This is a genomic window from Pseudomonas brassicacearum subsp. brassicacearum (assembly GCF_008801605.1).
Lineage (GTDB): Bacteria > Pseudomonadota > Gammaproteobacteria > Pseudomonadales > Pseudomonadaceae > Aquipseudomonas > Aquipseudomonas brassicacearum.
In genome coordinates, this window is the sequence record NZ_VZPJ01000002.1 from 396,338 (window position 1) to 452,181 (window position 55,844).

Here is a 55,844-nt window from a genome sequence, read left to right on the forward strand (position 1 = left end):
TCGAGCAGTTGCAGGGCGCGGTCGGTGTCGAGGGTCTTTGGCAGTCGGCGCTCGCCCTTGGGCGGTGCCAGGCCGGTGGCCGGATCGTGATCGCACAAACCTTCGCGATTGAGGTAGTGATACAGGCCGCGTACCGCTGACAACAGGCGCGCCAGACTGCGGGAGGATTGCCCCTGTTGATGCAGGCGGGCGATCAGGCTGCGCAAGCGCTGGATGTCCAGGGCCGCCCAGCTGCCGATGTTCTGCTTCTGGCACCAGCCCAGCACTTTTTCCAGGTCGCGGCGATAGGCCGACAGCGTGTGGGGCGACACCTGGCGCTCACTGCGCAGATGTTCGCAGTAGGCGTCCAGCTGTCGTTCCATTATCAGCGTACCGAGCGCAGCGAGCCGGCAACCCGTGGCAGCACCCGGCCGGTGACTTCGGCGATGTAGCTCAAGAACAGCGTGCCCACCGAGCTTTTGTAGTGCTGCGGATCGCGACTGGCGATGGCCAGCACACCGTGCACGCCTTGATGGGCGATGGCAACGACGGCGGTGGAGCCGATCTGCTTGCGCTGTTCTTCGCCGAACAGGAAGTCCAGCTCATGCTCGCGCAGGCTGCCGCTGACGCTTTTGTCTTCCGTGAGCAGGCCGCCGATGGCCGTCTGCGCTTCGGCGTGGGTCACCCAGCGGCCCACCGGCATGGCGTTGTCGCCGAACAGGATCAGGCTGACAAAGGGCACCTGGAAATCCTGGCGCAGGCTGTCTTCGACGCTCATGACCAGGTCTTCGAGGGTGCTGGCGTCCATCAGGGCCAGGATCAGCCGACGGGTCTTGTCGAACAGTCGGTCGTTGTCCCGGGCCACGTCCATCAGGTGCGAAAGACGATGGCGCATTTCGATGTTGCGCTCGCGCAGGATTTTCATCTGGTGTTCCACCAGCGACACGGTATCGCCGCGCCGGTGGGGGATGCGCATCGTCGCAAGCAGTTCTTCATGCTCGACGAAGAAGTCCGGATGAGCTTCCAGGTAAGCCGCCACGGCTGCGGTTTCTGGCAGGCTGGGGGATTCGTCGGGCTGTGGGGCTGGAACCTGTGGCTGGTCGGTCATGGGTTTGGCTCACTCAAAGACGAACTTGTCCTTCGTATACGCGCACTGCCGGGCCGGTCATCATCACCGGTTGGCCAGGGCCTGCCCATTCGATGGACAGACGCCCGCCGGGCAGGTCGATCAACAACGGTGAATCCATCCACCCCTGGCTGATCGCAGCGACTGCGGCCGCACAGGCGCCGGTACCGCAGGCCTGGGTTTCCCCGGCACCGCGTTCCCAGACGCGCAATTGTGCGCGGTGGCGGTCGATGACTTGCAGGAAACCGACGTTCACTCGCGCGGGGAAGCGCGGATGATGCTCGATTTTCGGCCCCAGCTCATGCACCGGGGCACTGTTGATATCGGCCACGCGCAGCACGGCGTGGGGGTTGCCCATGGAAACCGCTGCCAGTTCCACCGTGGCGCCATCGACGTCCACCTGATAGCTCAAGGCCTGGGCTGGTGCCTGGAAGGGGATGTCCGCCGGTACCAGGCGCGGAGCGCCCATGTTGACGCCGATCTGGCCGTCGCTGCGCACATCCAGTTCGATGATGCCGCTCTTGGTCTCGACGCGGATCTGCCGCTTGGCGGTCAGGCGCTTGTCCAGCACGAAGCGGGCGAAGCAGCGCGCGCCATTGCCGCATTGCTCCACTTCCGAACCGTCGGCGTTGAAGATCCGATAACGGAAATCCACGTCCGGGTTATTGGGTGCCTCGACGATCAGCAACTGGTCGAAACCGATACCGGTGTGCCGGTCTCCCCATTGCTTGGCGTGCTTGGGCAGGATGTGCGCGTGCTGGCTGACCAGGTCGAGGACCATGAAGTCATTGCCCAGGCCGTGCATCTTGGTAAAACGCAGCAGCATGGTCTTACTCCGGCAGCAGGCTTTCGCCGGCAAACAACTCGGCTACCGTCTCGCGGCGACGCACTTCGAATGCCTGATCACCGTCCACCAGCACCTCGGCGCAGCGGCCGCGGGTGTTGTAGTTGGAACTCATGACAAACCCGTAGGCACCGGCCGAATGCACGGCCAGCAGATCACCTTCTTCCAGCGCCAGCTCCCGACCCTTGGCCAGGAAATCACCGGTTTCGCAGATCGGCCCGACGATGTCGTAGCTGCGCGCAGCGGTATCGCGAGGGCGCACGGCGGTGACGTCCATCCAGGCCTGGTACAGCGCCGGGCGGATCAGGTCGTTCATGGCCGCATCGACGATGGCGAAATCCTTGTGCTCGGTGTGCTTGAGGTACTCGACCTGGGTCAGCAGCACGCCGGCGTTGGCGACGATGTAGCGGCCCGGTTCGAACATCAGCGCCAGGTCACGCCCGTCGAGGCGCTCACGCACGGCCTTGATGTAGTCGGCCACCAGTGGCGGCTCTTCATCGCGATAGCGCACGCCGACACCGCCACCGAGGTCGATGTGGCGCAGGTAGATGCCACAGTCGCCGAGGCGATCGACCAGCGCCAGCAGGCGGTCGAGGGCATCGATGAAGGGTTCCAGGGTGGTCAGTTGCGAGCCGATGTGGCAATCGACACCCAATACTTCCAGGTTCGGCAGCTGGGCGGCGCGAACGTACACGTCTTCGGCGTCGGCAATGGCGATGCCGAACTTGTTTTCCTTGAGACCGGTGGAAATGTACGGGTGGGTGCCAGCGTCGACATCCGGGTTCACGCGCAGGGAGATCGGCGCGCGGACACCCAGCTCGGCGGCGACGATTTGCAGGCGCTCCAGCTCGTCGGTGGATTCGATGTTGAAGCAGTGCACGCCAACTTCCAGGGCACGGCGCATGTCTTCACGGGTCTTGCCGACGCCGGAGAACACGATCTTGTCGGCGCTGCCACCAGCGGCCAGCACACGTTCGAGCTCGCCACCGGAGACGATGTCGAAACCGGCGCCCAGACGCGCCAGGACATTGAGCACACCCAGGTTGGAGTTGGCTTTTACAGCGAAACACACCAGATGCGGCATGCCCTCGAGGGCATCGGCGAACGTCCGGTACTGGGCTTCGATGTGGGCGCGGGAATAGACATAGGTCGGCGTGCCGAAACGTTCGGCGATCGCGGACAGGGCAACCCCTTCCGCGAACAGCTCCCCGCCACGGTAGTTAAAAGCGTCCATGGCGTTCCCTTAGTAAGTGGTGGTGTGGGTGTCGTGCGAGTGGGATTTGGCTTGCGACGACTTGGCCTGTTCTTCAGGGGACTTGCTGTCATCAGGCAGGTACAGCGGACCTTTTTGACCACAGGCTGTCACGAGGCAGGCAACCGCGACGAGCGCAGCAAGGGAAGAGATCAGGCGCTTCATGGCGAAATCCTTGAAAATGCTTTAATTGCGCCGGAGTATACCGGCCACCCGTCAGCTTGCCTATGCAACGGGGCGCCCGTCCGGCGGCGCTGGTGGTCGTCAGTGGGTATATCCTTTGCAATCGCCGGGAAGCGTCCGTATCTTGCGGCGCTTGAGCATGAGCAGACATTTTCGAGGTTGCCGCAATGAGTTTGACTGAAGCCCGTTTCCACGATCTGGTCGATGCGACCCAGCAAACGCTGGAGGATGTGTTCGATGACAGTGGCCTGGACATTGACCTGGAAGTCTCTGCCGGTGTGCTCACCGTCAAGTTCGAGAACGGCAGCCAGCTGATTTTCAGTCGCCAGGAGCCGTTGCGGCAATTGTGGCTGGCGGCGGTCTCCGGTGGCTTTCACTTCGACTACGACGAAGAAAGCGAACGCTGGATGTGCGACAAGAGCGAAGAGCAACTGGGCGAAATGCTCGAGCGCATCGTCAAGCAGCAGGCGGGCGTGGAACTCGATTTCGAAGGCCTGTGACGGCGTGAGCCAGACCTCCCCGCAACGGCCATCCAAGCCGCTCTACAGCAACGTCAGCCCGGCCGTGCCGTCGCCGTGTACGGGCGTGTGCAAGCTGGATGAACAGAAGGTCTGCCTCGGATGTTTGCGCCACGTGGAAGATATCCGCCAATGGCGCTCGGCCGACGACGAGCGCCGGCGGGTCATCTGTGCCGAGGCGGCTAAACGCAAATCTCTGGTGTGATCGCCCGCTGCGTGGGAGCAAGGCTTGCCTAGCAACCCTGTGGGAGTAAAGCTTGCTCGCGATACAAGCGCCTCGGTTCCAGAGAGACCTCGCTGTATTCATCGCGGGCAAGCCTTGCTCCCACAATCCCCCCGCCACAGTAATTCTGCTCCCCATGACAGTGGGTAGATTTGGCCCGGGTTGTTTATTTATTGAGCTGTGGTAGTGTCCGGTTACGCCTCAATCCATCGAGGTCCGTGAAAACCCCGCCTTTTTGTGGCGGGGTTTTGCTTTTTTTGTGCAGAAGAAAGGAGTCTGCCAGGATCATGACCACACCTTCCATCACCCTTACCCGTCTGGACGTACAGCGTCTGGAACGCCTGATCGACAGCCTTGATGAAACGCTGCCGGGCGTGATTGCGCTGCAAACCGAACTGGATCGCGCCGAGAACGTGGTGGGCCACGAAGAAGTGCCCGCCGATGTCGTGACCATGAACTCGCGCGTGCACTGTCGCGAAGAAAGCAGCGGCAAGGACTATCACCTGACGCTGGTTTATCCACAGGACGCAAATGCCGACGAAGGCCGGATCTCGATCCTGGCGCCAGTGGGCAGTGCGTTGCTGGGCCTGAAGGTCGGCCAGCACATCGACTGGCCGGCCCCGGGCGGCAAGACGCTGAAGCTGACGCTGCTGGAGGTCGAGTCGCAGCCGGTCAATGGCGGCGACTGCGCGTTCTGAACCCGTCTCAGACCTGGTTCAGTGCCTCGTTCAGGGCGCGTTCCAGATCGGCCTTGTAGCGCAGGTACAAATTGCTTGAACAGGCGCCGTCGCCCACCAGGCCCGAGAGGTCCAGGTCGGTGATGTAGCAGCGATAGCGCTGGGCTTCGCGGCGCTGTTCGACGATCTCCCTGGCGACCACGCGGAACAGTTGGTCGCCATGCTCCAGTTCGGAAAACTCCTGCTGATCGCAGTACAGGGTGACATGCACCTGCCCGTGCGCCGCTTTGCCGATGATCGCCTGCACATCATAGAACGGCTTGTTGACCAGCATCTGCGGGGCTTGCCGCGCTTCGATCCGTCGCGCCCGGCCGCTGCCTGAGGGCAATAGCTGGTAGTACAGGGTTTCCAGGGTCAGCGGCTGGGCGGCATCCAGCGGCAGCAGGGCGTCGCGACGGTACAGCACCGATTGCAAAAAGCGTTGCAGCGGCACCAGCAGGCTTTGTTCGTCGTGATAAGGCACGTGTTGTTGCCACAGTGCGTTGAACTCGTCGAGCACGTACAGATCGGCCTCGTCTTCGTCGACGCGGTAGAACACCTGGATGCACTCGGGCTGGCCCATGGGCAGGATCAGCGCCAGGTCGTGGTCCTCCAGGGCCATCGGGTCCAGGTGCAAGGGGCTGTATGCCGTCAGTTCCTCGCCCAGGTAATCCATCAGCGCCGACAGGCTGCCCAGCGCCACGTGGTTGACCTGGCCGGGCACCAGTTCCAGTACGTGATAGTGCTGCTGGACCTGAAGCAGATAGCGGTGATTGAGCCTGCTCAGCAGCAGGGTCTGCGCCGTGTCGATGACTTCTTCGACGCGCCGCGCAATGAATTGGGCGCGGTTGTGGCAGAAACAGCGCACCTGCAAGCGTGGCTGGTGCTGGGTGACGGGCAGGTCGTTGAGGTAATCGCGCAGGCAGTCGAGCAGGGCGTGTTCGCCGTCAAAACGGTTGACCAGCACCTCATTCCAACTGTTGAGCGTGACCTGGTCGAGGGTCAGCACCAGGTTTTCCCGGACCCCTGCATAGCTCAGCGAGTCGGTGCGCTCGGTGGTCATCAGGATATTCAGGTCGCGGTGGTGCTTGAGCGGGTCGACGCCGACGTTCACCAGGATCAGCACTTCGCTGGGCACGCTGGCGCGCAGCAACTGTGCTTCATCCACCGTGGTCAGGGGCAGGGCGATGGACTGTTGCAGGCTGCCCAGCAGGTTGAACAGTTCGAACTCGCTCAGGTCGCTGTCGCCTGGGTGCAGCGCCAGGCGCGTGCTGCTGTCGATCACGCCGTTGCGATGGCACCAGGTCAGCAGTTCCAGCAGCTCGCGGCAGCGCTTGATCGGCGCGAAGTTCTCCCACTCCAGGGCGTTGAGGCTGCCGTTGTAAAGCGCCCACTGGTTCTGCCCCGGTTCTTTCTTGTTGGGTGACTGGACCAGCGTCAGGGTGTCTTCGGCCAGGTCCGGCGCAATGCCGGGGTTGATGAACTCGACCTTGTCGGCCTTGCGTTCGAAGGCTGCGTACAGCCGCCGGCCAAGCACGTTGAGATCGCGTTTGTTGATCAGGCTGACGGTTTTCTCGGTGCGGGCGAACTGGGTCAGGAAGCGGTAGCTGTGGGTGAGTTCGTTGACCAGGGCCCGTCGCTCGTGGCTGACCTGGCGGACTTTCCATTGGCTGCGGCTGTCCAGCAGCGCCAGTTGACGCTGGTCCCAGCCCCATTCCCGGGCCAGTCGTTCGAGCAGTACCCGTTGCCAGCCGCTGCTGCGTACCTGGCCGGTGAGTTTGCGATTGACCTTCAAGTACAGCGCGCGGCGGATCAACTCCAGGCGTTCGGATTCGCCGCGGGCATTGAGGTATTCCTCGATACGGCGGTAGACCAGCATGTACGGGTCCAGCTCTTCGAGGTCCAGGCGATTGGCAAACACGGCCTGTTTGAAGCGCAGGCTCAGGCAGCGAACATTCGGGTGTTCGCTGGCATAGACCTCGGTCAGCAGCAGCTTGAGTACGGACTTGTAGGGCGACTCGATACCTTTGAACAACTGCCAGAGCCCGGCCCCGACGAATTCGCCCGGCGGAATGTAGGCCAGGTGCCCCAGGTCCAGGGTTTCGTCGGCGCGGATGAAACGCTTGGACATCAGTGTATGGGTGTACTGTTCATAGTTCTCTTCTTCATAGACCGGCACCAGCCACCAGATCGGCGTGCGCCCGGCCAGCCAGATCGCGGTGCGGTAGAACTCGTCCAGCAGCAGGTAATGCTGGGTCGTGCCGCAATCGTCGGAGCTGAGCTGGTTGTCCCGGTCACCCCGTACGAAACGCGCCGGGTCGATCAGGAAAAAGTGGGCTTCGGCGCCCTGGGTCGCGGCCCAGATCTCCAGCAACTGGCATTTCTTGCGCAGCTCGGCCAGTTCGTCGTCGCTCAGGTCCGGCCCGTGGCACACCCAAACGTCCATGTCGCTCTGGTCGGCCTGGGCCAGGGTGCCGAGGCTGCCCATCAGGAACAGACCAAGGATCGGTCGTGGAGGGTTGCTGCCGTGCCGGGGCTTGTAGGAAAACGACCGGGTCAGCCGCTGGGCTTCGGCAAGGATATTGGCGTCAGGCTCGTAGTTCGACAGCCCGGCAGGTGTGCTGCCGGAAACGTAGCCGGGCAGCAGCGGATGGTTGACGTGGAAGAACAGCGGCAGCAACGTCAGCACGCCTTGCTGGCGCGGCGACAGGCCTTCGAGGGCGCGTTCCATCCGCACGGAGTTGAGCTTGAGAAAACGTGCGCGCAACTGGCTCAAGACCTTGCGGTCGATTCCCTCGTCCAGATCGGGGCGTATTTCGTGATTGCGGGTCATGTCAGCTCAAACCGGCTCGCGGCGTCGAACGTGGGGGGTGATGGCAGGTTAGCGCCCGATCTTGGGAATTCTTAAGCTGAAAGCAGAATTCGGGTGCCAGTTTTTTTCGCAGGGCACCCGTGCGCCTGCGGAAATCCCGTAAAGGAGATTTCCGTGGGCGGCAGGGGGGATCAGGCGGCTTCTTGCACGCTGAGTATCGTCAGGACGGTTTGTACGTTTTGGGCGGCATCTCGGCCCAGGCTTGTCAGGTAACCACCGTCGGGCTGGGTGATCAGTTCTTTTTCGAACAGGCGTTGGGCAGCGGCAATCGCTTTAGGGGCAGCGGTCTGATGAATTTTCAGGCCTTCCTGGGAACTGTCCAGGTTGAAGAGTGCAAGGATTTCCAGTTCGGCAACCAGCTCAGGGGTAAGCGACATAAGGACTCCAGACTTTCTAGGAATTTGGTCGACAGCGTCACTAAGGTGAGCGCACTCGGCCGAGCTGTCCAGTCTCAGTGTCATGCTTTTTTTGTTTAAAGCATTTTTTTGTGGCGAGGGGATTGCTCCCTCGCCACAAGCGCCGTTCAGTTCTTTTCCGGCGGCAACTCAGGCAAGGCGCGCAATGCGGCTTCGTACCACTGGGTATCGAACGGGCGATCTTCTTCCAGGATCGCATCGATCTCCACCGCCAGCACGTGGGCCATCAGGTTGAGGATTTCTTCGCGCTCATAACCGACCAGGGTCAACTTGTTGAAAGTGGCCTTGGCCGCAGGCGGATTGTCACTTTCGATCTGGTTTTCGATGGCCTGGATCAGTGTGCTCTCGACGAATTCTTCTTCGTCGTTGTCGATGTCGGTTGGCTCGCTCATGGCTGGCTCCTGGGAGAAAGGTCGCCAGTTTACCTGCATTCAGCGGTGTGATGCGCCTGGCAAGAAATGCCCCGGCGGTCTATAACCCAAGGCTGCCAACCCCGCACGGCCTGGAGGCTTTGTAATGCTCGAGCTTTATGGTTTCTCTGTCAGTAACTATTACAACATGGTCAAACTGGCGCTGTTGGAGAAGGGGCTGCCCTTCGAAGAAGTGCCGTTCTACCCCAACCAGACCCCCGAAGCGTGGGCCATCAGCCCGCGCGGGAAGGTACCGGTGTTGAAAACCGAGCAGGGGTTTATCAACGAAACCAGCGTGATCCTTGAGTACATCGAACAAACCCAACCAGGCAAGGCCCTGCTGCCCAGTGACCCGTTCGAGCGGGCCCAGGTATTGGCCTTGTGCAGGGAGATCGAGTTGTACATCGAGCTGCCGGCGCGGGCTTGCTTTGCCGAGGCATTTTTCGGCATGACGGTGCCCGATGTCATCAAGGAAAAGAGCAAAGACGAATTGCGGCAGGGGTTCGCCTCGCTCGGTCGGCACGGCAAATTCGCACCCTACGTGGCGGGCGATAGTCTGACCATTGCCGATCTGTATTTTTTCTACAGTGTCTCGCCGGCCTGCCAAGTGGGCAGGAAGTTGTTCGATATCGACCTGCTGGCAGACATGCCGGCGGCCAAGGCGCTGATGGAGCGCTTGGAGCAAAATCCGCATGTGCAGCGGATTGCGGCGGATAGAGAGGCGGCGATGCCGGCGTTTTTGGCGATGATTGCCGCCAAGAAGTGAGTTTCGTGGTGTTTTGAAGTGAGTCACCGCGAGCAGGCTCGCTCCACAATGAGTCTCTACATGTTCACAAAATATGTGTTCATTGAAGAGCCACTGTGGGAGCGAGCTTGCTCGCGATGCTTTTAGCGGCTGGCGAGCAACGCCTGGCCGCGCACCACGGCTGCCTTGACCTGCGCCGGCGCGGTGCCGCCGATGTGGTCGCGGGCATTGACCGAGCCTTCGAGGGTCAGCACGGCAAACACGTCCTGTTCGATCTGGTCGCTGAACCGGCGCAGTTCGTCCAGGCTCATTTCCGCCAGATCCTTGCCACTGTCCACGCCGTACTTCACGGCATGGCCGACGATCTCATGGCAGTCGCGGAACGGCAGGCCACGGCGCACCAGATAATCGGCCAGGTCCGTGGCGGTGGAAAAGCCGCGCAGGGCCGCTTCGCGCATCACCGCATGCTTGGGCTTGATGGCCGGGATCATGTCGGCGAAGGCCCGCAGCGAGTCGCGCAAGGTGTCGGCGGCGTCGAACAGCGGTTCCTTGTCTTCCTGGTTGTCCTTGTTGTAGGCCAGCGGCTGGCCTTTCATCAGGGTCAGCAGGCCCATCAATGCGCCGAACACCCGGCCACTCTTGCCCCGCACCAGTTCCGGCACGTCTGGGTTTTTCTTTTGCGGCATGATCGAGCTGCCGGTGCAGAAGCGGTCCGGCAGGTCAATGAACTGGAATTGCGCACTGGTCCACAGCACCAGCTCTTCGGAGAAGCGCGACAGGTGCATCATCGCGATGCTTGCGGCGGCGCAGAATTCGATGGCGAAATCGCGGTCTGAGACGTTATCCAGCGAGTTGCCGCCCACGGCGTCGAAGCCCAGCAACTGCGCAGTGTATTCACGGTCGATCGGGTACGTGGTGCCGGCCAGCGCGGCGCTGCCCAGGGGCATGCGGTTGGTGCGCTTGCGGCAGTCCACCAGGCGCTCGTAGTCGCGGCTGAGCATTTCGAACCAGGCCAGCATGTGATGCCCAAACGTTACAGGTTGGGCGGTTTGCAGGTGCGTGAAGCCCGGCATGATGCTCTCGGCTTCGCGCTCGGCTTGCTCCAGCAGGCCTTTTTGCAGGCGAGTGATTTCGGCCAGGATCAGGTCGATCTCATCGCGCAACCACAGGCGGATGTCGGTGGCGACCTGGTCGTTGCGGCTGCGGCCGGTATGCAGTTTCTTGCCGGTCACGCCGATGCGGTCGGTCAGGCGCGCTTCGATGTTCATGTGCACGTCTTCAAGGTCGACGCGCCAGTCGAACTGGCCGGCCTCGATTTCAGCCTGGATGGTCTTCAGGCCGTCGATGATGCTGTCGCGCTCGGCATCGGTCAGCACGCCGACCTTGGCCAGCATGGTGGCGTGGGCGATCGAGCCCATGATGTCGTGGCGATACAGGCGCTGGTCAAAGTTGACGGAGGCGGTGAAGCGGGCGACGAAGGCGTCGACGGGTTCACTGAAGCGGCCGCCCCAGGACTGATTGGTCTTGTCAGTGCTCATGAATTCGCTCGTGATCGGCTGTGGAAAAAGTAGCGGTTAAAGGCTGCGGCGGATGATAGCAGGGTTGCCGGGACTGGCGCTGGCACTGGTCGGCAGGTTTTTTCGATGCAAGCCTGGGATCCAACCGGGTTTTCCCGCAACGATATTTTTCGATTGAGCAATATCGTCGCGGCAACCGTCTACAGTGGACTGTAGGACTTTTGCTTTTTTTACCCATGGCGCAGCGGATATAGATAAGAAGGGGGTGCTCATATTGGTCAGATCGACAGTTAACAATCCCTACGGCGACGCCGTGCGACAACGGGCCTCGGGCATCGGTCGGCAAGCGCTGGTAAAGATAGGCAACCGCCGCGCGGCACTTTTTGGCCCTCGAGCGAGTCTTAGCGTGGATCGCCGTGACGGATGTCACTTCCCCTGTCTACGCTATCCTTGTGCGAGACTCACGCAGGAATCCAGCGCAATATGAATGTCCTGATCGTTGATGACGAACCACTGGCCCGCGAGCGCCTGAGCCGAATGGTTGGCGAGCTCGAGGGTTACAGTGTCCTGGAGCCGAGCGCCACCAATGGCGAAGAGGCATTGGCCCTTATTGACAGCCACAAGCCGGATATCGTGCTGCTCGACATTCGCATGCCTGGCCTGGACGGTCTGCAGGTTGCGGCGAAGTTGTGCGAACGAGAGTCGCCGCCTGCGGTGGTGTTCTGTACCACCCGGGACGATTTCCCACCCGAGGTGTTGCAGGCCGGTGCCGTGGGCTACCTGGTCAAGCCGGTGGCGGCCGAGGCGTTGCTTGAAGCCTTGCGCAAGGCCGAGCGACCCAACCGCGTGCAACTGGCGGCGCTGACCCGTCCGGCCGCCGAAAGCGGTAGCGGCCCGCGCAGCCATATCAGTGCGCGCACCCGCAAAGGCATCGAGCTGATCCCATTGAACCAGGTGGTCTATTTCATCGCCGACCACAAATACGTGACCTTGCGTCATGAGAGTGGCGAGGTGTTGTTGGATGAGCCACTCAAGGCCCTCGAAGACGAGTTCGGCGAACGTTTCGTACGCATCCACCGCAACGCCCTCGTGGCCCGCGAGCGGATCGAGCGTTTGCAACGCACCCCCCTTGGGCATTTCCAACTGTTCCTCAAGGGCCTCAATGGCGATGCGCTGATTGTCAGCCGACGGCACGTGGCCGGCGTGCGCAAAATGATGCAGCAGCTTTAATGCGGCGGTCCAAGGCGTTCCATGCGTTTCATTTCGAGGATTTGGCGGCCAGGGAGGCCTTGGGGTCGTGATTCAAATCAAAGCGGTTTTGGCTGAGCTGTTATTATCTGCCGTATCTTTTAAGTACGGATTGATCCATGTCCCCTCGCGAGATCCGCATCGCCACCCGTAAAAGTGCCTTGGCCCTCTGGCAGGCCGAATACGTCAAAGCCCGCCTGGAAGCGGCCCATCCCGGCCTGATCGTGACCCTGGTGCCCATGGTCAGTCGCGGTGACAAGCTGCTGGATTCGCCGCTGTCGAAGATCGGCGGCAAGGGCCTGTTCGTCAAGGAACTGGAAACCGCGTTGCTGGACAACGAAGCCGACATCGCCGTGCATTCGATGAAAGACGTGCCCATGGACTTTCCCGAAGGCCTGGGCCTGTTTTGCATCTGCGAGCGGGAAGACCCACGCGACGCGTTCGTCTCCAACACGTTCTCCAGTCTTGAAGCTCTGCCTGCCGGGAGCGTGGTCGGCACTTCCAGCCTGCGTCGCCAGGCACAGTTGCTGACTCGCCGTCCGGACCTGCAAATCCGTTTCCTGCGCGGTAACGTCAATACGCGCCTGGCCAAGCTCGATGCCGGTGAGTACGACGCGATCATCCTCGCCGCCGCCGGCCTGATCCGCCTGGGCTTTGAAGATCGCATCACCTCGGCCATCAGCGTCGACGACAGCCTGCCGGCCGGTGGGCAAGGGGCGGTGGGCATCGAGTGTCGCAGCGCCGACAGCGACATCCACGCCTTGCTGGCGCCGCTGCACCATGAAGACACCGCCACGCGGGTATTCGCCGAACGCGCTCTCAACAAACACCTCAATGGCGGTTGCCAAGTGCCGATCGCCTGTTACGCCGTGCTGGAAGGCGAACAGGTCTGGTTGCGCGGGCTGGTGGGGGATCCCAACGGTGGCCGGCTGCTCAGCGCCGAAGCCCGGGCGCCGCGCCACGATGCCGAGGCGTTGGGCGTGCGGGTGGCCGAAGACCTGCTGAGCCAGGGCGCCGCCGACATTCTCAAGGCGGTCTACGGCGAGGCCGGCCACACGTGACGGGTTGGCGGCTGCTGCTCACCCGGCCGACGGACGAGTCGTCGGCGCTGGCGGCTGTCCTGGCCGAAGCGGGGGTCTACAGCAGCAGCCTGCCCTTGCTGGATATCGAGCCGGTCCCGCTGTCCGATGCCGGGCGGGCGATATTCCAGGCGCTGGACCAATACTCTGCCGTGATCGTCGTCAGCAAACCGGCCGCACGCCTGTGCGTCGAGCTGCTGCACCAATACTGGCCCCAACCTCCAGACCAACCATGGTTCAGCGTGGGTGCGGCCACCGGACAGATTCTCGTCGATGCCGGCCTCACGGTGTTTTATCCCGATAACGGCGATGACAGCGAAGCCTTGCTGGAACACTTGGTCTTGCGCCAGGCTGTTGCGCGGCCCGACCCCAAGGTGTTGATCGTGCGGGGTGAGGGCGGGCGTGGCTTGCTGGCAGAGCGTTTGCGCGAGCAAGGTGCTAGTGTCGATTATCTGGAATTGTACCGCCGCCACTTGCCCGATTACGGCGAAGGGGCGTTGCCGGCGAAAGTCGAAGCGGAACGCTTGAACGCACTGGTGGTCAGCAGTGGGCAGGGCTTCGAGCATCTGCAGCGGCTGGCCGGCGATGCGTGGCCGGCCCTGGCGCGGTTACCGTTGTTTGTTCCAAGCCCAAGGGTTGCCGAGATGGCGCGTGCCGCCGGGGCCCGAACAGTTGTGGATTGTCGTGGCGCCAATGCCGCGGCTTTGCTGGCGGCGTTACGGGAACACTCCGTGCCGTTTTCTAATGCAAAGGATGGATACGTGAGCGAAACAGCCTTGCCAAAAGAAGATCTAGACCAGCCAGCGATCGATGCGCCGGTTGAAACTCCGCCCCCGATGGCGCCGCGTCGCGGCAACGGGTTGGCCATTGTTGCATTGCTGCTCGGCGCCGCCGGCGTGGCCGTGGGCGGTTGGGGCGTGTGGCAGGTGCGTCACCTGCAAACCAATAACCAGCAGCAGTCCGCCCAGGTCCAGGCACTGAATGACCAGGCCCAGAGCCTCAAGCTCAACGAGCAACGCCTGAGCGAACGCCTGGCGCAATTGCCCCCGGCCGAAGAGCTGGAGGATCGGCGGCGCCTGGTGGCTCAGTTGCAAAGTGATCAGCAGCACCTGAACCAGCGCCTGGAAACCGTGCTCGGTGCCAGCCGCAAGGATTGGCGTCTGGCGGAGGCCGAGCACTTGTTGCGCCTGGCTAGCCTGCGTCTTTCCGCCCTGCAAGACATCAACAGTGCCCAGGCGCTGGTCCAGGGGGCTGACGAAATCCTGCGCGAGCAGAACGACCCCGGTTCGTTCGCCGCCCGCGAGCAACTGGCCAAGACCCTCGCCGCGTTGCGCAGCACCGAGCAACCGGATCGCACCGGGCTGTTCCTGCAACTGGGCGCCTTGCGTGATCAGGTCCTGGAGCTGACCGAGCTGGCGCCCGAGTACAAGGACCGCGGTGAATCCCTGCTGGGCCTGACCGCCGACGGCGATGGCGCAAGTCGTTGGGCGCAGTGGTGGGACCAGATCTCGCGCTATATCCGTATCGACTTCAACGCCGATGAGAATGTCCGTCCGCTGCTGGCCGGGCAAAGCCTGGTGCAAGTGCGCCTGGCCTTGAGCCTGGCGCTGGAACAGGCGCAATGGGCCGCCCTCAATGGTCAGGCGCCGGTCTACACCCAGGCGCTGACCGAGGCTCGGGACGTGTTGAAGAACAACTTCAACCAGGACAACCCGCAAAGCAAGATCATGCTCGAGCGCGTGGTCGAGCTGTCCAAGCAGCCGGTGACGGTGGTCACCCCGGACCTGACGGGTACGCTGAGCAGCGTCCAGGCTTACCTTGAGCGCCGCAACCTCAATGCCCAGGAATCGGTCAAGCCGCTGCCCGCGCCTGGCGCGCAGGAGGCCACGCCATGAAGCGTCTCTACGTGATTCTGTTCGTGGTCATCGCTGCTGCTGCCTTGCTGGGCGTGGCGATTGCCGAGCATTCGGGTTACGTGCTGGTGGCGTACAAGAACTTCCGTTATGAAGCCGGCCTGTGGGTCACCCTGGCGCTGGTGGCGGTGCTCTGGCTGCTATGGCGAGGTCTGAGGGCGCTGATTGGGCTGGTGACTACGTCGAGTGGTGTGGTCAACCCGTGGTCGCGGCGCAACCGCAGCCGGCGGGTGCAAGTGGCGATCGAGCACGGCCAGTTGGACCTGGCCGAAGGTCGCTGGGCCAGTGCCCAAAGACACCTGCATCGTGCCGCCGAAGCCGAGCGCCAGCCGCTGCTGTATTACCTCGGTGCCGCCCGTGCGGCCAACGAACAAGGTCTCTACGAACAGAGCGACAGTTTGCTCGAACGCGCCCTGGAGCGTCAGCCCCAGGCGGAGTTGGCCATTGCCCTGACGCACGCACAACTGCAGACGGACCGAGGCGACACGGACGGCGCATTGACCACGCTGCAGGCCATGCATGAGCGTCATCCCCATAACGTCCAGGTCCTGCGCCAACTGCAACGACTGCATCAGCAGCGCGGCGACTGGTCGGCATTGATCCGACTGTTGCCGGAGCTGCGCAAGGACAAGGTCCTGCCACCGGCTGAACTGGCGGAACTGGAGCGTCGTGCCTGGGGCGAAAATCTCACCCTGGCAGCCCACCGTGAGGAGGATGGCAGCGTCGGTTTGCAGTCGCTCAATCGCGCCTGGCAACAACTGACCTCCGCGCAGCGCCAGGAGTCGGCGCTGGTGCTGGCCTATGCCGAGCAGTTGCGCCAGTTGGGGGCCCAGGTCGAGGCCGAAGAAGTACTGCGAAGTGCGCTCAAGCGTCACTATGACAGCCATCTGGCGCGCTTGTATGGGTTGGTCCGGGGCAATGATCCGGTCCGCCAGTTGCAAACGGCCGAAGGCTGGCTCAAGGATCATCCGGCCGATCCAAGCCTGTTGCTGACCTTGGGGCGCCTATGCCTGCAGAGCAGTTTGTGGGGCAAGGCGCGGGACTATCTGGAAAGCAGCCTGCGCGTCCAACGCAATCCCGAAGCCTGTGCTGAACTGGCGCGATTGCTGGCGCAACTGGGGGATGCCGAGCGCAGCAACCAGTTGTTTCAGGAGGGGTTGGGGCTGCTGGACGAGCGCCTGCTGGCCGCGCCGTTGCCGGTTCCGGCCCAGGTGTTGTCCACTTGAGATGAGTCATTGTGGCGCGCCTGTACGGGTGGGAGCAAAGCTTGCTCGCGAAACAGGCGCCTCGGTTTCTGAAGGACCGCGTCGTCTTCATCGCGGGCAAGCCTTGCTCCCACTGGTGATACCCGTTTGTTTTTGGGGCTTTGGTCATGCCATCAGTAAAGTCCTACAGTCCATCGCGCTGAATCCTCTTTGGCCTGTCGGGAATTCCCTACATCCCTGGTGAAGTGTCTGCGCGGGCCTGCCTTGAAAGGCCCGAGGGCTTTCCTCTACCGTAACTGCTTGTCTCTTCTGTTACGGAACCGCCATGTCTTTGGCCAGCTCACGCTTCTTGTTTTTCATGGCTTCCATCGCCGCAGCCCTGGCTTTGGGCATCGCCACTTATCTGGAATATTCGGTCGGCCTGACGCCTTGCAGCCTGTGTGTCTTGCAGCGGTTGTGTCTGATGCTGCTCCTGGTGAACAGCCTTGTGGCATGCGTACACGGTCCAGGCCAAAGAGGCAGTCTCTTCTATGGCGCGGCAGGGTTGGTTTTTGCGACGGGGGGAATGACCCTGGCATGGCGTCAGGTCTTGATGCAAAGCCATTCGTTCGAGCCGTTTCCTGATTGTATTGCCCAGCCCAAGCTGATGGATTCGTGGTGGTGCGCGTTGCATCGCGTCCTCGACGGCGCGGTCGATTGCGCGAACATCACCTGGACGCTGTTCGACCTGAGTATCCCCGAATGGAGCCTGTTGTTTTTTCTCGCGGTGTCCAGCGCGATGGCCTATCTACTGCTGCGCCTTGCCTGGAGTGCTCTGGTACGACCGCTCAGCGGCGATACGTCGCAGATGCTCAGGGCCGTGGATTAAACACTTGTATGAACTTTATCTCCTGCGTACCTTGAAGCCATTGTCGTGCGGGCATAATCTGGCCCGCACGTGTTATTGGAATTGTGCCGCTCGATCATGTTGTGTCTGGCTTGTCCCTGATCATCAGGCGTGCACAGGCTGCGAGTGGCATGACTCACAAGGGAAGAAATCACCATGCTCGAAAGTTGTCAGAATGCTCAGGAACGCTGGGGTGGGGTGCATCTGCTGATCGATCGTTGGTTGCAGGAGCGTCACGAACTGGTTCGGGCCTACGATGCCCTCGGCGATAAGCCTGAAGCGCTGAGCGAAAGCCGCAAACCCTTGCAGGAATTCTGCGGTGTGCTGGTCGACTATGTGTCTGCCGGTCATTTCGAGATCTACGAACAACTGACGGGCGAGGCCAAGGCCTTCAACGACAAGCGCGGCCTGGAACTGGCCGAGCAGATCTACCCGCGCATCGATGTCATCACCGAAAAGCTGCTGGCGTTCAACGACCTCTGCGATGAAGGCAAGTGCGTAGCGGAAAAATTCAAGGAGCTGGGCGGCTTGCTGCATGAACGTTTCGAACTGGAAGACTGCCTGATCGAAGTGCTGCACAACGCTCACAAGGAAGAAGCTGCGGTCCAGGCCTGAGGGTTTCGCGGTCATGAAAAAACGGTGCGCATTGCGCACCGTTTTTTATTGGGCCCGCGTCAGGTCGTCGCGCCCAGCAATTCGATTTCAAACACCAGTGGCGTGTACGGCGGGATCACATCTCCCGCCCCTTCGGCGCCATAGGCCAGGGTCGACGGAATCACCAGCCGCCATTTTGCGCCTACCGGCATTTGCGGCAATGCACTGCGCCAACCGTCAATCACGCTGTCGAGGTTGAACCACTGTGCCTGGTGGTTGGAATCGAATACGGTGCCGTCCGGCAATCGACCGGTATACAGCACCTGGACTTTGCCGTGAGGGCCGGCTTTCGCGCCGTGGCCTGGCTTGATCTCGGTCAGCAGGATGCCGTCTGCGAGTTGCTGGACGCCGGGACGGTTCTTTTCTTCGTTGAGAAATTTCTGCTCCGTTTTCAACGCGGCTTCGATCTGCGGCGTCGTCGATTGCGAATTCAGTTGTGCCTGGTGCTCGGCGAGGATCTGTTCGATGCGTTCATCCTTGAGGGCCAGCGGCTTGCCCAGGTAGGCCTGTTGCAAGCCTTCGACCAAGGCTTTGATCTGCAGGTCCGGCACGTCCTGACGCAGGCGTTCGCCAAGGCTTGCGCCCAGGCTGTAAGCCAAATCGTGGGCATCGTTTGCGTTGGTTTTTTCAACGGCCTGGACCGTGGAGCAAGCCATGCACAGGAATAAAAACAGGTGACGCGACATGTGTGCTCTCCGGCCTCGAATCGAGGAATTATGCCAGTGCCGATATCTATAGAGGTGGATTGCCAAGGCACTGGCGCAGAAGATTTTTCGTCTCTTGCAACGCAACGTCTTGTGTACTGTCAACATGCCCTAGCGGCGGTTGAAGCAGAGGTCTAGTATGAGCCGCACTCACGTCAGTCAGGAGGTAAACCATGTCGGCCACCAAGAAGCCTGTAAACACTCCGTTGCACTTGCTCCAACAACTCTCGGGCAGCCTGCTCGAACATCTGGAAAATGCCTGCTCCCAAGCCCTGGCTGATGCTGAAAAACTGCTCGCCAAACTTGAAAAACAACGCGGCAAAGCGCAGGAAAAACTGCACAAGTCGCGCACCAAATTGCAAGACGCAGCCACCGCTGGCAAGGCCAAGGCACAAGCCAAGGCCAAAGATGTCGTGAAAGAACTCGAAGACCTGCTCGATGCCTTGAAGGATCGTCAGTCCGAGACCCGCACCTACATTCTGCAACTCAAGCGTGATGCCCAGGAAAGCCTGAAACTGGCCCAGGGTGTCGGTCGCGTGCAGGAGGCCGCAGGCAAGGCGCTGACGCTTCGTGCTGCCAAGCCTGTCGCTGTATCGGCCAAGAAGCCGGCGGCTAAACCCGTCGCGGCAAAAGCTCCGGCCAAAGTCGCTGCCAAGCCTGCGGCCAAAGCACCGGCCAAAGCTGCCAGCAAGCCTGCTGCCAAGCCGGTCGCTGCCAGCGCTGCAAAACCTGCGGCAAAAAAACCAGTCGTCAAAGCTGCGGCCAAGCCTGCCGCAAAAACGGCGGCCGCTAAACCTGCTGCCGCCAAGCCTGCTGTAAAAGCTGCTGCTAAACCAGCCGCCAAACCTGCGGCAAAAGTTGCAGCCAAACCTGCCGCGACGAAAACCGCTGCCGCTAAACCTGCTGCCAAAGCGGCGGTAAAAGCCACTGCAAAACCTGCTGCCGCCAAGCCGGCTGCCAAACCAGCAGCAACCAAAACGGCTGCGGCCAAGCCTGCTGCGAAAACGGCTGCCAAGCCAGTCGCTGCCAAAGCACCCGCCAAAGTAGCGGCTAAACCCGCCGCTAAACCCGCCGCCAAACCGGCTGCGGCCAAGCCTGCTGCTGCGAAGCCAACGGCTGCCAAACCAGCCGCCGCGAAGCCAGCCGCCAAGCCCGCAGCGAAACCGGCCGTGAAAAAGCCAGTCGCTGCAAAACCTGCGACTGCGCCAGCTGCCAAGCCAGCGGCTCCGGCTCCGACCGCGGCACCGGCTCCAACCGCCAGCACTCCGGCTGCGGCGACCAGCCCATCCGCCGCCGTTGCGCCGAGCACCAGCAGCACCCCAACCAGCGCTTCCTAAGTGCCGGACACCGCGACGCGCAGCTGATGCAGCGCGTCGCGGCTCGCTGGCCCGGCATTCGCCGCCAGCCCTTGCAGCCATTGCGCTGAATCGTTCTGTTGTATCCCAGGCCAATCCTTGGCCAGTGCTTCCAATCGTTCCAGCAATTGCCGTTCGGCTGCCAACTCCAGTTGTTTGACTTGCTCGCGCAGGTCATTGAGTGCCGTGTCCTGGAGGGCACTGGTTTTCCATTGGCTGCGAAGCGTACGCAGTGGCCGCACCACCTCGGCATCCCACGGCTCGGCCAATAGTCGAAGCTGCTGCAGCCTGTGTTCATTGCAGGCCACGCCGCGCTGCGCCAGCCACAGGCCACAAAGCAGCAGGCAGACGTTGGCGCCCGCGTCTTGCGACGCCAGGCAGGCGGGCTCTACGCCAGGCTTGGCATAGAGGTCGAGGGAAAAGCTCCACAGGTCTGGGGACATCGTGCTACTCGCGCCAGTTGCGAGCGAAGCTGGTAGACTCCGCCGCCATTATGATCCGACTTCAGAACCTGACTTTACAGCGTGGCCCGCAACGTCTGCTAGAAGACGCCGAGCTGACCCTGCACGCCGGCCACAAAGCCGGCCTCATCGGTGCCAACGGCGCCGGCAAATCGAGCCTGTTCGCCTTGCTGCGAGGCGAGCTACACCCGGACTCGGGTGATTGCCTGTTGCCGTCCGATTGGCGCATCGCCCACATGCGCCAGGAGGTCGACACCCTCGAGCGCCTGGCGGTGGACTACGTGCTCGATGGCGACCTGCGCCTGCGCCAGGTGCAACGTGACCTGGCTGCGGCCGAAGCGGCCCACGACGGTGCCGCACAGGCCCGCCTGCACGCGGAACTCGACAGTGCCGACGGCTACACCGCCGATGCCCGTGCGCGCAAATTGCTCGCCGGCCTGGGCTTTACCAATGAGCAGATGGATCGCCAGGTCGGGGACTTCTCCGGTGGCTGGCGGATGCGCCTGAACTTGGCCCAGGCCTTGATGTGTCCTTCGGATCTGCTGTTGCTCGATGAGCCGACCAACCACTTGGACCTCGACGCTATCATCTGGCTCGAAGACTGGCTCAAGAGTTACCCGGGCACGCTGCTGCTGATTTCCCACGACCGTGATTTCCTCGACGCGGTGGTGGATCACGTGGCCCATGTCGATCAGCGCAAGCTCACCTTGTACCGCGGCGGCTACAGCGCCTTCGAGCGTGCGCGTGCCGAACGCCTGGCCCAGCAACAGCAGGCCTACGAGAAGCAACAGGCGCAACGTGCGCACATGGAAAGCTACATCGCCCGCTTCAAGGCCCAGGCCACCAAGGCGCGCCAGGCCCAGAGCCGGATCAAGGCGCTGGAGCGGATGGAAGAGTTGTCGGCGGCCCACGTCGATTCGCCGTTCGATTTTGTCTTCCGCGAATCGACCAAGATTTCCAGCCCGTTGATCGACCTGTCCGACGCGCGCCTGGGCTACGGCGACAAGACCGTGCTGGAGAAGGTCAAGCTGCAACTGACCCCGGGTGCGCGGATCGGTCTGCTGGGCCCCAACGGTGCCGGTAAGTCGACCCTGATCAAGAACCTTTCCGGTGAACTCGAGCCACTGGCCGGGCGTCTCACCCGGGGCGAGAACACGGTGGTCGGCTACTTCGCCCAGCATCAGCTCGATTCCCTGGATTCCAAGGCCAGCCCGCTGTTGCACCTGCAACGCCTGGCGCCGACCGAGCGCGAGCAGGTTCTGCGGGATTTCCTCGGCGGTTTCGATTTCCGCGGGGCGCGCATCGACGAGCCGGTGCTGAATTTCTCCGGTGGCGAAAAGGCGCGCCTGGCGCTGGCGTTGATCGCTTGGGGCCGGCCAAACCTGTTGCTGCTCGACGAACCGACCAACCACCTGGACCTGGAGATGCGCCTGGCTTTGACCATGGCCTTGCAGGAATTCAGTGGCGCGGTGCTGGTGGTGTCCCACGATCGGCATTTGCTCAAGAGCACCACGGATAACTTCTTCCTGGTGGCCGATGGCAAGGTCGAGGAATTCGACGGCGACCTGGAAGACTACGCCCGTTGGCTGGTGGAATACCGTCAGCGCAACGCGCCGGTCAGCAGCACGCCGGTCAACCCGGACAAGACCGACAAGAAAGCCCAACGGCAGGCCGCCGCCGCATTGCGCCAGCAACTGGCGCCGCACAAGCGTGAGGCCGACAAGCTCGAAGCCGAGCTGGGCAAGCTGCATGAAAAACTGCAGAAGATCGAAACCAGCCTTGGCGACAGTGGTCTCTACGAGGCGGCGCGCAAAGATGAGTTGCGCGACTTGCTGGCCGAGCAGGCCAAGCTGAAGGTTCGGGAAGCGGAGCTCGAGGAGGCGTGGATGCAAGCGCTGGAACTGCTGGAAAACCTGCAAGCGGAGCTGGAGGCGTTGTCCTGATGGAAGCGTTGGCGTTGCCTGTACCCGTCATGTGGATCGAGCCGATCTGGCTGGGTGTGCAAATCCTGCTGATCCTGCTGGCCGGTTATGTCGCGCAGCGTGTCGTGGCGCGGGCCCTTACCGGCCTGGGTGAGCGTTACCCGTTCCCACCCCAACTGGTCATTATCCTGCGGGGTGTGCTGCGCTGGCTGATCATGGGCACTGCGGTGCTGGTGGTGCTCGAGCGCTTGGGCGTCTCGGCCACGGTGCTATGGACCGCATTGTCGGGCTTCGTCGCGGTGGCAGCGGTGGCGTTCTTTGCCATCTGGAGCGTGCTGTCGAACCTGTTCTGCGCCGTTTTGATCTACACCGTCGGACCGTTTCGCCTGGGCGATGTGGTCGAGTTGGTGGACACCACCGACAAGCCCGGCATCAAGGGACGCGTGGTGGCGATCAATCTGCTGTACACCACACTGATCGAGCCCGAGGAACTCGGCACCGGCAGCGCCATGGTGCAAGTACCCAACAGCCTGTTCTTCCAGCGTTCGGTGCGGCGCTGGCGCGGCAGCGAGGCGTTTCCGGTGGGTGGTTTCGTCGAGTAAGGGACTGCTGCGCAGCCCAGCGGGGGCAAGCTCCCTTGCCACGGTGTTCAAGCCGGCTTAAGTGCTTGCGCAAAAAACGGTGGTCAACGGCCTGGCGGCGCATTAGCTTAGTCGTTTCGATGAATCCGAGCTGAGGTGTGCAATGTTGCTGGAAACATGGCTGGCGTTTTTTGCCGCATGTTGGGTGATCAGTCTTTCCCCTGGTGCCGGTGCCATTGCATCGATGTCCAGTGGCTTGCGCTACGGCTTCTGGCGCGGTTACTGGAACGCCTTGGGCCTGCAATTGGGCCTGGCGTTGCAAATCGTGATCGTCGCCGCCGGTGTTGGCGCGATCCTCACTGCGTCGGCCACTGCGTTCTATGCAATCAAATGGTTCGGCGTGGCCTACCTGGTCTACCTGGGGGTCAAACAGTGGCGAGCCATTCCCGGTGAAATGACCGACGATACGGGCCCGCGGCCCATCGGCAAGCCCTTGGCGCTGGTTTTTCGCGGCTTCCTGGTCAACATCAGCAACCCCAAGGCGCTGGTGTTCATGCTGGCGGTGTTGCCGCAGTTCATCAATCCCCATGCCCCGTTGATCCAGCAATACCTGATCCTGGGTGTAACGATGGTCGTGGTCGATCTCATCGTCATGGCCGGGTACACCGGGCTGGCGTCCAAAGTCCTGCGGTTGTTGCGCACCCCGAAACAGCAACGGCGAATGAACCGTGCCTTCGCGGGTATGTTCATTGGCGCGGCGGGTTTGCTGGCGACGATTCGCAAGGCTGCGGCGTAAAACAAAACCCGTGGCGAGGTTACTTTGTGGGAGCAAGCCTTGCTCCCACATAGCCTTGCTCCCACAAGACCTCTGCGCCACAGAGCATTCGCTCAGTGATTCAGCGCAAAATCACCGGCGCCGTATCCCGTGGCAGGTTGTTGCGCTGCACCGGCTCGCTGGGTTGTTGGTAGCTCGGGCCGCCGAGCTGTTCGCTCAGTTGCCGCGCCACGTCTTCCCCCAGGGCCTTGGACACATCGCGCACCACCCGCGGGCGGTTGAGGCTGATGTGCACGTCCCGGTGGTTCAACAGCTTGGTGTCCTGGCCTTCGCCCATGGCCGTAAAGGCCGAGGTGATTTCGTAGGTCTTGGTGTTGATCAGGCTGAAGTCTGCCACCAGGGTCAGCGCCAGCACCGCCGAGTAGCTGTCGGTATTGGCCAGCTCGTTGATGTCGCGGGTGAAGTCGATGTCCGACACCGTGCCGAACAGCACGTAGTCGGCGCCCTTGAAGTTCCCGGCCTTGATGCGTTTGATCACGTCATAGACGTCACCCGTGGACGCCGCGGTGTGGGGCGTGCCCTGGGTCAGCTGGAACATCCCGCTGCGCAGGATCTCGCCCTTGATGTCGCCGGTGAACTTGCGCAGTTCGCCCTGCTCGATGTAGCTGCTGGTGGCTTCCATCTCGTCGTAGCTCGAGGAAGCACTGGCGCTGTAAGGGTTCGCCTGGAAGTTGCTCTGCGCTGAAACGGTGTGGATGTATTCCTCCACCCGTTCCTGGTACGCAAGGTCGGTCACTGCGACTTTCGGGGCCGCCTGCGCGCCAAATGCGCAGGCCAGGGCCATGATGCCTATCCATGTGCGCATGGCTTAACGCTCCGTGGTCTTGCGGATTTCTTTTTCGTCCATCCACTCGGCCAGACCGCTTTCGACGTCGATCAATTGCAGGCTGAATTTGTAGAAGACGTCCTTGTAGTCGCTGCTGCGCTTGACGATCGAGCTGATGGAGCCTTCGAGACGGTACTTGGCAGCGATCATGTTGCCGGTCTTTGCCACGGTGCTTTTCTTGTACAGGCCGCTCTGGTTCTGCAGCTTGAGCTGGTCGACCTGGCTGTCCATGGCGGTGTTGTCGCTGGCAAAACGGGCAGCCCCGGTCTTCATCAGCTGGGTCTTGATGCTGGTGGTGATTTCACGGGTGTCGATGTATTCGCTGGTCTTGTTCTTCACGTCATAGACCTGGACAACCGGGCGACCCTGCAGGATGCCGGACTGGGCCAGGGAGCGGGTCATGGACTCGGCGATCATTTGAAGGTCGGTGGAACCGAACTCGTTGGTCACGGTTTCCACGGCCTTGGTGTCGCCGTAGCTGATGTTCTTGTTGCCCAGGACCGGCGAGTTGTTGGCACAGCCGCTGACCAGCAAGGCGGCGAGGGCGAGGGAGGAGATGCGTACGAACATGTGGGTGCTCTCAATAACTGTATAAAAGGTTTTGTGGCGAGGGGATTTATCCCCGCTGGCTGCGCACTGTAGGAGCTGCCGAAGGCTGCGATCTTTTGATCTTTCGCTTGCGACTCAAGTGTCTGGGGAAAGATCGCAACCTCGTTGCACTCGTCAGCTCCTACACAGTGCCTACATCAGCTCCTATGGCTCAGGCTCAAGGGGTATTGATTTCCAAGCGGAAATCCACCGCCTTGGGTGTCGGTGCGATGGCCGGCAGGAAACTGGTCTGTTCGCCGTACAGCGTCAGGCTTTTCCAGGTTTCTTCCTCGGCGATCGGAAAGCCTTCCGGCCCCAGCCAGGCAAAGCGGTAATACATCGTCTTGTTGTTGTAGCTGGTGTTGCTCAGCTGCACGTTGACGGTCATGTAGCCGTTTTCCCGGGCCACGCGCATGGCGCCGACCACGATGTTTTTGGTCTTGCCCATCGCCACGACCTTGCTGGCGGCGCTGCCCGGCTCCGGTGGCGGTGGGGTGGCGCACCCGGCCAGCAAGGCCAGGGCACCGACGGCGATCAGTTTTAAACGCATGTGAACAAGACTCCGTTCTTAAGGTTGCTTGAGGGCAAGGGCGGTCGGGTTGGCGCTTGGCATCACTTGGGCAGCCAGGCCACCGGCGAACACCTGGTTACCCACCGCCCGCAGGCTGATGACCTGATAGCGCTGGTCGACGGTGACCTTGACCACCGAGCCGCCCACCGAGCTTGGCAAGGTGACCTGGTGCTCGCCTTTCTTCAGGCGCAGGCGCACCACCTGGGTGTAGTCGGGCAGGGTGCGCCAGGTTCGGGTATCGGCACCTTCGAGTACGGCCGAGGTGAGGCCGACGGCCAGGCCGGCCAAGGGATTGGTGTCGTTGATCTGCTTTTGCGCCACGCCACGGGTGACGGCGCGCACGGTGGTGCGCAGGATGATGCCCGGCATGTCGTCGCGCAGGGCGCGGCGGGACATGGCGGTGGTGCTGTTGAGCTGGGTCAGGTCCAACTGACGACCGTCGACACCGATCTGGCTGAAGGTGGCCGTGGAGGTATCAGGCTTGATCAGCGGGAACGACAACGGCGTGATGACCACGTTGCCGCTGATCGGCAAGGGCAGGGGAATGCGGATCGAGTCCCGGGACGGTGCCAGGCCACTCTGCACCACGATCAGGATGTCGCTGTCATCGTTCTTGGTGGCAGGCTTGTCGAGGTTGAGCAGGGCCTGCTCCAGCAGCGGCGTGTTGGGGCGCAGTTCGGCGGCCTTGCGGTAACCCGGTGCGGCCAGGTCCTTTTCACCCAGGGCTTCATAGACGAAGCCGGCCAGGTAATGGCTGAACGCGCTCTGGTAACTGTTTTTCAGGCTGACCACTTCCGGGGCGTCGAGGCTGGCCACCGGGTAACCCTTGAGGTCCTTGTATTCGGTCTTGACGCCTTGTTTCTCGGCGTCTTCCTCGCGCTTGAGGTATTCCTTGTCCCGCAGGTCGGCGATCACCGCTTCGCGTTCGTGGGTCTTCTTGATCTGGGTCCGCGCCCCGTCGAAGTCATTCACGGCCAGCAGGTTCAGCGCCATCTGCGTGGTCAGCATGACCTTTTCGTAATCGTAGCCTTCGTAGCGGCGCACTTTATCGTTGACCAGGAAGCTGCCGAACTGGGCCAGGTACTTGGCCGTGTCGAGTTTGACCGCGTCCTCCCATTGGCCAACCTGTTGATCGGCGCTGGTCCAGGCCGTCTGGCTGCCAGACAGGTCGCCCTTGGCGCGCAGCAACTCGCCTTTTTCGAAGTAATACAGCAGGTCCTTGTCCTGGCTGGTGTTGTTCTTTTCCAGCAGCGTCAATGCGCCGTCGACGTTGCCGGAAGCCAACTGCTGGTTGGTCTGGGCCAATTCGCTGTCGTAGTTGCGAAAGGCTGAACAGCCGGACAACAAGGTGATCGCACCGAGGGCGACCGAAAAAACGGCACGGGATGCCATGAACATTTCTTCCCTGAGTAACAGCCGGGGTTTGCGGGTCGGGCTGGAGCGATCCCACGGACAAACGTCGGGACGCTGTCGGTTCCTCATAAGAAGAGGAGCTTTTATGCCATCGAACAATAAGAAGGCGGCGCGATTATAAACATGGCGCTTGGCTATGTAATGGCTTTTCAATCTCGAAATGCTGTTTTTGTGACATCACCTCCAAAGCAGGAATCCGATGAAAATGTGCCGTCAAAGCACATCGGCTCTTGAGCCAAAGTCATTGGAAGTGAACAATGTGTTACTTCTTATTACCAATCGAGAGTCATTCATGACTGCGCCGTTCCGTTTCCTGGCCTGGCTTGTACTGCCATTGCTTGCGCTGTGCAGCACCTCGCTGCTGGCCGACACCGTCGAGGGCGCCCCCCAGGCGCTGCATTTGCTGGATTACATCGGTGCGGACTACCCGGCGACGGTCGAGGCAGGCAAAGTCATCGAGGACGGGGAATACCGCGAGCAGCTGGAATTCACCCAGGTGCTGGCAGGGTTGATCGCCGGGCTGCCGGCCAAACCGGAAAAGGCTGAACTGACCCAGGGTATCGACACCTTGCGCAGCGCGATCACCCAGCGCCAGGACGGCGGCGACGTCGCGCGCCTGGCGCGGCAACTAGGGGCCAAGCTGGCGGTGGCATATGAAGTCAGCCAGGCGCCGGTGATTACCCCCGATCCCTCCCGCGGCGCGCCGCTGTATGCCCAGAATTGCTCGGTGTGCCATGGGGCCAACGGTGCCGGCGACGGTCCTGCCGGTGTCGGCATGGAACCGCCCCCCGCCAACATGCGGGACGCCCAGCGCCTGGATCGCCTGAGTCTCTATGCGATCTACAACACCGTCGGCATGGGTATCGAAGGCACCGACATGCCGGCCTTCGCCGATCAGCTCGACGATCGTCAGCGCTGGGACCTGGCGACCTACATCGCCAGCTTCAGCGCCGACCCGGCCGCTGCCAAAGGTGAACAGGTCTTCAACCTCGCTGACCTGGCGCGCCAGACCCCGGCCGAAGTCCTCGCCGCGCAAGGCCCGGCAGCGGCGGCGACGTTCCGTGCCCAGCGCGCCCAGCCGCCGCAGGTGCAACGTGGCCCGGCGCAGTTGCTCGACTACACGGCGGCCACCCTGGATAAAAGCATCGCGGCGTACCGTGCCGGTGACCACGACCAGGCCTACGATCTGTCGGTAGCCGCTTACCTGGAAGGTTTCGAGCTGGTGGAAAGCTCGCTGGATAACGTCGACGCCAATGTGCGCAAGGACACCGAAAAGTCCCTGATGGCCTACCGTCAGTCTTTGCAGGACGGTTTGCCAATCGAGCAGGCGGTACAGCGCCTGGACGCGGCCAAGGCCAAGTTGAAGGAGTCAGCCGGCTTGCTGGGCGGCGATGGCTTGAGCTGGTCGTTGAGTTACATCTCCGGGTTGCTGATTCTGCTGCGCGAAGGGCTGGAAGCGATCCTGGTGCTGGCGGCGATCCTGGCGTTCCTGCGCAACACCGGCCAGCAGTCGGCCGTGCGCAGCGTCAACGCCGGTTGGGGCCTGGCGCTGTTGGCCGGCCTGGCGACCTGGGGGCTGGCGGCGTATGTGATCGACGTCAGCGGTGCCCAGCGTGAGCTGCTTGAAGGCGCGACGGCGTTGTTCGCCAGTGTGATGGTGCTGTGGCTGGGTGTGTGGATGCACGACCGTCGCCACGCAGCGGCCTGGCAGGACTACATCAAGAGCAGCCTGGTGGGCGGCGGTGGGCGTTTTGGTTTTGCGATCCTGGCGTTCTTCTCGGTCTACCGCGAACTGTTCGAAGTGATCCTGTTCTACGAAACCCTGTGGCTGCAAGCGGGCCCTGCCGGGCACAACGCGGTGCTGGCCGGTGGCGCGACGGCGCTGGTGTTGTTGGTTGGGCTGGCCTGGGTGATCCTGCGCGGCTCGGCGAAACTGCCGCTGGCGCTGTTCTTCAGTATCAATGCCGCGTTGCTGTGCGCGCTGTCGGTGGTATTCGCCGGTCACGGCGTGAAGGCGTTGCAGGAAGCCGGGATCTTCGGCACCCATCCGGTGGCGTTCTTCGACTTCGACTGGCTGGGCATTCATGCCGACGCCTATTCGCTGGCCGCTCAAGTGGTGGCGATCCTGGCGATCGTGGTGCTGTATGGGCGCAGTTGGGTGGTGGAGAAGCGCCGGCTCCAGGTTTCCTGAAAACCATTCGCTGCGCTCATAATCGCGGGCAAGCCTTGCTCCCACAGTCGGCACTCGCCTGTGGGAGCAAGGCTTGCCCGCGATGCATTTTAATTTAGAGGAAACCATTCAATGCGCGTATGGATCGACGCCGATGCCTGTCCCAAGGCCGCGAAAGACCTGGTGGTCAAGTTCGCCTTGAAGCGCCGGTTCCAGGTGGTGCTGGTGGCTGGTCAGCCGCAGATCAAGCCAGCCCTGGCTTGTGTGAAGCTGATCGTGGTGCCCAGTGGCCCTGATGCGGCGGACGATTACCTGGTGGAGCACGCCGAGCCGGGTGAGCTGGTGATCTGCAGCGATGTGCCCTTGGCCGACCGGTTGGTGAAGAAGGGCGTCGCCGCCCTGGACCCACGAGGCAAAGAGTTCGATGCCCAGAACATGGGCGATCGGCTGGCGGTGCGCAACCTGTTCACCGATTTGCGCGAACAGGGCCACATGGGCGGCGGCCCGGCGGCGTATGGCGAGCGGGACAAGCAGGGGTTTGCCAATGCGCTGGATCGGATCCTGACGCGCCTGACCCGAATCGCTTAAGCCTTGCCCGACCCCCTGTGGGAGCGAGCTTGCTCGCGATGCGGTGTATCAGCCAATGCAAATATAGCTGAGCCGACGCTATCGTGAGCAAGCTCGCTCCCACAGGGGTAGTGGTGGTGGGGTCAGGCGTCGTTCTCGTGCGTCAGTTCCAACACCCGGTCCACCAGCTTGTTGATGCCAGAAGCCGCTTCGCTGATGTTCTGCGCCAGCATGTAGGCCGGGGTGCTGACCAGTTTGCGCGCGCGGTCTTCAACGATATCGGTGACGGCGCACTCTTCGTGAGTAGCCCCCATTTTGGTCACGGCGGCGGCAGTGTCGACGTCGTTGCCGATGGTGCAGACCACACCCGGGCCATAGATTTTCGCCGCCAGGGCCGGTGAGATGCAGATCAGCCCGACCGGTTTGCCGGCCTCGGCAAAGGCCTCGGTCAGCGCCAGGACTTCTGGTTGGACCGTGCAGCCAGCGCCTTCGACGGCAAAGTTGGAGAGGTTTTTCGCCGAGCCAAAACCGCCGGGTACGATCAGGGCGTCGAAGTCCTCGGCCCTGGCTTCACGCAAGTCCTTCACGTTGCCTCGGGCGATCCGTGCCGATTCCACCAACACATTGCGGCTCTCGGGCATTTCCTCGCCGGTCAGGTGATTGATCACATGCAACTGGGCAATGTTGGGGGCGAAGCACTGGACGTGAGCCCCACGCTGATCGAGGCGCAGCAAGGTGATCACGCTTTCGTGGATCTCGGCGCCGTCATACACGCCACAGCCGGAAAGGATCACTGCAATTTTTTTGCTCATGGGCTTTTCTCCAGATTCATGGCGTTAAATGTCTACTAATTTGTCACTCGTTGCCATAGGGGGATCGGGCAGCTACACCTAATCTGCCGACTATCTCCCTGCCTTGCATGCCCGGGTTGCGTCATGAACTTCATCCTGTATGCCGTGCCGTTCTTCTTCGTGCTGATCGCCGTCGAGTTGCTGGCTGATCGCTGGCGGGGTGTGAACCACTATCGTGTGGCAGACGCGATCAACAGCTTGAGCACCGGCGTGCTGTCGACCACAACTGGCCTGTTGACCAAAGGCGTGGGGCTGGTGACCTACGCCTTTGCATTGAAACACCTGGCTGTCATCGAGCTGCCGGCCGATCGGGCCTGGAGCTGGGTGTTTGCCTTTGTGCTCTACGACTTCTGTTATTACTGGCTGCACCGCATGGGCCATGAACGCAACGTCCTCTGGGCTGCCCATTCGGTGCACCACCAGAGTGAGGACTACAACCTTTCCACGGCGTTGCGCCAGACCAGCACCGGGTTCCTGCTGAGCTGGATCTTCTACCTCCCGCTTGCCGTATTGGGCGTGCCGCTGGCGGTCTTCGTCAGCGTCGCGGCGTTGAATCTGCTGTACCAGTTCTGGGTCCACACCCAGCACATTCCCAAGCTCGGCTGGCTGGAGTGGTGCTTCGTCACGCCGTCCAATCATCGTGCCCACCATGCACAGAACCCTCTCTACATGGATCGCAACTACGGCGGGGTGTTCATTATTTGGGATCGTCTGTTTGGCACCTTTCAGGAAGAAGACGCTAACGAACCGGTGATTTTCGGCGTGACCACGCCGCTGGCGAGCTGGAATCCGTTGTGGGCCAACCTGCAGTTCTATGCGCAGCTATGGGCCGATGCGCGGCGGGCGGAGCGTTGGTGGGACAAGCTGCGGATCTGGTTCATGCCCACCGGTTGGCGACCGGCGGACGTCTCGGCCAAGTACCCGCTGAATAAGCCGGACTTGAGCCAGTTCCGCAAATTCGAGGTGCCGCTGGATGCACGTCAGCAGTGGTACGTGGGGCTGCAGTTCTGCGCCTACATTGCCTTGGGCAGTTATCTGATGAACCTTGAAGCCAGCCTGCCGGTCGCCGCCCTGGTGCTGGGTTGGGGCGCGGTGGCGTTCGGTCTGTTCGTGTTGGGCGTGGCCCTGGAGAATCGCCCGTGGACGTTGCGGCTGGAGCTGTTGCGGCTGGCCTCGAACCTGCCGCTGGTGTGGCTGGCGCCCTTGGCCGGGTTGTGGCCGACCAGCGCTGTGATGAGCCATGGGGCCTGGGCCGGGCTGCTCAGCTACAGCCTGCTCAGCGGTATCGGGCTGTATTGCTGCCGCACCCGGTTTACTCGGTTGGCGTCGTAGGCTCGCCGGACCTGGCTTGCTCCAGGCGCTCGGCTTCGAGGACTTTCCTGGCCAGGCGCGCATTCTTGATGCGTCGGCGCAGCCACAAGACCAGGCCCAGCACCAGCAATGCGCCGAGGACCCACAACTCATACTTCTTGATGCTGCCCAGCATGCCTTCGAGCACCGCGCCAAAGTGGTACGCGGCTGCGGCCAGCGCCGTGGCCCAGATCGCCGCACCGATGCCGTTGAGCAACAGGTAACGACCCGGCGGATAGCCTGACAGGCCGATCGCCACTGGCATCACCGTGCGCAGGCCATAGACGAAGCGGAAGCTCAGGACCCAGATGTCCGGATGCCGGCGAATGTGCTCCAGCGCCCGATCCCCCATCAACTGCCAGCGCGGCTTGCGCGCCAGGAGCTTGCGCCCGTGCTTGCGTCCCAGGAAATACCACAGCTGATCGCCCGCGTAGCTGCCGCAGAACGCCACGACGACCACCAGATTGATGTCCATGTAGCCACGGAACGCCAGGAAACCTGCGAGCACGAGGATAGTTTCGCCTTCGAAGAACGTGCCGATAAACAAGGCCAAGTAGCCGAAGTCATGCAGAAATTGTTGGAGCATTGTCTGGGTGCTGGCGAAATGAACGCGCAGCCTAACCCTTCAGACACATTCAGGAAAGTATCGAAATGTGTCTCGACGTGAACAATTCCTACAATGACAATAACTGCGACGACAGGACGCAGGTGCACACAACTGTAATGTCTTCGTCATAATGGGCGCTTATAACTGTCACGCTCGCCCGTCAGCACGGGCTCAGGAGTCTGCCGTGAGCTTTACCCCCGCCAATCGTCTGTTCCCTGCTACCCGCCTGCGTCGCAACCGTCGTGATGAGTTCTCTCGTCGGCTGGTGCGTGAAAACGTGCTGACCACCAATGACCTGATCCTGCCGGTATTCGTGCTGGACGGTGAGAACCGTCGCGAAGCGGTGGCGTCGATGCCCGGGGTGGAACGCCTGACCATCGACCTGCTGCTCGAAGAAGCCGCCCACTGGGTCGAGCTGGGCATTCCGGCGCTGGCGCTGTTCCCGGTCACGCCGCCGACCCTCAAGTCCCTGGACGCCGCTGAAGCCTGGAACCCGCAAGGCATCGCCCAACGCGCGACCCGTGCCCTGCGCGCGCGCTTCCCGGAGCTGGGGGTGATCACCGACGTGGCGCTGGACCCGTTCACCACCCACGGGCAGGACGGTATCCTCGATGAAGAAGGCTACGTGCAGAACGACATTACCGTCGATGCACTGGTCAGGCAGGCCCTGTCCCACGCCGAGGCCGGTGCCCAGGTGGTGGCGCCGTCGGACATGATGGACGGGCGCATCCAGGCGATCCGCGAAGCCCTCGAGGTGGCCGGTCACGTCAACGTGCGGATCATGGCCTACTCGGCCAAGTACGCCAGCGCCTATTACGGCCCGTTCCGCGATGCGGTCGGCTCGGCCCTGAACCTGGGCAAGGCCAACAAGGCCTCTTATCAGATGGACCCGGCCAACAGTCAGGAAGCCTTGCACGAAGTGGCGGCTGACTTGTCAGAAGGGGCAGACATGGTCATGGTCAAGCCTGGCATGCCCTACCTCGACATTCTTTGCCGGGTCAAAGACGAATTCAAAGTGCCGACCTTTGTTTATCAGGTCAGCGGCGAGTACGCGATGCACATGGCCGCGATCCAGAACGGCTGGTTGGGCGAAGGGGTGATCCTGGAGTCCTTGACCGCTTTCAAGCGCGCAGGTGCTGATGGCATCCTGACTTACTTTGCTGTGCGCGCCGCCCAATTGTTACGAGAGCAGAAATAGCCTCCCAGGAACTTGCGATGAATACCGAAGGACTCTCCGAAGTTGCCGTAAAAGATGCTCAGCCCGTGGTCGAGCAGATTGCCGAGACACCGCCGACGCTGGAGCCTGCTGCCCCGGCGGTCGTCGAGCCCGCGCCGGCCCCGGCGATTGTGATTCCCAACCTGGATGACAGCAGCCTGTACATCCATCGGGAGCTGTCGCAACTGCAGTTCAACATCCGCGTGCTGGAGCAGGCGCTGGACGAGTCCTACCCGCTGCTGGAGCGGTTGAAGTTCCTGCTGATCTTTTCCAGCAACCTGGATGAGTTTTTCGAGATCCGCGTCGCCGGGCTGAAGAAGCAGATCACCTTCGCCCGTGAACAGGCCGGTGCCGACGGCCTGCAACCGCACCAGGCCCTGGCGCGCATCAGCGAGCTGGTCCACGGCCACGTTGACCGGCAATACGCGATCCTCAACGACATCCTGTTGCCGGAGTTGGAAAAGCACCAGGTGCGCTTCATCCGTCGCCGCTACTGGACCACCAAGCTCAAGACTTGGGTGCGCCGCTATTTCCGCGACGAGATCGCGCCGATCATCACCCCGATCGGCCTCGATCCGACGCACCCGTTCCCGCTGCTGGTCAACAAGAGCCTGAACTTCATCGTTGAACTGGAAGGCATCGACGCCTTCGGTCGCGATTCCGGCCTGGCGATCATTCCGGCGCCACGCCTGCTGCCGCGTATCATCCGCGTGCCGGAAGACGTTGGCGGCCCTGGCGACAATTATGTGTTCCTGTCGTCGATGATCCACGCCCACGCCGATGACCTGTTCCAGGGCATGAAGGTGAAGGGTTGCTACCAGTTCCGCCTGACGCGTAACGCCGACCTGTCTGTGGACACCGAGGACGTCGAAGACCTGGCCCGCGCCCTGCGCGGCGAGCTGTTCTCCCGTCGCTACGGCGATGCGGTGCGCCTGGAGGTGGCCGACACCTGTCCGAAACACCTGTCCGACTATCTGCTCAAGCAGTTCAACCTGCATGAGACCGAGCTGTATCAGGTCAACGGCCCGGTCAACCTGACTCGACTGTTCAGCATCACCGGCCTGGACAGCCATCCGGAACTGCAATACCTGCCGTTCACGCCGCAGATCCCGAAACTGCTGCAGAACAGCGAGAACATTTTCAGCGTGGTCAGCAAGCAGGACATCCTGCTGCTGCACCCGTTCGAGTCGTTCACGCCGGTGGTCGACCTGCTGCGCCAGGCCGCCAAGGACCCCCACGTCCTGGCGGTGCGCCAGACCCTGTACCGCAGCGGCGCCAACTCGGAAATCGTCGATGCCCTGGTGGATGCGGCGCGTAACGGCAAGGAAGTCACGGCAGTGATCGAATTGCGTGCGCGCTTCGACGAGGAATCCAACCTGCAACTGGCCAGCCGCCTGCAAGCGGCCGGTGCGGTGGTGATCTACGGCGTGGTCGGCTTCAAGACCCACGCCAAGATGATGCTCATCCTGCGCCGTGAAGCCGGTGAGATCGTGCGTTACGCCCACTTGGGCACCGGCAACTACCACGCTGCCAACGCCCGCCTGTACACCGACTACAGCCTGCTGACCTCTGACGATGCCTTGTGCGAAGACGTCGGCAAGCTGTTCAGCCAGTTGATCGGCATGGGCAAGACCCTGCGCATGAAGAAACTGCTGCATGCGCCGTTCACCCTGAAAAAGGGCATGCTCGACATGATCGCCCGGGAGACGCAGTTCGCCCTGGACGGCAAGCCGGCCCACATCATTGCCAAGTTCAACTCGCTGACCGACCCGAAGATCATTCGTGCGTTGTACAAGGCCAGCCAGTCGGGCGTGCGCATCGACCTGGTGGTGCGTGGCATGTGCTGCCTGCGACCGGGCATTCCGGGGGTGTCCCACAACATCCACGTACGCTCGATCATCGGGCGCTTCCTGGAACATACGCGGGTGTTCTACTTCCTCAACGGCGGAGAGGAGCAGATGTTCCTGTCCAGCGCCGACTGGATGGAGCGCAACCTCGACAAGCGGGTCGAGACCTGCTTCCCGGTGGAAGGCAAGAAGCTGATCCTGCGGGTCAAGAAAGAGCTGGAAAGCTACCTTACCGACAACACCCACAGCTGGAGCTTGCAGTCGGATGGCCGTTACATCCGCAACACGCCGACCGGCAACCAGAACCCGCGCAGCGCCCAGGCGACCTTGCTCGAGCGCTTGAGCAGCCCGGTGTTGGCGGTTCGTTAAACGCTCGAAGGTTGGGGGCAGGCTTAGCTTTTGTGGCGAGGGGATTTATCCCCGTTGGGCCGCGAAGCGGCCCCAACGGGTAGGCAGGTTTTAGGGCTGCTACGCAGCCCAGCGGGGATAAATCCCCTCGCCACAAGAGATCTGCGTTGCAGTCGATAATCAGTGAATGTTCAGCACAATCCCGACCCGGGTCAGCCATTCCGCTTCCTGGGCGAAGTCGGCCTGGGTCAGTTGGTTCTCTTCCAGCCAATTTTCGGGAAACAGCACATCCAACTGATCGCCATTGGCGTGCAGGACCACCTGGGGCATTTCCTGGGTGCCACGGATGTGATGGAACAGGATCGCAAAGCGCAGCAGCACGCACAGGCGAATCAGCTTGATGCCGTCATCGCCGAACTCGGCAAATTTATCCTTGGGAATGTTGCGCCGATGGCCGCGCACCAACAGCGCGAGCATTTGCTGGTCTTCCCGGGAAAACCCCGCCAGGTCCGAATGCTCGATCAGGTAGGCGCCATGCTTGTGGTAGTGATAGTGGGCGATGTCCAGGCCTACTTCATGGACCTTGGCGGCCCAGCCCAGCAACTCGCGCCAGACCCCGTCGTTCAAGTCCCAATCGTCGGCCACCTGGTCGAAGGCGTGCAGCGCCTTGCGTTCGACCCGTACGGCCTGTTCCAGGTCGACGTGATAACGCTCCATGAGCGAGCCCAGGGTGCGCTCGCGCACGTCTTCGTGATGATGACGCCCCAGCAGGTCATACAGCACGCCTTCGCGCAGGGCGCCTTCACAGTGGTCCATGCGTTGCAGTTCGAGGGCGTCGAAAATCGCCTCGAGGATGGCCAGGCCCGCGGGGAAAATCGCCCGGCGATCAGGCTTGATGCCTTCGAAATCGATCTTGTCCGCTTCGCCGAGCTTGAACACCCTGCGCTTGAGCCAGGCCAGGCCCTCGGCGTTGACCTCGCCAGTGCCGTGACCGCCGGCCTTGAGAGCCAGGCCTATGGCCCGAATGGTCCCTGAGGAGCCGATGGCTTCGTCCCAGGTCAGGCGGTGCAGGGCGTGTTCGATGCTCATGATTTCCAGGCGCGCCGCCGTGTAGGCCTGGGCGTAGCGGGCCGGGGTGATCTTGCCGTCGCGGAAATAGCGCTGGGTGTAGCTGACGCAGCCCATCTGCAGGCTTTCGCGCAGCAGCGGTTCGAAGCGCTGGCCGATGATGAATTCGGTACTGCCGCCACCGATGTCCGCCACCAGGCGCTTGCCCGGGGTGTCGGCCAATGTGTGGGAGACGCCCAGATAGATCAGGCGGGCTTCTTCACGGCCGGAAATGACTTCTACCGGATGCCCGAGGATTTCTTCGGCGCGGCGGATGAACTCGCCACGGTTGCGCGCCTCGCGCAGGGCGTTGGTGCCCACGATCCGCACCGCGCCCAGGGGCATGCCGTTGATCAGTTGGGCAAACCGCTTGAGGCAATCGAGCCCGCGCTGGATGGATTCTTCGCTCAGCTTGCGCTCTTCGTCGATACCGGCGGCCAGTTGGACCTTCTCGCCGAGCCGCTCAAGAATGCGGATTTCCCCGTTCTGGGCCTTGGCGACGACCATGTGGAAGCTGTTGGAGCCCAGGTCTATGGCAGCGATCAGGGACAGATTCTTGGCTTGGGATGGCGGCATGGTCAAAAAGTCTCGGTCGATAACCTCGCCATCCTGCCACGATCGACCGCTTACGCCAACGCAAAGGCGACCGCTTTGCGGTCAATCGCGAGCAAGCTCGCTCCCACATGGGTTCTGCGTCGTGTGCACAATCGCAGGCAACCGATAATCCTGTGGGAGCGAGCTTGCTCGCGATGAGGCCAGAGCCGGTAACGCAGATACTCAGGCTGCCGGCTCGACCATCCCGATAAAATTCGCCAGCTCCGCCGTCTGCGGATTGGCGAACAGCACCTTGGGATCGCCCACCTCATGCACCTTGCCCTGGTGCATGAATACCAGCTTGTCGCCGACTTCCCGGGCAAAACGCATTTCATGGGTGACCATGATCAGCGTCATGCCTTCCTTGGCCAATTGGCGCACCACGCTGAGCACTTCATTGACCAGCTCCGGGTCCAGGGCCGAGGTGATTTCGTCGCACAGCAGCACCTTCGGCGACATCGCCAGCGCCCGGGCAATCGCGACCCGTTGTTGCTGGCCACCAGACAAGCGGTCCGGGAAGGCATCGAATTTCTCGCCAAGCCCGACCCGTTCCAGCATCTGCCGCGCCAGCACGGCCGCCTTGGCCTTGGGCACTTTTTGCACAACTTGCGGCGCGAGCATGACGTTCTCGCCCACCGTCAGGTGCGGGAACAGGTTGAACTGCTGGAACACCATTCCGACTTTCTGCCGCAGGCTGCGCAGGTCGGCGCGGGCCGCATCGAGGTATTCGCCGTCGACTTCGATCACGCCGTCGTTGATCGATTCCAATCCATTGAGGGTGCGCAGCAAGGTGGATTTGCCCGAGCCGCTGCGGCCGATGATCGCCACCACCTGGCCTTCCTCGACACTCAGGTCGATGCCTTTGAGCACGTGATGATCGCCGTAGTATTTATGCAGGGCGGTAATTCTAAGCAGAGGCATGCAGTCTCCTTTCCAGGTAGCGCGCACTGAGGGACAAGGGGTAGCAGAGCAGGAAATAGCCGAGGGCGACCAGGCCATAGACCATGAACGGCTCGAACGTGGCGTTGGCGAGCATGCCGCCGGTCTTGGTCAGTTCGGTAAAGCCAATGATCGAGGTCACGGCCGTGCCCTTGACCACTTGCACCGAAAAGCCCACGGTCGGCGCCACGGCGATGCGCAGGGCCTGGGGCAGGATCACGTAGCGCAACTGCTCCAGCGGGTTGAGGGCCAGGCTCGCCGAGGCTTCCCACTGGCCGTGGGAAATCGAGTCGACACAACCGCGCCAGATCTCCGCCAGGTAGGCGCTGGTAAACAGCGTCAAGGCAATCGCCGCCGCCATCCAGGGGGAAATCTCCACCCCGGCCAGGGCCACGCCGAAGAACACCAGGAACAGCTGCATCAACAGCGGTGTGCCTTGGAACAGCTCAATGTAGGTACGGGCGATATTGCGGGGCAGGGCGCTCTTGGAGATGCGCAACACCATGATCAGCAAGCCGATCACGCCGCCACCGATAAACGCCACCAGCGACAGCGCCAGGGTCCATTGCAGGCCGGTGAGCAGGTTGCGCACCACGTCCCAGAAAGTGAAATCGCTCATCGGCCGCTCCCGTTGCTGCTCTTGTACAGGCAGCGGCGACCCACCCAGTTCAGGAACTGGCGGATCAACAGCGCCATGCACAAGTAGATGAGCGTGGTCAGCGCATAGGTTTCGAAGGCGCGGAAGTTGCGCGACTGGATGAAGTTGGCGGCAAAGCTCAACTCTTCGGTGGCGATCTGCGAGCAGACCGCCGAGCCGAGCATCACGATGATGATCTGGCTGCTCAACGCCGGCCAGACCTTGCCCAGTGCCGGCAGCAGCACCACATGGCGGAAGGCCTCGAAACGGCTCATCGCCAGGGCCGCGGCGGCTTCCAGTTGCCCCCGCGGGATCGCCTGGATGCCGGCGCGGATGATCTCGGTGGAGTAGGCGCCGAGGTTGATCACCATCGCCAATACCGCCGCCTGCCATTCGGAAATCTGCAGGCCCAGGGACGGCAAGCCGAAGAAGATGAAAAATAGCTGCACCAGGAACGGTGTGTTGCGGATCAACTCCACGTACACGCCGAAGATCGCCGCGAACGGGCGAATGTTCCACGCCCGCACCACGGCCCCGACGATGCCCAGGCTGACCCCGAGCAACGTACCGATGGCCGTCAGTTCCAGGGTGAACAGCGCGCCGCGCAACAGCAGCTCGGTGTTTTGCACCACCGGCAGAAAATCGAACTGATAAGCCATGCTCAGCCTCTCAAGCGACGATCAGAGATCGGCCGGCAGCGGCTGCTTGAGCCAGGTCTGGGAGTTTTTCTCCAGGCTGCCATCGGTCTTGGCGGTGGCGAGGATCTGGTTGACCTTGTCCAATAGCGCCGGCTCGTTCTTGTTCACGCCTATGTACACCGGCGAGTCCTTGAGTTTTACCTTCAGCGCTGGAACACGCTTGGGGTTGCGTTCGCTGATGGCGACCATCACCACGTTGCCGCTGGCGATCAGGTCCACTTGACCGGCCAGGTAGGCGGCGATGGTCGAGTTGTTGTCTTCGAAGCGCTTGATGGTGGTGCCTTCGGGGGCGACCTTGGTCAGTTCGATGTCTTCGATGGCGCCACGGGTGACGCTGATGGTCTTGCCCTTGAGGTCGTCCAGGTTGTTGATGGCGGCGTCAGGCGGACCGAACACGGCCAGGTAGAACGGCGCGTAGGCACTGGAGAAGTCGATGACCTTTTCCCGCTCCGGGTTCTTGCCCAGGCTGGAAATCACCAGGTCGACCTTGCCGGTGGTCAGGAAGGGGATGCGGTTGGTGCTGTTGACCGGCGTCAGTTCAAGCTTGACCTTGAGCTGGTCGGCCAACAGTTTTGCAGTGTCGATGTCCAGGCCGCGGGGTTTCATGTCCGGGCCTACCGAACCGAATGGAGGGAAGTCCTGGGGCACGGCAACCTTGAGGGTGCCACGCTTGACCACGTCTTCCAGGCCATCGGCGTGGGCGGGTAGCTGACAGAGCATCAGGCTGGCAAACAGGGCTGTGAGCAGGGCGCTGCAACGCTGAATCATGGCGAATCTCCGCAATCGGTGATGTGATTTCTGCGTTCGGACAGAGCACAGGCCATGCCAAGGCGACTTTTCAGCGGGCCAAGCCACGGTTTTGCTGGTGGGGAGCGGTCTTACTGGTCTGAACAGTCGTGGCATTTTTCGCACCGTTATCGGGCGTCGGTATTTGTCGCCGAACCCTGCTGGGGCACGACTTGCCGGGCGCGGCGAATAGATTTACAACTAGCCGCTCACTGGCCCGGTTCGTCTTAAAAATCATGAATTCCATCGCTCGCGCCGTTCCTGAAGTGGCCCTGCAAGCCATCCGCAAATTGATTGTCGATGAAGGCTTCGGCCCGGGCGATGCGTTGCCGTCGCAACGGGACCTGGCGCTGCAATTGGGGGTGAGTCGGGCGTCGCTGCGCGAAGCGCTGTCATCCCTCAGTGCCCTGGGCATGATCAGCGTGCAGCCGGGCAAGGGGGTTTTCGTGCAGGCCCCGGTAGAGGCCCCGCGCAGCGAATCGGCGCCGGGCTGGCCGTTCGCGGCCCAGGCCTCGCCAGTGGATATCTTCCAGTTGCGCTACGCCCTGGAGGGTTTCGCGGCGGGGTTGGCGGCGGTGACCCTCAGCGCCGATGAGCTGGACACGCTGCAAGACAATGTCGAAGCCATGCGCCGTGAACTGAAGATCGGCGATTTCGACGCCGCCGCGCGGCTGGATTTCGAATTTCATCGGCGAATCCTGTTGGCCAGCGGCAATCAGGCGATGCTGAGCATCCTTACTGCCAGCGCCGACATCTTCCTGGAAAGCCAGAAACTACCGTTCATCAGGGCGGAGCGGGCGATGGAAACCTGGCAGGAGCATCGCAAGATCCTTCGCGCCCTGGCTCGTCGGGCTTCAGGCGCTGCGCAAAAAGCCATGCAGGAACATGTACGTAACGCTGCACTGCGTACCGGGATTTCCTTCGTCGCCCCCGCGGCTTCGTGACCTCGGCCATACCCAAAGCCATCGACCGCCATAGCGAGACTCAATCAACTGCGGCTTCCTGAACCCGGGAAGGGCCGCTATGATGGGCCACGTTTTTTTGCTGACAACCCCGGAGATTTCCATGAGCAGCGATCTGATCAAACACGTTAGCGACGCTAGCTTCGAGGCTGACGTACTCAAGGCCGAAGGCGCGGTACTGGTCGACTATTGGGCTGAGTGGTGCGGTCCCTGCAAAATGATTGCCCCGGTCCTGGACGAGATTGCCGAGACCTACAAAGGCAAGCTGACCGTTGCCAAGCTGAACATCGACGAAAACCAGGAGACTCCGGCCAAGCACGGCGTACGTGGTATCCCGACCCTGATGCTGTTCAAGAACGGCAACGTCGAAGCCACCAAAGTGGGTGCGCTGTCGAAGTCGCAACTGGCTGCTTTCCTCGACGCCAACATCTAAGCGCCGAATGCCACTGGAAAAGCCCCGCAAATCGCGGGGCTTTTTCGTTATTCGGGGCTAGACGCTTGCAAACCCAGGTGGTACATTCGGCCCCGCACTGGTTTCTCCATTGCCCCCTGCAAGCCGTCGCCGACGCTCTCCTTTCGAATAAGTACGCGATCCTGTCGCCTTCTCCGCGGCGCGGCCTCATTAAGCCAAAAGCTTAATTTCCCCCCTCCATAAATGATTACGTCATTCCTATATGAATCTGACTGAACTCAAGCAAAAGCCGATTACCGAACTGCTCGAATTGGCCGAACAGATGGGCATAGAAAATATGGCCCGTTCGCGCAAGCAGGACGTGATTTTCTCCCTGCTCAAGAAGCACGCGAAAAGCGGCGAGGAAATCTCCGGTGATGGCGTGCTGGAGATTCTCCAGGACGGCTTCGGCTTCCTTCGCTCCGCAGACGCTTCCTATCTCGCCGGCCCAGACGATATCTACGTCTCGCCGAGCCAGATCCGTCGCTTCAACTTGCGCACCGGTGACACCATCGTTGGCAAGATCCGCCCTCCGAAGGAAGGCGAGCGTTACTTCGCCCTGCTCAAGGTCGACACGATCAACTTCGACCGTCCGGAAAACGCGAAAAACAAGATTCTCTTCGAGAACCTGACCCCGCTGTTTCCGACCGTGCGCATGAAGATGGAAGCCGGCAACGGTTCCACCGAAGACCTCACCGGTCGTGTCATCGACCTGTGCGCACCCATCGGCAAAGGTCAGCGTGGCCTGATCGTGGCGCCGCCGAAAGCGGGCAAGACGATCATGCTGCAGAACATCGCGGCCAACATCGCCCGTAACAACCCTGAAGTTCACCTGATCGTGCTGCTGATCGACGAACGTCCGGAAGAAGTGACCGAGATGCAGCGCACCGTGCGCGGCGAAGTGGTCGCCTCGACGTTCGACGAGCCGCCGACCCGCCACGTGCAGGTTGCCGAAATGGTGATCGAGAAGGCCAAGCGCCTGGTCGAGCACAAGAAGGACGTGGTGATCCTGCTGGACTCCATCACCCGTCTGGCCCGTGCCTACAACACCGTGATCCCGAGCTCCGGCAAGGTGCTGACCGGTGGTGTCGATGCCCACGCGCTGGAAAAACCGAAGCGTTTCTTCGGCGCCGCGCGGAACATCGAGGAAGGCGGTTCGCTGACCATCATCGCCACCGCGCTGGTTGAAACCGGTTCGAAGATGGACGAAGTGATCTACGAGGAATTCAAGGGCACCGGCAACATGGAGCTGCCTCTGGATCGCCGTATTGCCGAGAAGCGTGTATTCCCGGCCATCAACATCAACCGTTCCGGCACACGCCGCGAAGAGTTGCTGACCGCCGATGACGAGTTGCAGCGCATGTGGATCCTGCGCAAGCTGCTGCATCCGATGGATGAAGTCGCCGCCATCGAGTTCCTGGTCGACAAGCTGAAGACGACCAAGACCAACGACGAGTTCTTCCTGTCGATGAAACGCAAGTAACACGAAGCAACGCTTCAAAAAAAGAGCGCCCTGAATAGGGGCGCTCTTTTTTTTGCTGAAGTTTGTATCAAAATCGACACTTTTAAAGGCCGGCAGTGTCCTTGCTGTTGGCATTGTATATTTCAAGGCAAGGAGCGTTATGCACACATTTGGCAATCGCCGTGATATCGACGGCTTGAGGGCCTTGGCTGTTATCCCGGTGGTGTTGTTTCATTTCGGCTTCAGCACGTTCAGCGGCGGCTTTGTCGGCGTCGATGTCTTCTTTGTCATTTCCGGGTTCCTGATAACCAGCATCCTGTTCCGTGAAATCAGTGCGCAGCGTTTCAGCTTCGTCGATTTCTGGGCCCGACGTGCGCGACGTATCCTTCCGGCTTTGAGCCTGGTGCTGTTGGTAACCTTGGCATTGGGCTGGGCGCTGCTGACGGCAAAGGACTTTTCGGAACTTGGCCGGACGGTTCGTTATCAGTCGCTGTTCATTTCAAACATCTTGTTCATGCGTGAAGACGGCTACTTCGAGCCGGCATCTGACCTGAAGCCACTGCTTCATACCTGGTCATTGGCTGTCGAGGAGCAGTACTACATTTTCTTTCCGTTGCTGATGGTGGTGTTGATGCGTCAAGTCCGTCATTGGCGCTGGATGCTGTTTGCCGTCTTGCTGATTTCCTTCGGGCTGAACATCGCTTACATCGACCGCAAGCCCGACGTCGCTTTTTTCTCGTTGCCGACACGTGCCTGGGAGCTGTTGTGCGGTGCGATGCTCGCGGTATTGCCCACCTCCAGACACGCTGTGAGGCCGTGGCTCTATCAGTTGGCGGGTGTGGCCGGGTTGGCGGCGGTGCTGCTGGCTGTTTTCACCTTTGACAGGACCACGACGTTCCCGGGTTGGGCCGCTCTACTGCCTGTTCTCGGCGCCACCGCGCTGATCTGGTCCGGGGCGCAGGGTTCGACCTGGGTCGCTCAACTGCTCGGTGCCAGGGTGCTCGTCTGGATTGGTTTGATTTCCTATTCCCTTTACCTGTGGCATTGGCCGGTCTATGTCTATGCCAATGCTGTTTCCATCGACGGTATCGAGCATCTGGAGGCGCTGGGCTGGATGCTGCTGGCGTTGAGTCTTGCCTGGCTGAGCTGGCGCTTCGTCGAACTTCCGTTTCGTGAGAAACGCTTGCTGCCCGGACGCAAACCTGTGTTGGTAGGAGGCTTGCTGGCGATGGTTGCCCTGGCGGTGACAGGCTCGGTGGTGCGTTCGGCGGATGGCTTTCCACAACGCCTTACCGGCAAGGCGCTGGAATATGCGCAGGCGCTGGATTGGAAGGCCGGGCAGATGGAATGCATGCTGGTGACCTCGGACAAGAGTCTGGACAAGGCGTGCCTGATTGGCGGGAACAAAGAAACCCCGGCGACTCAACTGTTCTGGGGTGACAGCCATGCCGCGGCGTTATTGCCGGCGATTGAAGATAACGCCACACGTGAGGGGCGCCCGGTATGGCTCTACAGCATGAGCGCCTGCCCGCCGATCCTGAGCGACGATCTGCGTCAGCGTTGCAGGGATTTTAACGAAAACACCATGGAGCAGGTTCGCCGCCTGCAGATCAAGGATGTGGTGCTGGCTTCCAATTGGAGTCTTTACGTCTACGGTCGCGAGGATGGCGACAAGAAGGTGTTGCTCAACCCTCGTGACAACAGGGTCGAGGCCGAGGCGCGTATGGCTACGGCGCTCAAGGCACGGGTGGCAATGTTGAGGGAGGCGGGCGTGCAAGTGTGGTTGTTCAAGGAAGTCCCGTTGCAGCGCAAGGGGGCTATCAGTCGATTGACCAGCCTGGCCCGTGTCGGGCGTTCAGCCGAGGGGTTGGGGCGTCCACTCCAGGAACACTTGGCACGCCAGGGGTTTCTAAGTGCCTTGTTCGATTCGATGAGCGCTGCCGATCCGGGTGTGCATGTCATCGACCCGACCCCGCTGATGTGTTCGGGTCAAATCTGCAGCATAGAGGTCAACGGCTATTCTCAGTACAGGGACGAGGATCATCTGTCTGACCTTGGCAGCGCCCGGCTGAGTCCATTGTTTACCCCAATGCTGCTGGGTACGACTGACAATTGATCGCGGCCATGCATGCTCGGGCTGCTGTTTGGACGTTAGAGCAGGTAGGATGTACGCCTATTTTCGGGGTGGCATCTCAATGAAATTCAAGGATCTTCGGGATTTCGTGCAGCAGCTTGAGCAGCGCGGCGAGTTGAAACGCATCCAGGTTCCGATCTCTCCAGTGCTGGAGATGACGGAAGTCTGCGACCGCACGCTTCGGGCCAAAGGCCCGGCGCTGTTGTTCGAAAACCCGACGGGCTACGACATTCCGGTCTTGGGCAACCTGTTCGGCACGCCGGAGCGCGTGGCCATGGGCATGGGCGCCGAAGCCGTCAGCGAACTGCGCGAAATCGGCAAGCTACTGGCGTTCCTCAAGGAGCCCGAGCCGCCCAAAGGCCTGAAGGACGCTTGGTCCAAACTGCCGATTTTCCGCAAGATCATTTCCATGGCGCCGAAAGTCGTCAAGGACGCGGTTTGCCAGGAAGTGGTGATCGAGGGCGACGATGTCGACCTGGCCATGCTCCCGGTGCAGACCTGCTGGCCGGGCGACGTGGCGCCGCTGATCACCTGGGGCCTGACCGTTACCAAAGGCCCGAACAAGGATCGCCAGAACCTGGGCATCTATCGTCAGCAGGTGATTGGCCGCAACAAGGTCATCATGCGCTGGCTGAGCCATCGGGGCGGTGCGCTGGACTACCGTGAGTGGTGTGAAAAACACCCCGGCCAGCCATTCCCGGTGTCGGTGGCCCTGGGCGCGGACCCGGCGACTATCCTCGGCGCCGTCACGCCGGTGCCCGACAGCCTCTCCGAATATGCGTTCGCCGGCCTGTTGCGAGGCAACCGCACCGAGCTGGTGAAATGCCGCGGCAACGACCTGCAAGTGCCGGCCACCGCCGAGATCATCCTCGAAGGGGTGATCCATCCTGGTGAAATGGCTGATGAAGGTCCGTACGGCGACCACACCGGTTACTACAACGAAGTTGACAGCTTCCCGGTGTTCACCGTCGAGCGCATCACCCATCGGATCAAGCCGATTTACCACAGCACCTACACCGGTCGTCCGCCCGATGAGCCGGCTATTCTGGGGGTGGCGTTGAACGAAGTGTTCGTGCCGATCCTGCAGAAGCAGTTTCCGGAAATCACCGATTTCTATTTGCCGCCGGAAGGCTGTTCGTATCGCATGGCCGTGGTGACCATGAAGAAGTCGTATCCGGGGCATGCCAAGCGGGTGATGCTCGGTGTCTGGTCGTTTTTGCGACAGTTCATGTACACCAAGTTCGTTATCGTCACCGACGACGATATCAACGCACGGGACTGGAACGACGTGATCTGGGCCATCACCACGCGCATGGACCCCAAGCGCGACACGGTGATGATCGAGAATACGCCGATCGACTACCTCGACTTCGCCTCGCCGGTGTCCGGCCTGGGGTCGAAGATGGGGCTCGATGCCACGCATAAATGGCCCGGTGAAACCACCCGTGAGTGGGGCCGGGTTATCGTCAAGGATGAGGCCGTTACCCAACGGATCGATGCCATCTGGAATCAGTTAGGAATAGATTGATGCGTGTAACCTTGCAGCCTTCCGGGGCGGTGCTGGAGATCCGGCCCGCCGAGCGGATTCTCGATGGCGCGCGGCGCCTGGGCTATGAATGCCCGCAAAGCTGCCGTAACGGCAACTGCCATGTCTGTGGCGCGTTGTTGGTGGAAGGCCGCGTGGAGCAGGCGGGCGAGGTGCGCGATCATGGTGAGATCTTCACGTGCATCGCCGAGCCGCTGGAGGACTGCGTGGTGTTGTGGGATGGCGTGCTGTCGCCGGGTGAGCTACCGGTACGCAACCTGGCGTGCCAGGTGGTCGAGTGCGCCGACGTGGGGGGCGATGTCTGGCGCGTGCACCTGCGTGCGCCGGCCGGCAAGCCGCCGCGCTATCACGCCGGGCAGTACCTGATGATCGAACGGGAAAACGGCGAAAAATCGGCCTTCTCCCTGGCCTCGGCACCACATTCGGGGCGCGAGCTGCAATTACACGTATTGGTGCGCGAAAGCAGTGCACAAGCCCTGCTGGAGCAACTGCGACGCAACCCCAGCGTGCGTATCGAGATGCCTTTTGGCGACACGCATTTGTCCGAACTGCCGGACGGACCGTTGGTGTTGATCGCCGCCGGAACCGGCATGGCGCAGATGCACAGCCTGATCGAGCATTGCCGGGCAGCGGGTTTCAAGCACCCGGTGCACCTGTATTGGGGTGTGCGGCGGCCGGAAGATTTCTATGAAATCGAGCATTGGGACGAATGGAAAAAACTGCCGAACCTGTTCCTGCATAAAGTCGTCAGCGACTTGTGCGGCTGGGAAGGGCGCTGCGGGATGCTCCACGAAGCCGTGTGCGAGGACATCAGCGATCTTTCCGGCGTGCACGTCTACGCCAGCGGCTCGCCGGCCATGATCTACGCCACGCTCGATGCGCTGGTGGAAGCCGGCATGGACGCCCATCAAATGCGCGCCGACGTGTTTGCGTATGCGCCGCGGGCTTGAGCCACTCTTGAAATTTGCCTGAGGTCTGCTTTTGTGGCGAGGGAATTTCCGCTTTGTGGGAGCAAGGCTTGCCCGCGAAACAGGCAACTTGGTCTCTGAAAGACCGCATCGCTCTCATCGCGGGCAAGCCTTGATCCCACAGGGTTATAGGCCTGACGATATATCTATTCGATATTTAGCGTGCGCACTAGATGTCGTTAAGGTATATGCCAACATCGTAGGCAGGAGTGGCATCCAACTTGCCTTGATCTCTATGTGCGCCAGCATCATGACGGCGCGCGACCGAACTCTTTGACCCGCGAGGAGCCAAACGCTACCGGCCATGACCGCTATCGAATCCGCCATTAGCTGTGCCTTGTACCCGCCACGACTCGAGCTGGGGCCGCAATTGACCCGTGAGCAACTGCTCGCCTCGATGCAATTGACCATGAGCCTCCACCAGGGCGGTCCGGTCTGGCTGTTCGCATACGGTTCATTGATCTGGCGGCCCGAATGCACGGCGGTGGAGCGGATGCGCGGCCGGGTCCATGGTTATCATCGCGGTTTGTACCTGTGGTCCCACGAGCATCGCGGTACACCGGAGTTGCCGGGGCTGGTGTTCGGGCTGGATCGCGGCGGCTCGTGCAGCGGTTTCGCCTACCGATTGCCGGAGGAGAATCTCGAGGACTCGCTGTTTGCCTTGTGGCAACGCGAGATGCCGGTCCCGTCCTATCGCCCGCACTGGCTCAGTTGCCGTCTCGAGGATGGCAGCCGGGTGCAAGCCTTGGGGTTCGTGCTGGAGCGACACCTGCCCAGCTATGCCGGCAACCTGCCGGACCATGTGCTGAGCCAGGTATTTGAAAGCGCCTGTGGGCGTTACGGCACCACTCGCGATTATGTCGAGCAGACCATCCACGCCCTGCGCAGCCACGCCATGCCAGACCGGAATCTGGAGGCGCGGCTCAAGCGCTGCAAATCAGCGCTGGATCAGGCGACCGCTTCGCGGCTCTGACTGGCGATCTGCTTGTGCCACAGGGTTGGCGCGAGGAAGGCCATCGCCAGCAGGCAGGCGACAACCAGTAGGATGAAACCGCCATCCCAGCCGAAATAGTCCACCGTGTAGCCCATCATGGCACTGGCCGCGACCGAACCACCGAGATAACCAAACAGACCGGTAAAGCCGGCAGCCGTGCCCGCCGCTTTCTTGGGCACCAGCTCCAGCGCCTGCAGGCCTACCAGCATGACCGGACCGTAGATCAGAAAGCCGATCGCGAACAGCGAGATCATGTCGACCATCGGGTTGCCCGGCGGATTCAGCCAGTAAACGATCGTCGCAACGGTCACCAATGCCATGAACACCATGCCCGTCAGGCCACGGTTGCCCCGGAAGATCTTGTCCGACATCCACCCGCACAGCAGCGTGCCGGGAATGCCGGCCCACTCGTACAGGAAGTAAGCCCAGGACGTCTTGTCGAAGTTGAAGTGCTTGACCTCTTTAAGGTAGGTCGGCGCCCAATCCAGGATGCCGTAGCGCAACAAGTAGACGAAGACGTTGGCCAGCGCGATGAACCAGAGCATTTTGTTGCGCAGCACGTATTTGACGAAGATGTCCTTGGCGCTGAACTCTTCTTCGTGGCTGGCATCGTAGCCTTCCGGGTAATCGTTCTTGTACTTCTCGATGGGTGGCAAGCCCGTCGATTGCGGCGTGTCGCGCATGACAATGAAGGCAAATACAGCGACCAGCAGCGCCACCGCTGCCGGTACGTAGAACTTGCTGTGCCAGTCGTTGAACCAGCCCATGCCAAGTATCGCCAGTGGACCGATCAGGCCGCCGCCGACGTTGTGGGCGGTGTTCCATACCGAAACCACACCGCCGCGTTCTTTCTGCGACCACCAGTGGACCATGGTGCGCCCGCTAGGTGGCCAACCCATGCCTTGGGCCCAACCGTTGATGAACAACAGGATGAACATCATGGTCACGCTGGAGGTTGCCCACGGTGCGAAACCGAAAACGAACATGACGCCGGCGGACACGATCAGGCCAAAGGGCAGGAAGTAACGAGGGTTGGAGCGGTCGGACACGATGCCCATCAAAAACTTGGAAAGGCCGTAGGCGATCGCGATCGCCGACATCGCCACCCCCAGTTGGCCTTTTGTATAGCCTTGGGCGATCAGATCCGGAAATGCCAGGGTGAAGTTCTTGCGTAGCAGGTAGTAACCCGCATACCCAATGAAAATCCCGGCGAAAATCTGCCAGCGAAGGCGTCGATAGGTGCTGTCTATTTTTTCTTCAGGCAATGGAGCCTGATGTGCGGCAGGGCGAAAGAAAGCAAACATTCAAGAGCTCCAAATTTCTTGTTTTGACTGCGGATGCGAATGTTACAGTTTCGTTACCGAAAATAGCATCGGTTCGCATCAACAAAAAAGCAGGAATGTTGGAGATGTTGTGTTCTTTTATGAACATGTCGCTCAGGTATAACTGAAGGGCGGTGTGGGAATGGCGAAACCGGGTCGTAGGGTTACGGCCCGGTATAAAACAATTCAGGTAAGCAATCAGCGAACCTGAATCACCACTTTTCCGACCGCCTTGCGTTGGCCAAGATCATTGATGGCTTGTGCCGCATTGCTCAGCGGGTACACCTGTGACACCAGCGGCTTGAGCTTGCCCTCGGCAAACCAGCCGAACAATTGCTGGAAGTTGGCGGCGTTGTCCTGAGGCTGGCGCTGGGCGAAGGAGCCCCAGAACACACCCACCACGGCGGCGCCCTTGAGCAGGGCCAGGTTCACCGGCAGTTCGGGGATGCGTCCGCTGGCGAAGCCGACCACCAGCAACCGGCCGTTCCAGGCGATGGCGCGGATGGCCTGGTCGAACAGGTCGCCACCCACCGGATCGTAGATCACATCGGCACCCTGGCCGTCGGTGAGACGCTTGATTTCATCCTTCAGGCTGGTTTCGTTGTAGTTGATCAATTCGTCGGCGCCAGCAGCCTTCGCCACGGCGAGTTTCTCTGCGCTGCTGGCGGCAGCGATCACCCGGGCGCCCATGGCTTTGCCGATCTCCACCGCCGCCAGGCCGACACCACCGGATGCGCCGAGCACCAGCAGGGTTTCGCCGGGTTGCAGGTTGGCCCGTTGCTTGAGGGCGTGCATCGAGGTGCCGTACGTCATGCTGAAGGCGGCGGCGGTGTTGAAATCCATGGACGCAGGAATCGGCAACACGTTGTAGCCAGGTACCGCCACCTGTTCGGCAAAGCTGCCCCAGCCGGTCAGCGCCATCACCCGGTCGCCAACCTTCAAGTGGTTGACTTTCTCTCCCACTTCGCTGACCACGCCGGCGGCTTCGCCACCTGGGGAAAACGGGAAGGGTGGCTTGAATTGGTATTTGCCCTCGATGATCAGCGTGTCAGGGAAGTTCACCCCGGCGGCATGCACCTCCAGCAGCACTTCGTTCTTCTTGGCGACGGGGCTGGCGGCGTCTTCCAGCACCAGCGAATCGGCGGGGCCGAATTCTTTGCACAGCACGGCTTTCATCAGGGCTATTCCTTTGGGAGTGATGGCCGATAAGTGTAGGTGTGAGAGACAACGGGTCAACGAGCATGCCCTGCCCTGATAGCCGGCTATAAGCTTGTGCTTGAACGGCGGGGCGGTATGCTGGGCCGCAAACCGGATGAGGAATCAATTGTGAAAGCGTGGATCATGTTGATGCTGGCCCTGTCGCTGCCTGTGGCAGCGATGGCCGAAGAGGGCAAGGAAGCGAAGGAAGGTGAGGCGCCGAAGGTCAGCTACATCACCCTCAGCCCACCCTTTGTTGGCAACTATGGGCTCGACGGTTCGGCGAAGCTGAGGGTCTACAAGGCCGATGTGGCCCTGCGTGTGACGGGAGATGCTGCTGCGGCGGCGGTCAAGGCCAATGAGCCGTTGATTCGCAACCAGTTGGTGGCGCTGTTCGCCCAGCAGACCACCGAGGCCATGAATAACCTGGAAGCCAAGGAAAAGCTGCGCCAGGAAGCGTTGAAGCAGACCCAGCAGGTGATGAACGACGAAACCGGCAAGCCGATGGTCGATGACCTGTTGTTCAACAACCTGATCATTCAGTAAACCGGCTCGATCGCAGCCTTTGGCAGTGCCCGGATCTCCTGGCGCTGCCCAAGGCTGCTTTTTTTCGTCAAGACGCCAGGCTTTTCCGAAACCGGGCCAGGGCGATTGCAAAGAACAAAAGCCCGATGGCCGCCAGCGCCAGCAGGTCCGGCCAGATCACGCCAGGGCCGGCATCACGGAACAGGATCGCCGCGCTGAGGCTGACGAAATGCGTCGAGGGCGAGCCTTGCATCACCCATTGCAACCATTGCGGCATGCTGTCCAGCGGTGTGCTGCCGCCCGACAACAGCAGCATCGGGATGATGACCGGGATCGCCAGCAAACCGAACTGCGGCGTCGAACGAGCGAGGGTGGCGAGGAAGATGCCCAGTGAGGTGCTGGCGAACAGGTAGAGTGCGGTCACCAGCAGGAAGAGCACCATGGAGCCGGCGAGAGGTACGCCCAGGGCAAACTTGACGATGATTTCCAGCGACGCCCAGGTGCACAGCACCACTACCAGCAGGTTGCTCCAGATTTTCGCCAGCATGATTTCCAATGCCGTCAGCGGCAGCACCAGCAAGTGGTCGAGGGTACCGTGCTCGCGCTCGCGCAGCAGCGCGGTCCCCGTCAGGATGATGGCCAGGATCGTGATGTTGTTGACGATCTGGATCACTGCCAGGAACCAGCCACCTTCCAGGTTGGTATTGAACAGCGAACGCGTGGTCAGCCTCACGGGTGTTGCTTCGCTCGTTTGTGCCTGGCCGGCGTAGATCGTCAGTTCCTGTTGGAAAATCCGTCCTATATAGCCGGCGCCCATGAACGCCTGGCTCATGGCCGTGGCGTCGACGTTGAGTTGCAGCGTCGGTTCGCGTCCTGCGAGCAGGTCGGCCTGGAAGTTGGCGGGCACATTAATGACAAAGGTGTAGCGGCCACTGTCCATGACCTTGTCCAGTTCGGCATAGGGCAGGGCCACCGGGTTCTGGAACTCCGGCGGTTGCAGGACCTGGGCCAATTGGCGCGAGAGATGGCTCTGGTCTTCGTCCACTATTGCGACACTGGCGTTGTGGACGCCGATTACCGAACCGGCGGCCGGCATGTAGATCGCCACCGTGAAGGCGTAGCCCAAAAACAGCAGCAGAACGGAGTCGTACCGCAGGCTGGTCAGTTCCTTGAGCCCCAGACGCCAGATATGTGAAAGCGTGTGCATCAGGCCTCCTGCTTTTTCAGCATGATCAGGCTGAGCCCGGTGAAACCCAGGAAAAACCCGCCCAGCGCCAGGCATTGCGGCCATAGCTGGCGCAGATCCAGGGCCTTGGTGAAGGTGCCGACGGCGATATCGAGGAAATAACCGGCGGGAAACAACTGGCCCATCACCGAGGCCGCGCCGTCCAGGGACGAACGCGGCACGATCAGCCCCGAGAACTGGATGGTCGGCAGGCTGGTGATGATCATGGTGCCGAGGATCGCCGCGATCTGGGTGCGGGTGAACGCCGAGATCAGCAGCCCCATGCTGGTGGTCGCCAGTACATAGAGGAGGCCGCCCACCGCCAGCGTCAGGCCGCTGCCCTTGAACGGCACACCGAACAGCCAGCGGTTCATCGCTGTCAGCAGGGCCAGGTTGATCAGGCTGACCGCCAGGTAGGGCACTTGTTTGCCCAGCAGGAACTCCAGGCGGGTCAGCGGCGTGGCGTAGAAATTGGTGATCGAACCCAGCTCCTTCTCCCGCACGATGCCCAGCGCCGTCAACATGGCCGGAATGAACGCCAGGATCAGCGCCATGACCCCAGGGCCGATGGCGTTGACGCTGACCACGTCCTGGTTGTAGCGAAAGCGCGTCTCCAGCGTCGCGCCGGGTTGCCGGTTCGGTGCGCGGCTGCTGAGTTCGGCCAGTTGCTCAAGGTTGGCCTGGTGCACGGCCTGGACGTAGTTGCGACTGGTCTCGGCCCGAAACGGTATGCCGCCGTCCAGCCAGGCGCCCACTGTCGGCTGGCGGCCAGCGTAAAGGTCACGCCCAAACCCAGGGGGGATTTCCAGGGCCAGCTTGATCTCCGAGCGCTGCAAACGTCGATGCAGCTCCTTCGCGTCGCGGATGATCGGCTGCTCCTCGAAGTAGCGCGAGCTGCGGAACGCTTCCAGGTAGGCACGGCTTTGCGGGCTCTGATCCTGGTCATACACGGCGAAGGCCAGTTTCTCCACATCGAGGGAAATACCGAAGCCGAAGACCACCATCATGAACAAGGCGCCCAGCAAGGCGAATGCCATCCGCACCTTGTCGCGCAGCAGCTCCTTGCCCTCCCGGCTGGCAACGGCCCACAGGCGACCGAGGCTCAGGCCGCGCCGGTCCCGGGGGGCGTCGGCACTGTCGAGGGTCACGGGAGCGGCGTCTTGTTGCGTCTCGCCCTGGGCTTTCTCCAGGCAGGTGACGAACGCGGCTTCCAGCGTCTGGCCGTTGAACTGCGCCTGCAAGGCCGCCGGCGTGTCACAAGCCAGGACCTTGCCGGCGTGCATCAGCGAAATGCGATCGCAGCGCTGGGCCTCGTTCATGAAATGGGTGGAAAGGAAAATTGTCACGCCCTGTTCGCGAGACAACTCGATCAACAGTCGCCAGAAATCATCCCGCGCAGCCGGATCGACACCCGAGGTCGGCTCATCGAGGATCAGCACTTCCGGGCGATGCAACACTGCCACCGCCAGGGACAAACGTTGGCGCAGGCCCAGTGGCAGCGAGCCGGAAGGCTGGTCCGCCAGCGCCTGGAGATTGAAGCGCTGGATCAGTTCGTCGATGCGCTGGCGACTGTCCGTCGTGGGCAGGTCGAAGAGCTTGGCGTGCAGCTCCAGGTTTTGGCGCACGCTCAGTTCGCCGTACAGCGAAAAACTCTGGGACATGAAACCCACCCGCTTGCGGGTGGCGAGGTCCTTGGCGTTGACCGGGTTGCCCAGCAGCCGGGCACTGCCTTCGCTGGCAGGGATCAGCCCGGTCAGCACCTTCATGGTGGTGGTCTTGCCGCAACCGTTGGAACCCAGGAACCCAAAGATCTCGCCGCGACCAATCGCGAAGCTGACGTTGTCGACGGCGGTGAAATCACCGAAGCGCAAAGTGAGGTCGTGGGCTTCGATGGCAATGTCGGTGGTGTTGGCGCTCCTGGGGGGGATCACCAGCGGCTCGGCATCGCGGCCGCTGTCGCCCTGAAAATGGGTGAAGGCCGAATCGAGCTTGCCGTCCGGGGTGACCTTGGCCAGCTCCGCACTCAGGCCCTTGGCGATCAAGCGACCGTTGTCGAGCATCAGGCAATGCTCGAATTGTTCGGCCTCTTCCATGTACGCGGTGGCGACCAGCAGGGTCAGTTGCGGGCGTTGTCGGCGCACGTCTTCTATCAGTTCCCAGAAGCGCCGCCGGGACAGCGGGTCCACGCCGGTGGTGGGTTCGTCGAGAATCAGCAGGTCCGGTTCATGGATCAGCGCGCAACACAGGCCGAGCTTCTGCTTCATGCCGCCGGACAGCTTGCCCGCCGGACGATCGGCAA

Annotated in this window: 53 protein-coding genes and 2 pseudogenes (2 of these 55 running past the window's edge); 29 read left to right on the plus strand and 26 right to left on the minus strand. The window is 61.6% G+C overall.

Features of this window, described 5'->3' with window-relative positions; genetic code table 11:
- The 5 genes in view from xerC to lptM are tightly spaced (at most 13 nt apart) and all read right to left on the minus strand, a layout consistent with a single transcriptional unit that may run on beyond the window.
- Window positions 1–362 carry the 5' portion of a tyrosine recombinase XerC gene (gene xerC, locus F7R20_RS07540; protein WP_003206809.1) on the minus strand. The gene continues 538 nt to the left of window position 1, outside the view, so the window shows 362 of its 900 coding nt (coding positions 1–362); it begins with the start codon at window positions 360–362; its stop codon lies beyond the left edge, outside the window.
- 2 nt (window positions 363–364) lie between these two features.
- Window positions 365–1,087, minus strand: coding sequence for a DUF484 family protein (locus F7R20_RS07545; protein ID WP_003206807.1), 723 nt, complete (start codon window positions 1,085–1,087; stop codon window positions 365–367).
- A gap of 13 nt (window positions 1,088–1,100) precedes the next feature.
- The gene (dapF, locus tag F7R20_RS07550) at window positions 1,101–1,931 is read right to left on the minus strand and encodes a diaminopimelate epimerase (RefSeq protein ID WP_003206804.1); all 831 of its coding nucleotides are present in this window, start codon (window positions 1,929–1,931) and stop codon (window positions 1,101–1,103) included.
- A 4-nt stretch (window positions 1,932–1,935) separates the two neighbouring features.
- A complete protein-coding gene (lysA, locus tag F7R20_RS07555; RefSeq protein WP_003206799.1) occupies window positions 1,936–3,183 on the minus strand; it encodes a diaminopimelate decarboxylase in 1,248 nt (415 codons plus the stop codon).
- Between the two features lie 9 nt (window positions 3,184–3,192).
- Entirely contained in the window at window positions 3,193–3,366 is a 174-nt protein-coding gene (lptM, locus tag F7R20_RS07560; RefSeq protein WP_013694543.1) for an LPS translocon maturation chaperone LptM, read from the minus strand.
- A gap of 185 nt (window positions 3,367–3,551) precedes the next feature.
- On the opposite strand from lptM, the gene cyaY reads away from it, so the two are divergent.
- The 3 genes from cyaY (at window position 3,552) to rnk (ending at window position 4,823) form a co-directional block, all read left to right on the plus strand.
- On the plus strand, window positions 3,552–3,884 hold the full coding sequence (cyaY, locus tag F7R20_RS07565) for an iron donor protein CyaY (protein ID WP_003206795.1): 333 nt from the start codon (window positions 3,552–3,554) through the stop codon (window positions 3,882–3,884).
- A gap of 4 nt (window positions 3,885–3,888) precedes the next feature.
- Complete coding sequence (locus F7R20_RS07570; RefSeq protein WP_003206794.1) at window positions 3,889–4,107, plus strand: DUF1289 domain-containing protein; 219 nt, start codon at window positions 3,889–3,891, stop codon at window positions 4,105–4,107.
- A gap of 305 nt (window positions 4,108–4,412) precedes the next feature.
- Window positions 4,413–4,823: a nucleoside diphosphate kinase regulator gene (gene rnk, locus F7R20_RS07575; RefSeq protein WP_003206792.1), complete on the plus strand. Its 411-nt coding sequence runs from the start codon at window positions 4,413–4,415 to the stop codon at window positions 4,821–4,823.
- Window positions 4,824–4,830: 7 nt separating this feature from the next.
- Here rnk and F7R20_RS07580 read toward each other — a convergent pair whose 3' ends face one another.
- The 3 genes from F7R20_RS07580 to F7R20_RS07590 all read right to left on the minus strand — a co-directional run bounded on the left by F7R20_RS07580 (window position 4,831) and on the right by F7R20_RS07590 (window position 8,521).
- A complete protein-coding gene (locus F7R20_RS07580; protein ID WP_003206791.1) occupies window positions 4,831–7,674 on the minus strand; it encodes a class I adenylate cyclase in 2,844 nt (947 codons plus the stop codon).
- Window positions 7,675–7,844: 170 nt separating this feature from the next.
- A complete protein-coding gene (locus F7R20_RS07585) occupies window positions 7,845–8,090 on the minus strand; it encodes a TIGR02647 family protein (RefSeq protein WP_003206789.1) in 246 nt (81 codons plus the stop codon).
- A 146-nt stretch (window positions 8,091–8,236) separates the two neighbouring features.
- A complete protein-coding gene (locus F7R20_RS07590; RefSeq protein ID WP_003206787.1) occupies window positions 8,237–8,521 on the minus strand; it encodes a hypothetical protein in 285 nt (94 codons plus the stop codon).
- Window positions 8,522–8,645: 124 nt separating this feature from the next.
- On the opposite strand from F7R20_RS07590, the gene F7R20_RS07595 reads away from it, so the two are divergent.
- The gene (locus F7R20_RS07595; protein WP_003206785.1) at window positions 8,646–9,305 is read left to right on the plus strand and encodes a glutathione S-transferase family protein; all 660 of its coding nucleotides are present in this window, start codon (window positions 8,646–8,648) and stop codon (window positions 9,303–9,305) included.
- Between the two features lie 122 nt (window positions 9,306–9,427).
- On the opposite strand, the gene argH is transcribed toward F7R20_RS07595, so the two are convergent.
- Window positions 9,428–10,822, minus strand: a complete 1,395-nt coding sequence (gene argH, locus F7R20_RS07600) for an argininosuccinate lyase (RefSeq protein ID WP_003206783.1) — start codon at window positions 10,820–10,822, stop codon at window positions 9,428–9,430.
- 316 nt (window positions 10,823–11,138) lie between these two features.
- On the opposite strand from argH, the pseudogene F7R20_RS31885 reads away from it, so the two are divergent.
- The 8 genes and pseudogenes from F7R20_RS31885 to F7R20_RS07645 all read left to right on the plus strand — a co-directional run.
- Window positions 11,139–11,288 (plus strand): annotated as a pseudogene (locus F7R20_RS31885) (sensor histidine kinase); the annotation flags it as partial.
- The gene (locus tag F7R20_RS07610; protein ID WP_003206780.1) at window positions 11,285–12,031 is read left to right on the plus strand and encodes a LytR/AlgR family response regulator transcription factor; all 747 of its coding nucleotides are present in this window, start codon (window positions 11,285–11,287) and stop codon (window positions 12,029–12,031) included. The pseudogene F7R20_RS31885 and the gene F7R20_RS07610, both read left to right, overlap by 4 nt.
- 137 nt (window positions 12,032–12,168) lie before the next feature.
- On the plus strand, window positions 12,169–13,110 hold the full coding sequence (hemC, locus tag F7R20_RS07615; protein ID WP_003206778.1) for a hydroxymethylbilane synthase: 942 nt from the start codon (window positions 12,169–12,171) through the stop codon (window positions 13,108–13,110).
- Window positions 13,107–13,853: pseudogene (locus F7R20_RS31890) on the plus strand (uroporphyrinogen-III synthase); the annotation flags it as partial. The gene hemC and the pseudogene F7R20_RS31890, both read left to right, overlap by 4 nt.
- A gap of 36 nt (window positions 13,854–13,889) precedes the next feature.
- A complete protein-coding gene (locus F7R20_RS31895; protein ID WP_027912775.1) occupies window positions 13,890–15,023 on the plus strand; it encodes a uroporphyrinogen-III C-methyltransferase in 1,134 nt (377 codons plus the stop codon).
- Window positions 15,020–16,267, plus strand: a complete 1,248-nt coding sequence (locus tag F7R20_RS07625) for a heme biosynthesis protein HemY (RefSeq protein ID WP_003206775.1) — start codon at window positions 15,020–15,022, stop codon at window positions 16,265–16,267. The genes F7R20_RS31895 and F7R20_RS07625 overlap by 4 nt, the downstream gene beginning before the upstream one ends.
- 304 nt (window positions 16,268–16,571) lie before the next feature.
- Window positions 16,572–17,114, plus strand: a complete 543-nt coding sequence (locus F7R20_RS07635) for a disulfide bond formation protein B (RefSeq protein ID WP_003206773.1) — start codon at window positions 16,572–16,574, stop codon at window positions 17,112–17,114.
- 174 nt (window positions 17,115–17,288) lie between these two features.
- Window positions 17,289–17,747 (plus strand): Rsd/AlgQ family anti-sigma factor, encoded by a 459-nt coding sequence (locus tag F7R20_RS07645; protein WP_003206770.1) that lies wholly within the window; start codon window positions 17,289–17,291, stop codon window positions 17,745–17,747.
- 59 nt (window positions 17,748–17,806) lie between these two features.
- Here F7R20_RS07645 and F7R20_RS07650 read toward each other — a convergent pair whose 3' ends face one another.
- Window positions 17,807–18,472, minus strand: coding sequence for an FKBP-type peptidyl-prolyl cis-trans isomerase (locus F7R20_RS07650; RefSeq protein WP_003206768.1), 666 nt, complete (start codon window positions 18,470–18,472; stop codon window positions 17,807–17,809).
- A gap of 191 nt (window positions 18,473–18,663) precedes the next feature.
- On the opposite strand from F7R20_RS07650, the gene F7R20_RS07655 reads away from it, so the two are divergent.
- Window positions 18,664–19,827 carry an AlgP family protein gene (locus F7R20_RS07655; RefSeq protein WP_003206766.1) on the plus strand — a complete coding sequence of 388 codons (1,164 nt, stop codon included), beginning with the start codon at window positions 18,664–18,666 and terminating at the stop codon, window positions 19,825–19,827.
- Here F7R20_RS07655 and F7R20_RS07660 read toward each other — a convergent pair.
- On the minus strand, window positions 19,824–20,288 hold the full coding sequence (locus F7R20_RS07660) for a TIGR02444 family protein (protein WP_003206764.1): 465 nt from the start codon (window positions 20,286–20,288) through the stop codon (window positions 19,824–19,826). The two genes, F7R20_RS07655 and F7R20_RS07660, sit on opposite strands and share 4 nt — an antisense overlap.
- Window positions 20,289–20,338: 50 nt before the next feature.
- Here F7R20_RS07660 and F7R20_RS07665 point away from each other — a divergent pair, with 50 nt between their 5' ends.
- The 3 genes from F7R20_RS07665 to rhtB all read left to right on the plus strand — a co-directional run bounded on the left by F7R20_RS07665 (window position 20,339) and on the right by rhtB (window position 23,605).
- Complete coding sequence (locus F7R20_RS07665) at window positions 20,339–22,249, plus strand: ATP-binding cassette domain-containing protein (RefSeq protein ID WP_003206762.1); 1,911 nt, start codon at window positions 20,339–20,341, stop codon at window positions 22,247–22,249.
- Entirely contained in the window at window positions 22,249–22,830 is a 582-nt protein-coding gene (locus tag F7R20_RS07670) for a mechanosensitive ion channel family protein (RefSeq protein WP_003206760.1), read from the plus strand. The genes F7R20_RS07665 and F7R20_RS07670 overlap by 1 nt, the downstream gene beginning before the upstream one ends.
- A 142-nt stretch (window positions 22,831–22,972) precedes the next feature.
- Window positions 22,973–23,605 carry a homoserine/homoserine lactone efflux protein gene (rhtB, locus tag F7R20_RS07675; protein WP_003206758.1) on the plus strand — a complete coding sequence of 211 codons (633 nt, stop codon included), beginning with the start codon at window positions 22,973–22,975 and terminating at the stop codon, window positions 23,603–23,605.
- Window positions 23,606–23,705: 100 nt separating this feature from the next.
- Here rhtB and F7R20_RS07680 read toward each other — a convergent pair whose 3' ends face one another.
- The 4 genes from F7R20_RS07680 to F7R20_RS07695 form a co-directional block, all read right to left on the minus strand.
- A complete protein-coding gene (locus tag F7R20_RS07680; RefSeq protein ID WP_003206756.1) occupies window positions 23,706–24,449 on the minus strand; it encodes a hypothetical protein in 744 nt (247 codons plus the stop codon).
- 3 nt (window positions 24,450–24,452) lie between these two features.
- The gene (lpoB, locus tag F7R20_RS07685; protein ID WP_003177333.1) at window positions 24,453–25,040 is read right to left on the minus strand and encodes a penicillin-binding protein activator LpoB; all 588 of its coding nucleotides are present in this window, start codon (window positions 25,038–25,040) and stop codon (window positions 24,453–24,455) included.
- Between the two features lie 196 nt (window positions 25,041–25,236).
- On the minus strand, window positions 25,237–25,608 hold the full coding sequence (locus tag F7R20_RS07690; protein ID WP_003206754.1) for a YcfL family protein: 372 nt from the start codon (window positions 25,606–25,608) through the stop codon (window positions 25,237–25,239).
- An 18-nt stretch (window positions 25,609–25,626) separates the two neighbouring features.
- Window positions 25,627–27,021 carry a COG3014 family protein gene (locus F7R20_RS07695; RefSeq protein WP_027912773.1) on the minus strand — a complete coding sequence of 465 codons (1,395 nt, stop codon included), beginning with the start codon at window positions 27,019–27,021 and terminating at the stop codon, window positions 25,627–25,629.
- Between the two features lie 313 nt (window positions 27,022–27,334).
- Between F7R20_RS07695 and F7R20_RS07700 the strand changes: the two genes are divergently transcribed.
- Both F7R20_RS07700 and F7R20_RS07705 read left to right on the plus strand, forming a co-directional pair.
- Window positions 27,335–29,233: an FTR1 family protein gene (locus F7R20_RS07700; protein ID WP_003206750.1), complete on the plus strand. Its 1,899-nt coding sequence runs from the start codon at window positions 27,335–27,337 to the stop codon at window positions 29,231–29,233.
- A gap of 111 nt (window positions 29,234–29,344) precedes the next feature.
- Window positions 29,345–29,800, plus strand: a complete 456-nt coding sequence (locus F7R20_RS07705; RefSeq protein ID WP_003206748.1) for a YaiI/YqxD family protein — start codon at window positions 29,345–29,347, stop codon at window positions 29,798–29,800.
- A 122-nt stretch (window positions 29,801–29,922) separates the two neighbouring features.
- Here F7R20_RS07705 and elbB read toward each other — a convergent pair whose 3' ends face one another.
- Window positions 29,923–30,591 carry an isoprenoid biosynthesis glyoxalase ElbB gene (gene elbB, locus F7R20_RS07710; RefSeq protein WP_003206746.1) on the minus strand — a complete coding sequence of 223 codons (669 nt, stop codon included), beginning with the start codon at window positions 30,589–30,591 and terminating at the stop codon, window positions 29,923–29,925.
- 123 nt (window positions 30,592–30,714) lie between these two features.
- Here elbB and F7R20_RS07715 point away from each other — a divergent pair, with 123 nt between their 5' ends.
- Window positions 30,715–31,962 carry a sterol desaturase family protein gene (locus F7R20_RS07715; RefSeq protein ID WP_003206743.1) on the plus strand — a complete coding sequence of 416 codons (1,248 nt, stop codon included), beginning with the start codon at window positions 30,715–30,717 and terminating at the stop codon, window positions 31,960–31,962.
- On the opposite strand, the gene F7R20_RS07720 is transcribed toward F7R20_RS07715, so the two are convergent.
- Window positions 31,943–32,566, minus strand: a complete 624-nt coding sequence (locus F7R20_RS07720) for a DedA family protein (protein WP_003206742.1) — start codon at window positions 32,564–32,566, stop codon at window positions 31,943–31,945. The two genes, F7R20_RS07715 and F7R20_RS07720, sit on opposite strands and share 20 nt — an antisense overlap.
- A 205-nt stretch (window positions 32,567–32,771) precedes the next feature.
- Here F7R20_RS07720 and hemB point away from each other — a divergent pair, with 205 nt between their 5' ends.
- Window positions 32,772–33,785, plus strand: coding sequence for a porphobilinogen synthase (hemB, locus tag F7R20_RS07725; protein WP_003206741.1), 1,014 nt, complete (start codon window positions 32,772–32,774; stop codon window positions 33,783–33,785).
- A gap of 17 nt (window positions 33,786–33,802) precedes the next feature.
- Window positions 33,803–36,019 (plus strand): polyphosphate kinase 1, encoded by a 2,217-nt coding sequence (gene ppk1, locus F7R20_RS07730; RefSeq protein WP_003206739.1) that lies wholly within the window; start codon window positions 33,803–33,805, stop codon window positions 36,017–36,019.
- Between the two features lie 159 nt (window positions 36,020–36,178).
- On the opposite strand, the gene ppx is transcribed toward ppk1, so the two are convergent.
- The 5 genes from ppx to F7R20_RS07755 all read right to left on the minus strand — a co-directional run bounded on the left by ppx (window position 36,179) and on the right by F7R20_RS07755 (window position 40,741).
- On the minus strand, window positions 36,179–37,681 hold the full coding sequence (gene ppx, locus F7R20_RS07735) for an exopolyphosphatase (RefSeq protein ID WP_003206738.1): 1,503 nt from the start codon (window positions 37,679–37,681) through the stop codon (window positions 36,179–36,181).
- Window positions 37,682–37,882: 201 nt separating this feature from the next.
- Window positions 37,883–38,620 carry an amino acid ABC transporter ATP-binding protein gene (locus F7R20_RS07740; protein WP_003206736.1) on the minus strand — a complete coding sequence of 246 codons (738 nt, stop codon included), beginning with the start codon at window positions 38,618–38,620 and terminating at the stop codon, window positions 37,883–37,885.
- Window positions 38,607–39,257: an amino acid ABC transporter permease gene (locus F7R20_RS07745; RefSeq protein ID WP_003206735.1), complete on the minus strand. Its 651-nt coding sequence runs from the start codon at window positions 39,255–39,257 to the stop codon at window positions 38,607–38,609. The genes F7R20_RS07740 and F7R20_RS07745 overlap by 14 nt, the downstream gene beginning before the upstream one ends.
- A complete protein-coding gene (locus F7R20_RS07750; protein WP_003206733.1) occupies window positions 39,254–39,934 on the minus strand; it encodes an amino acid ABC transporter permease in 681 nt (226 codons plus the stop codon). Before F7R20_RS07750 ends, F7R20_RS07745 begins: the two co-directional genes overlap by 4 nt.
- A gap of 21 nt (window positions 39,935–39,955) precedes the next feature.
- On the minus strand, window positions 39,956–40,741 hold the full coding sequence (locus F7R20_RS07755) for a transporter substrate-binding domain-containing protein (RefSeq protein WP_003206731.1): 786 nt from the start codon (window positions 40,739–40,741) through the stop codon (window positions 39,956–39,958).
- A gap of 254 nt (window positions 40,742–40,995) precedes the next feature.
- Here F7R20_RS07755 and F7R20_RS07760 point away from each other — a divergent pair, with 254 nt between their 5' ends.
- From F7R20_RS07760 to F7R20_RS07795, 7 genes are all read left to right on the plus strand, one after another.
- Window positions 40,996–41,703 (plus strand): FadR/GntR family transcriptional regulator, encoded by a 708-nt coding sequence (locus tag F7R20_RS07760; protein ID WP_003206729.1) that lies wholly within the window; start codon window positions 40,996–40,998, stop codon window positions 41,701–41,703.
- Between the two features lie 121 nt (window positions 41,704–41,824).
- Window positions 41,825–42,154, plus strand: coding sequence for a thioredoxin TrxA (gene trxA / locus F7R20_RS07765; RefSeq protein ID WP_003206727.1), 330 nt, complete (start codon window positions 41,825–41,827; stop codon window positions 42,152–42,154).
- 241 nt (window positions 42,155–42,395) lie between these two features.
- Window positions 42,396–43,655 carry a transcription termination factor Rho gene (gene rho / locus F7R20_RS07770; RefSeq protein ID WP_003206716.1) on the plus strand — a complete coding sequence of 420 codons (1,260 nt, stop codon included), beginning with the start codon at window positions 42,396–42,398 and terminating at the stop codon, window positions 43,653–43,655.
- 139 nt (window positions 43,656–43,794) lie between these two features.
- Complete coding sequence (locus F7R20_RS07775; RefSeq protein WP_003206712.1) at window positions 43,795–45,750, plus strand: acyltransferase family protein; 1,956 nt, start codon at window positions 43,795–43,797, stop codon at window positions 45,748–45,750.
- 79 nt (window positions 45,751–45,829) lie between these two features.
- The gene (ubiD, locus tag F7R20_RS07780) at window positions 45,830–47,296 is read left to right on the plus strand and encodes a 4-hydroxy-3-polyprenylbenzoate decarboxylase (RefSeq protein ID WP_027912767.1); all 1,467 of its coding nucleotides are present in this window, start codon (window positions 45,830–45,832) and stop codon (window positions 47,294–47,296) included.
- Window positions 47,296–48,264, plus strand: coding sequence for a CDP-6-deoxy-delta-3,4-glucoseen reductase (locus tag F7R20_RS07785; RefSeq protein WP_003206708.1), 969 nt, complete (start codon window positions 47,296–47,298; stop codon window positions 48,262–48,264). The genes ubiD and F7R20_RS07785 overlap by 1 nt, the downstream gene beginning before the upstream one ends.
- A 322-nt stretch (window positions 48,265–48,586) precedes the next feature.
- Window positions 48,587–49,255 (plus strand): gamma-glutamylcyclotransferase, encoded by a 669-nt coding sequence (locus F7R20_RS07795; RefSeq protein WP_003206704.1) that lies wholly within the window; start codon window positions 48,587–48,589, stop codon window positions 49,253–49,255.
- On the opposite strand, the gene glpT is transcribed toward F7R20_RS07795, so the two are convergent.
- Complete coding sequence (gene glpT / locus F7R20_RS07800; protein WP_003206703.1) at window positions 49,231–50,580, minus strand: glycerol-3-phosphate transporter; 1,350 nt, start codon at window positions 50,578–50,580, stop codon at window positions 49,231–49,233. The two genes, F7R20_RS07795 and glpT, sit on opposite strands and share 25 nt — an antisense overlap.
- Window positions 50,581–50,796: 216 nt before the next feature.
- A complete protein-coding gene (locus F7R20_RS07805) occupies window positions 50,797–51,774 on the minus strand; it encodes an NADPH:quinone oxidoreductase family protein (protein WP_003206701.1) in 978 nt (325 codons plus the stop codon).
- A 150-nt stretch (window positions 51,775–51,924) separates the two neighbouring features.
- On the opposite strand from F7R20_RS07805, the gene F7R20_RS07810 reads away from it, so the two are divergent.
- Entirely contained in the window at window positions 51,925–52,341 is a 417-nt protein-coding gene (locus F7R20_RS07810; RefSeq protein ID WP_003206698.1) for a flagellar basal body-associated protein FliL, read from the plus strand.
- 67 nt (window positions 52,342–52,408) lie between these two features.
- Here the strand turns inward: F7R20_RS07810 and F7R20_RS07815 are convergent, their stop codons facing one another.
- Both F7R20_RS07815 and rbbA read right to left on the minus strand, forming a co-directional pair.
- Window positions 52,409–53,527 carry an ABC transporter permease gene (locus tag F7R20_RS07815; RefSeq protein WP_003206697.1) on the minus strand — a complete coding sequence of 373 codons (1,119 nt, stop codon included), beginning with the start codon at window positions 53,525–53,527 and terminating at the stop codon, window positions 52,409–52,411.
- On the minus strand, window positions 53,527–55,844 hold the 3' portion of the coding sequence (gene rbbA / locus F7R20_RS07820) for a ribosome-associated ATPase/putative transporter RbbA (RefSeq protein ID WP_003206695.1). The gene runs 406 nt beyond the window's last position; 2,318 of the gene's 2,724 nt are visible here — the last part of the coding sequence; its start codon lies beyond the right edge, outside the window; its stop codon occupies window positions 53,527–53,529. The genes F7R20_RS07815 and rbbA overlap by 1 nt, the downstream gene beginning before the upstream one ends.

Coding starts and splice junctions, on each gene's coding strand:
- F7R20_RS07775 (WP_003206712.1), top strand. CDS start 43,795: ATGCACACATTTGGCAATCGCCGTGATATCGACGGCTTGAGGGCCTTG.
- F7R20_RS07745 (WP_003206735.1), bottom strand. CDS start 39,257: ATGAGCGATTTCACTTTCTGGGACGTGGTGCGCAACCTGCTCACCGGC.
- lpoB (WP_003177333.1), bottom strand. CDS start 25,040: ATGTTCGTACGCATCTCCTCCCTCGCCCTCGCCGCCTTGCTGGTCAGC.
- F7R20_RS07660 (WP_003206764.1), bottom strand. CDS start 20,288: ATGTCCCCAGACCTGTGGAGCTTTTCCCTCGACCTCTATGCCAAGCCT.
- lysA (WP_003206799.1), bottom strand. CDS start 3,183: ATGGACGCTTTTAACTACCGTGGCGGGGAGCTGTTCGCGGAAGGGGTT.
- F7R20_RS07755 (WP_003206731.1), bottom strand. CDS start 40,741: ATGATTCAGCGTTGCAGCGCCCTGCTCACAGCCCTGTTTGCCAGCCTG.
- F7R20_RS07545 (WP_003206807.1), bottom strand. CDS start 1,087: ATGACCGACCAGCCACAGGTTCCAGCCCCACAGCCCGACGAATCCCCC.
- F7R20_RS07580 (WP_003206791.1), bottom strand. CDS start 7,674: ATGACCCGCAATCACGAAATACGCCCCGATCTGGACGAGGGAATCGAC.
- F7R20_RS07740 (WP_003206736.1), bottom strand. CDS start 38,620: ATGCCTCTGCTTAGAATTACCGCCCTGCATAAATACTACGGCGATCAT.
- F7R20_RS07650 (WP_003206768.1), bottom strand. CDS start 18,472: ATGTCGCGTCACCTGTTTTTATTCCTGTGCATGGCTTGCTCCACGGTC.
- trxA (WP_003206727.1), top strand. CDS start 41,825: ATGAGCAGCGATCTGATCAAACACGTTAGCGACGCTAGCTTCGAGGCT.
- F7R20_RS07625 (WP_003206775.1), top strand. CDS start 15,020: ATGAAGCGTCTCTACGTGATTCTGTTCGTGGTCATCGCTGCTGCTGCC.
- F7R20_RS07785 (WP_003206708.1), top strand. CDS start 47,296: ATGCGTGTAACCTTGCAGCCTTCCGGGGCGGTGCTGGAGATCCGGCCC.
- F7R20_RS07610 (WP_003206780.1), top strand. CDS start 11,285: ATGAATGTCCTGATCGTTGATGACGAACCACTGGCCCGCGAGCGCCTG.
- F7R20_RS07635 (WP_003206773.1), top strand. CDS start 16,572: ATGTCTTTGGCCAGCTCACGCTTCTTGTTTTTCATGGCTTCCATCGCC.
- F7R20_RS07715 (WP_003206743.1), top strand. CDS start 30,715: ATGAACTTCATCCTGTATGCCGTGCCGTTCTTCTTCGTGCTGATCGCC.
- F7R20_RS07595 (WP_003206785.1), top strand. CDS start 8,646: ATGCTCGAGCTTTATGGTTTCTCTGTCAGTAACTATTACAACATGGTC.
- rho (WP_003206716.1), top strand. CDS start 42,396: ATGAATCTGACTGAACTCAAGCAAAAGCCGATTACCGAACTGCTCGAA.
- F7R20_RS07805 (WP_003206701.1), bottom strand. CDS start 51,774: ATGAAAGCCGTGCTGTGCAAAGAATTCGGCCCCGCCGATTCGCTGGTG.
- rnk (WP_003206792.1), top strand. CDS start 4,413: ATGACCACACCTTCCATCACCCTTACCCGTCTGGACGTACAGCGTCTG.
- dapF (WP_003206804.1), bottom strand. CDS start 1,931: ATGCTGCTGCGTTTTACCAAGATGCACGGCCTGGGCAATGACTTCATG.
- F7R20_RS07720 (WP_003206742.1), bottom strand. CDS start 32,566: ATGCTCCAACAATTTCTGCATGACTTCGGCTACTTGGCCTTGTTTATC.
- F7R20_RS07585 (WP_003206789.1), bottom strand. CDS start 8,090: ATGTCGCTTACCCCTGAGCTGGTTGCCGAACTGGAAATCCTTGCACTC.
- F7R20_RS07695 (WP_027912773.1), bottom strand. CDS start 27,021: ATGGCATCCCGTGCCGTTTTTTCGGTCGCCCTCGGTGCGATCACCTTG.
- rhtB (WP_003206758.1), top strand. CDS start 22,973: ATGTTGCTGGAAACATGGCTGGCGTTTTTTGCCGCATGTTGGGTGATC.
- F7R20_RS07705 (WP_003206748.1), top strand. CDS start 29,345: ATGCGCGTATGGATCGACGCCGATGCCTGTCCCAAGGCCGCGAAAGAC.
- cyaY (WP_003206795.1), top strand. CDS start 3,552: ATGAGTTTGACTGAAGCCCGTTTCCACGATCTGGTCGATGCGACCCAG.
- F7R20_RS07690 (WP_003206754.1), bottom strand. CDS start 25,608: ATGCGTTTAAAACTGATCGCCGTCGGTGCCCTGGCCTTGCTGGCCGGG.
- F7R20_RS07645 (WP_003206770.1), top strand. CDS start 17,289: ATGCTCGAAAGTTGTCAGAATGCTCAGGAACGCTGGGGTGGGGTGCAT.
- lptM (WP_013694543.1), bottom strand. CDS start 3,366: ATGAAGCGCCTGATCTCTTCCCTTGCTGCGCTCGTCGCGGTTGCCTGC.
- F7R20_RS07760 (WP_003206729.1), top strand. CDS start 40,996: ATGAATTCCATCGCTCGCGCCGTTCCTGAAGTGGCCCTGCAAGCCATC.
- glpT (WP_003206703.1), bottom strand. CDS start 50,580: ATGTTTGCTTTCTTTCGCCCTGCCGCACATCAGGCTCCATTGCCTGAA.
- argH (WP_003206783.1), bottom strand. CDS start 10,822: ATGAGCACTGACAAGACCAATCAGTCCTGGGGCGGCCGCTTCAGTGAA.
- hemC (WP_003206778.1), top strand. CDS start 12,169: ATGTCCCCTCGCGAGATCCGCATCGCCACCCGTAAAAGTGCCTTGGCC.
- F7R20_RS07665 (WP_003206762.1), top strand. CDS start 20,339: ATGATCCGACTTCAGAACCTGACTTTACAGCGTGGCCCGCAACGTCTG.
- F7R20_RS07590 (WP_003206787.1), bottom strand. CDS start 8,521: ATGAGCGAGCCAACCGACATCGACAACGACGAAGAAGAATTCGTCGAG.
- F7R20_RS07795 (WP_003206704.1), top strand. CDS start 48,587: ATGACCGCTATCGAATCCGCCATTAGCTGTGCCTTGTACCCGCCACGA.
- elbB (WP_003206746.1), bottom strand. CDS start 30,591: ATGAGCAAAAAAATTGCAGTGATCCTTTCCGGCTGTGGCGTGTATGAC.
- F7R20_RS07655 (WP_003206766.1), top strand. CDS start 18,664: ATGTCGGCCACCAAGAAGCCTGTAAACACTCCGTTGCACTTGCTCCAA.
- ubiD (WP_027912767.1), top strand. CDS start 45,830: ATGAAATTCAAGGATCTTCGGGATTTCGTGCAGCAGCTTGAGCAGCGC.
- ppx (WP_003206738.1), bottom strand. CDS start 37,681: ATGCCGCCATCCCAAGCCAAGAATCTGTCCCTGATCGCTGCCATAGAC.
- F7R20_RS07700 (WP_003206750.1), top strand. CDS start 27,335: ATGACTGCGCCGTTCCGTTTCCTGGCCTGGCTTGTACTGCCATTGCTT.
- F7R20_RS07680 (WP_003206756.1), bottom strand. CDS start 24,449: ATGCGCACATGGATAGGCATCATGGCCCTGGCCTGCGCATTTGGCGCG.
- ppk1 (WP_003206739.1), top strand. CDS start 33,803: ATGAATACCGAAGGACTCTCCGAAGTTGCCGTAAAAGATGCTCAGCCC.
- F7R20_RS07670 (WP_003206760.1), top strand. CDS start 22,249: ATGGAAGCGTTGGCGTTGCCTGTACCCGTCATGTGGATCGAGCCGATC.
- F7R20_RS07750 (WP_003206733.1), bottom strand. CDS start 39,934: ATGGCTTATCAGTTCGATTTTCTGCCGGTGGTGCAAAACACCGAGCTG.
- F7R20_RS07815 (WP_003206697.1), bottom strand. CDS start 53,527: ATGCACACGCTTTCACATATCTGGCGTCTGGGGCTCAAGGAACTGACC.